The following is a 56,071-nucleotide window of genomic DNA, read 5'->3' as shown; positions in this document are numbered from 1 at the left end:
GACATCAATCTTCACCTTTGGCAGAAAATCGACCACGTATTCCGCGCCGCGATACAGCTCGGTGTGACCCTTCTGCCGACCGAAGCCTTTGACCTCAGTTACGGTAATGCCCTGCACGCCGATCTCGGACAGTGACTCGCGTACATCGTCCAACTTGAACGGCTTGATGATGGCAGTGACTAGCTTCATGAAAACTCTCTCCCGAATTGGTGGACTTGCCCCAGGAAAACAAACCCGTCTCAAGTCTAAGCGCAGTGCCTGGCTTTGTAACGCTTCGTCGCCTTGGCATTTGCCATTGCGACGCTCGCTAACCACTGGTGACGAAACACCTACCCCGCTCCGTCGGCGCACTGCATCGTCACAGCGACTGCATCAGTGCATGGGTCATGATCGTCTAAGCAGAAAGCTTGCCAGCTCCGTAAAAATCACTGAAATCAGTCCTTTGTTCGCTTGCGCCCACCTGCTTGGGCTCTCGGCTGCGAAGATACGCACGAAAACAGTGCGCGACCGCCCGACCCCATGCGCGAAAAGCGTGCGCCGTGGCCGGTGGAAATGACTATAGACGCTGCGTGATACACTGCCGGCCAACAGATTTTCCGGACTATTTCTCATGCTCGCGCCCAAAGACCTCCTCGACGCCCTGAGCGGCCACGCCTCCCGCCTGTTCAGCAGTGACACGCCGCTGCCGCGCAATGAAATTGAAAGCCAGTTCAAGGCGCTGCTGCAGAGCGGTTTCAGCAAGCTGGACCTGGTGAGCCGGGAAGAGTTTGATAGCCAGATGGTGGTGTTGGCGCGCACTCGGGCGCGGTTGGAAAGCCTTGAGGCCAAGGTGGCGGAGCTGGAAGCGCGACTGACGCCTGCCGCCGAATAAAGCAGCAGCGGGGGAGGCTATCCGGACACGCGCGGTAAAACCTCCTCCGCCTCGCACCACCCTAGCTCGTCTACCCTTGAAAAACCGCAGGAAGCGGCCACTCATTTCAAGGAACGAGCATGTCCCTCGCCATCGTCCACAGCCGCGCCCAGATTGGCGTCGAAGCCCCCGCCGTCACCGTCGAGGTGCACATGGCCAACGGCTTGCCGTCGCTGACGCTGGTGGGCTTGCCGGAAACCGCCGTCAAGGAAAGCAAAGACCGCGTGCGCAGCGCCATTCTCAATTCTGCGCTGCAATACCCGTCCCGCCGCATCACCCTCAACCTCGCGCCCGCCGACCTGCCCAAGGACGGCGGGCGTTTTGATTTGGCGATTGCCCTGGGGATTCTCGCCGCCAGTGTGCAGGTACCGACGCTGACGCTCGATAACGTGGAATGCCTGGGCGAGCTGGCGCTGTCGGGTGAAGTACGCGCGGTAAAGGGCGTATTGCCGGCAGCGCTGGCGGCGCGCAAGGCCGGGCGCACCTTGATAGTGCCTCGGGCCAATGCCGAGGAAGCCTGCCTCGCTTCGGGGTTGAAGGTGATTGCGGCGGATCATCTGCTGCAAGTGGTGGCGCACCTGAATGGACACGTTCCCATCGAGCCTTTCGTTTCCAGCGGCCTGATGTACTTGAACAAACCCTACCCCGACCTGAGTGAAGTACAGGGCCAGCTCGCAGCCAAACGCGCGCTGTTGATTGCCGCCGCAGGCGCCCACAACCTGTTGCTCAGCGGTCCGCCGGGCACCGGCAAGACCTTGCTCGCCAGCCGTCTGCCGGGGTTGTTGCCGCCCCTAAGTGAACAGGAAGCGCTGGAGGTGGCGGCAATTCAGTCGGTGGTCAGCCTGGCGCCGCTGAGCCATTGGCCGCACCGGCCATTTCGCCAGCCGCACCATTCGGCATCAGGCCCGGCGCTGGTGGGCGGCGGCTCGAAACCGCAGCCGGGAGAAATCACCCTCGCCCATCACGGCGTGTTGTTTCTCGACGAGTTGCCGGAGTTTGATCGCAAGGTATTGGAGGTGCTGCGTGAGCCGCTGGAGTCCGGGCATATCGTGATTGCCCGCGCCCGCGACCGGGTGAGTTTCCCGGCGCGCTTTCAGTTAGTAGCCGCAATGAACCCCTGCCCTTGCGGCTACGTGGGCGAGCCGAGTGGGCGCTGTCGCTGCACGCCGGAGCAGATCCAGCGTTATCGCAACAAACTCTCGGGGCCGCTGCTGGACCGGATTGACCTGCACGTAACCGTCGCCCGGGAAAGCACCGCGCTGAACCCGGCCAAACAGTCGGGCGATGACACCGCCAGCGCATCCGTCCTCGTCGCCGAGGCTCGGGAGCGCCAACAGCGGCGCCAGGGCTGCGCCAACGCCTTTCTTGATCTGCCAGGGCTACGCCAGCACTGCAAGCTGGCAAAGGCCGATGAAGGCTGGCTGGAGAGCGCGTGCGAACGACTGACTTTGTCGTTGCGGGCCGCCCACCGCTTACTCAAGGTCGCCCGCACCCTGGCCGACCTGGAACAGGTGGACGCCATTGCCCGCCATCATCTGGCGGAAGCCTTGCAGTACCGGCCTGCCGCTACTGGCTAAACCTCAACGAAACCGGTCAACCTCATGGCGCAAGCCCGCCGCCAGGGTCTCCAGTTCCTTGGCGGTAATCGCCAGGTTCGACACCACTTCACGCTGCTCACTGTTGGCCAGGGCAATGCTCTGCAAGTTGCTGCTAAGCAGTGTCGCCGTGCTGCTCTGCTCCTGAGTCGCGGTGGTAATCGCCGCAAACTGCTGGCCGGCCGAGCGGCTTTGCTCGTCGATCCGCGCCAGCGCCGATGCCACGTCAGCATTACGTGCCAGGCCTTCCTGCATCAGCATGTTGCCTTGCTCCATGGTACTAATGGCGTTGCCGGTTTCCTGCTGGATGCTCTGGATCATCCCGGAAATCTCGTCCGTGGCCTGGCGGGTGCGCGACGCGAGGTTGCGCACTTCATCGGCCACCACCGCAAACCCGCGCCCCTGCTCACCGGCCCGCGCCGCTTCGATGGCGGCGTTGAGTGCCAGCAAGTTGGTCTGTTCGGCAATCGCGGTGATCACCCCGACGATCCCGCCGATTTCCTGGGAGCGCTGGCCCAAGGTGTTGATCACCGTGGCCGTGCTGTTCAGCGCGGTGGCGATGTGTTCCAGCGACGAAGACGCTTCTTGCATCGAGGTGCGCCCGATCTTGGTTTGCTGGGCGTTGTCCTGGGCCAGGCGTTCGGTGTTGCCCATGTTGTCGGCGATGTTCAGCGAGGTGGCGCTGAATTCTTCCACCGCGCCGGCCATGCTGGTGATTTCGCCGGACTGCTGCTCCATGCCTTCATACGCACCGCCAGACAACCCCGACAGCGCCTGGGCACGGCTGTTGACGTCTTCAGCCGCCTTGCGGATGTGCGAAACCATGGTCGACAGCGCTTCGCCCATCTGGTTGAAACTGCGGGCCAACTGGCCAATTTCGTCATGGCTGGAAACGTTCAGGCGCGCACTCAAATCACCGGCGCCCAGGGCTTCGGCCTGACGCACCAGGTCGCCCAACGGCTGCAACTTACTGCGCAGCAGCCAGACTGCCGCGCCCACCGCCAGCAGCATCGCGAGCAAACTGCCGATCACCAGGCGAATGCCCACCGACCAGGTCACCGCGCGAATTTCGGCTTTCGGCATGCTCGCCACCACCGACCACGGGCCGCCTTCAAACGGCACGGCAACGCTGTAGAAGTCTTCGTTCTTGTCGCTCCAGAAACGGCCTTTGCCTGGTTTGGCGGCCAGCTCGAGCATTACCGGAATCGCCTGATCCAGCGCCTGCACGCCAGCCGGCGGCACCAGCCAGTGCTTCTGCTCATCCAGCAGCGCCAGCGAGCCGGTCTGGCCAATGCGGAAGCGCTTGAGGTTTTCGAACTGGGCGTTCTGCGCATCGGTGTAGTCGAAGCCGACAAACAGCACCGCAATCACTTTGCCGCTGGCGTCGCGCACCGGGCTGTATTGGGTCATGTAGGAGCGATCGAACAACACCGCGCGGCCAACGTAGCCCTGCCCGCCGAGCAAGCGTTGATACGCCGGGTGCTGGTGATCCAGCGCCGTACCGATGGCGCGGCTGCCGTCCTGTTTGGTCAGGGACGTGCTGACGCGGATAAAGTCCTCGCCACTGCGTACGAACAAGGTCGCCACGCCGCCCGACATCTGCTTGAACTCGTCGACCTCAGTGAAGTTGTTGTTCAGCACTTCCTCGCCCAGGTACAGCCCTGGCGTCTGCACGCCCGCCACCGTCACCGGTTGGTCAGGGCGCATACTCAAGCCGGCGCTGAAGCGCTTTTCGAACAGCCCGCTCAAACGCTGGGTGCTCTCGCGCAAGGTGCTGTGGAACGTATTGAGTTGGTCAGCCAGCAACCGGGCCTCGCTGGCCAGGTGTTCCTCGCGGGTGTCGAGGTTGGCGGAGTCCAGCGAACGCAGGGCGAATACCGTGCTGCCGCTGATGACAACAGCCAGTATCACCGCGAGGGCAAGACCCAGTTGGGAAGCAATCCGGGCGCGAGGTTGAGACATGAAGGCTCCTGGCCGAGGCCTGGATCATCCTGATCTCATAGCGCTGCTCGGCAAAATTCTAATAGGGGAAACGTTGTAGAACGGTAGTTCCAACAACCCTACTTCGGCGGGCAGGCTCAATACTTGAGCGATTCGCAGGGGTATCACGCAAACGATTGCTCACCGGCGCGTAATCACCTCAATCCAGGCGCTCTACCTGGGGCAATTCCATCGCCTGGACCTCGCCCTGTAGAAAGTCGGCCAGCCGTCGCAAACGCTCACCACCCGGCCGGGTTTTCGGCCATACCAAATAGTAACTTTCCCCACTGGCCACGGCGGTTGGCCATGGCAGGCTCAGGCGGCCCTGGGCCACGTCTTCGGCCACCATCAACAAGTCGCCCATAGACACGCCATAACCTCGGGCGGCGGCGATCATACCCAGTTCCAGTGTGTCGAACACCTGCCCGCCCTTGAGCGAAACCTGGGATGACAAGCCCATGCGCTCCAGCCAGTAGCGCCAGTCACGCCGGTCGGGTGTCGGATGCAGCAACTCGGCCGTGGCCAGCCGGGTGACGTCCCAGGGCCCGTCGCTCAACAGGTTTGGCGCGCCCACCGGAATCAGCAGTTCAGGAAACAGGTAGCTGGCCTCCCAGTCCGGCGGGAAATGGCCATTGCTCAGCAAGACCGCGCAATCGAACGGCTCTTGGTTGAAATCCACTTCATCGACGTTCATCCAGGCGCTGGTCAGTTGCACTTCATTACCCGGCTGCAAATGCCGGAAGCGACTGAGCCGCGCCAGCAGCCAGCGCATGGTCAGGGTGGAAGGCGCCTTCATGCGCAAGATGTCGTCCTCCGCATTCAGCGTATGGCAGGCGCGCTCCAGGGCCGCAAAGCCTTCGCGCACGCCCGGCAGCAACAGGCGCGCCGCCTCGGTGAGCTGCAAGGTGCGGCCGCTGCGCTGGAACAGGCGGCAGGCAAAATGCTCTTCCAGGGTGCGAATGTGCCGGCTCACCGCGCTTTGGGTAATCGACAATTCTTCCGCCGCCCGGGTGAACGAGTTGTAGCGGGACGCGGCTTCAAACGCGCGCAAGGCGTAAAGAGGAGGGAGACGACGAGACATGGGGAAAGCTCCGACGGCGCAATATCGAAACCCTACCAGAATCATTCAGGCATGAGTTTTAATCATGCAAGCCATCAGATTTATCCCTTTGTGCAAAGCGCTGTGAGCGCCGAGAATCAACCCTTCCACTCTTCCCCGACTTTTTGAGCGTGATGATCATGCAGCATCCGGCACGTACCGAACTCTGGGCCATTCTGCGGCTGTCAGGGCCGCTGATTGCCTCACAGTTGGCCCACATGCTGATGGTGCTGACCGACACCCTGATGATGGCCCGCCTGAGCCCCGAGGCCCTGGCCGGCGGCGGCCTGGGTGCGGCGAGCTATTCGTTCGTGTCGATTTTCTGCATCGGCGTGATCGCAGCCGTAGGCACGCTGGTCGCGATTCGCCAGGGCGCAGGCGACATCGAAGGCGCCACCCGGCTGACCCAGGCCGGGCTGTGGCTGGCCTGGTTGATGGCGCTGGTGGCCGGTTTGCTGCTGTGGAATCTCAAGCCGGTGCTGCTGATGTTCGGCCAGACCGAAACCAACGTCGCCTCAGCCGGCCAGTTCCTGACCATCCTCCCGTTCGCCCTGCCCGGCTACCTGACGTTCATGGCCCTGCGCGGCTTCACCAGTGCGATCGGCAAGGCCACGCCGGTGATGGTCATCAGCCTGTGCGGCACGGTGATCAACTACCTGCTCAACCACGCGCTGATCGAAGGCATGTTCGGCCTGCCGAAACTCGGGCTGGTGGGCATTGGCCTGGTCACGGCCGTCGTTGCCAATTGCATGGCACTGGCGCTGGTCTGGTACATCAAATACAACCGCGCCTACGACGCGTATCCGCTGCGCAAGGGCCTGCTGCGGCCCAACCTGCATTACCTGCGGGAACTGTGGCGCCTGGGCCTGCCGATTGGTGGCACCTACGCGGTGGAAGTCGGGTTGTTTGCCTTCGCGGCGCTGTGCATGGGCACCATGGGCAGCACCCAATTGGCCGCGCACCAGATCGCCCTGCAGATTGTGTCGGTGGCGTTCATGGTGCCGGCGGGCATGTCGTACGCGATCACCATGCGCATCGGCCAGCATTACGGTGCCGGGAACCTGCTGGAAGCGCGTCTGGCCGGGCGGGTTGGTATCGGCTTTGGCGCACTGGTGATGCTGGGCTTTGCAGCGGTGCTGTGGTTGTTCTCGCACCAACTGATCAGCTTGTTCCTCGACCAGAACGACCCGGCGTTTCGCGATGTGATCAACCTCGCGGTCAGCCTGCTGGCGGTGGCGGCGTGGTTTGAGCTGTTCGACGGCGTGCAGACCATCGCCATGGGCTGCATTCGTGGGCTCAAGGATGCCAAGACCACGTTCCTGGTCGGGCTGGGTTGCTACTGGCTGATCGGCGCACCGGCCGCGTGGCTGATGGCGTTTAACCTCGGCGGGGGGCCGACCGGCGTGTGGTGGGGCCTGGCCCTGGGCCTGGCGTGCGCGGCAGTCAGCCTGACCTGGGCGTTTGAACGGAAGATGAAGCGGATGATTCGCCAGGAGCCTGAAACCCACCGCGGGTTTCAAGCCGCACAGCCTGAGTAACGACTGTACTCGGTCAAACGTGGGAGCGGGCTTGCTCGCGAACGCGGTGGGTCAGCTGTGAATTAGTTGGCTGAAATACCGCATTCGCGAGCAAGCCCGCTCCCACATTTTTGATCGTGGTTCACAGCGTTAGATCACGCCGCCCACCAACTGCTGGCTGTCACCAAACGTCAGGTAGTCCACCAGTTCGGCCAACGGCAACGGCTTGCTGATCAGATACCCTTGGGCCTGGTCACAGCCGAACAACCGTAGCAACGCCAACTGCTCGGCGGTTTCCACGCCCTCGGCCACCACTTCCAGGTTGAGGTTGTGGGCCAGGTTGATCATCGCGTGGACCAGCTTACGGTTCTCTTCGCGCTCTTCCATGCCGCCGACAAAACTCTTATCGATCTTCAGCAAGGCAATCGGCAGGCTGTTGAGGTGCACGAACGACGAAAAGCCGGTGCCAAAATCATCCAGGGAAAAGCGCACGCCCAGCCGGCCAAGGGCGTCCATGGTCTGCTTGACCAGGTCGCTGCGGCGCATCACGGCGGTTTCCGTCAGCTCAAACTCCAGCCATTGGGCTTCCACGCCGCGCTCGGCAATCAGCCGGCTGAGGGTGCTGAGCAATTGGCTGTCCTGGAACTGGCGGAACGACAGGTTGACCGCCATGTGCAACGGCGCAATCCCGCGCTCGCGCAGGTCTTGCATGTCGCGCAGGGCCCGGGAAATGACCCAGTAGCCCAGCGGCACGATCAAGCCGCTCTGCTCGGCCAGCGGCACGAACTCGCTCGGCGGCAACAGGCCGCGCTCGCCGTGGCGCCAGCGCACCAGCGCTTCGAGGCCGACGATATGCCCGTCGTCGAGGTCCAGGCGGGGTTGGTAATGCAGTTCCAGTTCGTCACGGCGCAACGCCCGGCGCAGTTCGCTTTCAAGGTCAGCGAGGCTGCGGGCATTGCGGTTGATGCGTTCGTTGAAGATATGAAAGGTGCAGCCCTGGGTGCTCTTGGCTTGCTGCATGGCGATGTGCGCGTGCCACATCAGCGGGTCGGCGCCGGCCTTGGCGCGGGCATGCGCCACACCGAGGCTGCAACCGATCAGCAGGCTTTCGCCATCGACCCAATACGGTTCGGCCATGGCTTCGATGATGCGCTCGGCCATCCATTCGGCGCGCTGGGGCGCACGGCGGGTGTCGATCAGCAGGGCGAATTCATCGCTGCCCAGGCGCGCCAGTTGGTCGCCGGCCTCCAGCTGGCTTTTAAGCCGCGAGACCACTTGCAGGATCAGCCGGTCGCCAGCCTGGTGGCCGAGGGCGTCGTTGGCGTGGCGAAAGTTGTCCAGGTCGAGGTGACCGAGGGCGACGCCACGGCCTTCGTTTTCCGCCAGGCGGGCGGTCAACAGGGTCTGGAAACCCTGGCGGTTGGCGATGCCGGTCAGCGGGTCCTGCTCGGCCAGGCGTTGCAGGGTGTTTTCCAGCACACCGCGCTCGCGCACATGCCGCAGGCAACGGCGCAATGTATCCGCATCCAATACATTCAGGATCAGCCAGTCGCTGACGCCGAGGGGCGAAACCAGAGGTTCCTCATCCAGCAATAATACCGTTGGCAAGCTGCAACGACCGGGGCCGGGCTGAAGACTGGCCGTGGTCAACAACACCGCACTGTGATCGTCGTCGAACAAATTGCTCACAGACTCCCAGTTTGGTGCGCTGATCAGCACAGCTCCGTCGCCCATCGGCGCCAGGCACTCGCGCAATAACGCTGCCCACGCCGGCATATCGGCCAGTAGCAGCAAACGCAAGGGTTCGACAGGCGTAGACAAGCTAGCTCCCTAGACTCTGCAAAATTTCGTTGGCGGCGGGCATTATGACGTGCGACCCGATAATGACCAAAGATATGGGTTATCAAATACGCACTGTGCGGCTCTAGAACGAACAATAGTCCTAAATACCCTGCACATCCTGCGGCAAAGTAACAAAACCGGCAAATTTAGATCGAGTGGTACGTCACACTGTCGTTCAGAGGCAGCAGAATCTTGCCAGCCTGTTAAAATGCCCGCCCTTTTGATCAATGACTTCCTGAATTTCGTATGTCCCGACTCAATCCCCGGCAGCAAGAAGCCGTGAACTACGTCGGCGGCCCTCTATTGGTGCTCGCCGGTGCCGGTTCCGGCAAGACCAGCGTGATCACCCGCAAGATCGCGCACCTGATCCAGAGCTGCGGCATCCGTGCCCAGTACATCGTCGCCATGACCTTTACCAACAAGGCGGCGCGGGAAATGAAAGAGCGCGTCGGCACCCTGCTCAAGGGTGGCGAAGGCCGTGGCCTCACCGTGTGTACCTTCCACAACCTGGGGCTGAACATCATCCGCAAGGAGCATGTGCGGTTGGGCTACAAGCCGGGCTTCTCGATCTTTGACGAGACCGACGTCAAGGCCCTGATGACCGACATCATGCAAAAGGAATACGCGGGCGACGACGGCGTCGACGAGATCAAGAACATGATCGGCTCGTGGAAAAACGACCTGATCCTGCCCGCCGAAGCCCTGGAAAACGCGCGTAACCCCAAGGAACAGACCGCCGCCATCGTCTACACCCACTACCAGCGCACGCTCAAGGCGTTCAACGCGGTGGACTTCGACGACCTGATCCTGCTGCCGGTGAAGCTGTTCCAGGAACACGCCGACATCCTTGAAAAGTGGCAGAACAAAGTCCGCTACCTGCTGGTGGACGAATACCAGGACACCAACGCCAGCCAGTATTTGCTGGTGAAGCTGCTGATCGGCAAGCGCAACCAGTTCACCGTGGTCGGCGACGACGACCAGTCGATCTACGCCTGGCGCGGCGCCCGCCCGGAAAACCTGATGTTGCTCAAGGACGATTACCCGTCCCTGAAAGTGGTGATGCTGGAGCAGAACTACCGCTCCACCAGCCGCATCCTGCGTTGCGCTAACGTGCTGATCTCGAACAACCCCCACGAGTTTGAAAAACAACTGTGGAGCGAGATGGGCCACGGCGACGAGATCCGCGTGATCCGCTGCCGCAACGAAGACGCCGAAGCCGAGCGCGTGGCCGTCGAACTGCTCACGCTGCACCTGCGCACCGACCGGCCCTACAGCGACTTTGCGATCCTGTACCGCGGTAACTACCAGGCCAAGCTGATCGAGCTGAAGCTGCAGCACCACCAGATTCCGTATCGTCTGTCGGGCGGCAACAGCTTTTTCGGACGCCAGGAAGTGAAAGACCTGATGGCCTACTTCCGGCTGATCGTGAACCCGGACGACGACAACGCCTTCCTGCGGGTGATCAACGTCCCACGCCGGGAAATCGGTTCGACCACCCTGGAAAAGCTCGGTAACTACGCCACCGAACGCAAGATCTCGATGTACGCCGCCACCGACGAGATCGGCCTGGGCGAACACCTGGACACCCGCTTCACCGATCGCCTGGCGCGCTTCAAGCGCTTCATGGACAAGGTGCGCGAGCAATGTTCCGGCGAAGACCCGATCAGCGCCCTGCGCAGCATGGTCATGGACATTGACTACGAGAACTGGCTGCGCACCAACAGCTCCAGCGACAAGGCTGCCGATTACCGCATGGGCAACGTGTGGTTCCTGATCGAGGCGTTGAAAAACACCCTGGAGAAGGACGAAGAAGGCGAGATGACCGTCGAAGACGCCATCGGCAAGCTGGTCCTGCGGGACATGCTTGAACGCCAGCAGGAAGAAGAAGACGGCGCCGAAGGCGTGCAGATGATGACCTTGCATGCGTCCAAGGGCCTGGAATTCCCCTACGTGTTCATCATGGGCATGGAAGAGGAAATCCTCCCGCACCGCTCCAGCATCGAAGCCGACACCATCGAGGAAGAACGGCGCCTGGCCTACGTGGGCATTACCCGCGCGCGTCAGACACTGGCCTTTACCTTTGCCGCCAAGCGCAAGCAGTACGGCGAGATCATCGATTGTGCCCCCAGCCGGTTCCTCGACGAACTGCCGCCGGACGACCTGGCGTGGGAAGGCAACGACGACACACCGACCGAAGTCAAAGCCGTTCGCGGCAACACCGCCCTGGCGGATATACGCGCGATGTTAAAGCGCTAGAATCGACTACTTTTTAATCTACTTTCGGCGCGTGTTGCGCCAACAGAGGAAGCTTTCGTGGAAGCACTGCACAAGAAAATTCGCGAAGAAGGCATCGTGCTTTCCGATCAGGTACTTAAGGTCGACGCCTTTTTGAACCACCAGATCGACCCGGCACTGATGAAGCTGATCGGCGACGAGTTCGCTGCGTTGTTCAAGGATTCGGGGATCACCAAGATCGTCACCATCGAAGCCTCGGGCATTGCGCCGGCAATCATGACCGGCCTGAACCTGGGTGTGCCGGTGATTTTCGCACGCAAGCAGCAGTCCCTGACCCTGACCGAAAACCTGCTGTCGGCGACGGTGTATTCCTTCACCAAGAAAACCGAAAGCACCGTGGCGATTTCTCCGCGCCACCTGACCAGCAGCGACCGCGTGCTGATCATTGATGACTTCCTGGCCAATGGTAAGGCGTCCCAGGCGCTGATTTCGATCATCAAACAGGCCGGCGCGACCGTGGCGGGCCTGGGGATTGTGATCGAGAAGTCGTTCCAGGGTGGCCGTGCGGAGCTGGACGCGCAGGGTTATCGGGTTGAGTCGCTGGCGCGGGTGCAGTCGCTGGCGGGTGGGGTTGTGACCTTCATCGAGTAAGCACTGATCGTTCTCACGCTCTGCGTGGGAACGATCATCACGGTACGGTTGCCTGAAGCCCTGCCAACAACAGGCGCTGATACAGGTCCTCTTTCAACCCCTCCGGCTTATCCAGCCGCATCCGCACCAAATGCTCGGGAAACGCCGCAGGCTCCGGTGCATCCAACGCCGCCTTACCCAGCTCCAAAATCTCCGTCAGCTTGAATTTGCTCTTGAGCCAGTTCAACGCCCGCAACAAATCCCGCTCTTCATCCGTGAAATCACAGCCCAACGGATACTCCGGAAACAACCGTGGGTGCCGCGCCTGAATCGCCTGCAAACGCTCCGGCGTGTTGTCGGCAAAGCGCGGATCCAGCTGGAAATCCTTCGGCAACTTCCCAGCCTTTTGCGCCTGGTCGATCAAGTCTTCCTGGAACCGCGAGTCGGTGATATTCAGCAGCCTCTCAATCACCTTGGCATCGGTCTGCCCGCGCAAATCCGCGATCCCGTATTCGGTGATGACGATGTCCCGCAGGTGCCGAGGAATCGTGCAGTGCCCGTACTCCCAGACAATATTGGAACTGACGTCACCACCCGATTCGCGCCAACTGCGCAGGATCAGGATCGAGCGCGCGCCTTCCAGCGCATGGCCTTGGGCGACGAAGTTGTATTGCCCGCCAACGCCGCTGAGCACGCGACCGTCTTCCAACTGGTCGGCCACGCCCGCGCCCATGAGGGTCACGGTAAACGCGCTGTTGATAAACCGTGCATCGAGGCGCTGCAAGCGCTTGAGCGCTTCTTGCCCGTACAGCTCGTTGATGTAGCTGATGCGGGTCATGTTGAATTCCAGGCGCTTGCTCTGTGGCAAGTCCCGCAAGCGCTCGTAAAAACTGCGCGGCCCGAGGAAGAAGCCGCCATGCACCGAGATCCCGTCGGTCTGCGCCGCTTCGTCCAGGGTGCCGGCGTTGGCCCGCTGCTGGGTCGCGACGTCCGGGTACACCTTGCGCCGCACAATTCCGGCATCGGCCAGCACCAGCAGGCCGTTGACGAACATTTCGCTGCAACCGTAAAGGCCACGGGCGAACGGCGCGACGCCGCCTTCATGGCTGATCAGCGGCGCCCATTGGTACACATCCAGGTCGGTGAGCAGCAGGCGATACGCCTCGTTATCTGCCTGGCGCGCCAGTAACGCAGCGGTCAGCGCGTCGCCCATGGAGCCGATGCCGATCTGCAAGGTGCCGCCGTCGCGCACCAGGGTGCTGGCGTGCAAACCGATAAAGTGATCCTGGAAACCCACCGGCATGTTCGGGGTGGAGAACAGCGTGGTGCTGTCCTTCTCGTCGATCAGAAAGTCGAATTCGTCCATGCCAAGCTCGGCGTCGCCGGGCATGTAGGGCAAATCACTGTGCACCTGGCCCACCACCAGAATGGTCTCACCGGCCTCGCGGCGCTTGGCGATCATCGGCAACAGGTCGAGGGTGATGTCGGGGTTGCAGCTCAGGCTCAGGCGGTCCGGGTGTTCGGCGCTACTGGCTACCAGTTGTGCCACGAGGTTCAGGCCAGCGGCGTTGATGTCACGGGCGGCATGGCTGTAGTTGCTGCTGACGTAATCCTGCTGCGCCGAAAGGCTGTGGAGCAAACTGCCGGGCTGCAGGAAGAACTGTTGCACGTGAATGTTGGGCGGCAGGTTGTCCTTACGCAGCGCAGCGAGGAAATCCAGCTCGGGATAGTCACCAAAAACCCGTTCGATAAAGGGTTCGAGAAAGCGCTTCTGCAAACCGTCACCCAAGGTGGGACGGCCCAGGGCCAGTGCGGTGTAGATCGTCAGCGCCCGGTCCGGCAGCTTGGCGATACGCCGGTACAGCGCGTTGGCGAACAGGTTGGGTTTGCCCAGGCCCAGGGGCATGCCCATGTGAATATGCGCCGGCAACCGTGCCAGTACGTCGTCGACTGCTTGCTCGATTGAACACAACTGCACCATCCGACTTCTCCCGAACATTCCATGAATTGGGGTTGGACCGAGCTTGCCGGGTCTTTGCTGCAAAGAACAGCCTCAAAAGGTAAATCGCGGGCACAAAAAAGCCGCTGGTCAGCGGCTTTTTTGGCGAAGATCGGTTTATTTAAGCCCCGACATCTTCTCGATCGCGCCTTTAAGCTCGTCATCCGAGCAATCGGCACAGGTGCCTTTTGGCGGCATGGCGTTCAGGCCCGTGATGGCCTTGGCCAGCAGGCCGCTGAGGCCACCCTGGTGATCCGCGCGGTCTTTCCAGGCCGCGGTGTCGCCAATTTTCGGTGCGCCCAACAGGCCAGTACCGTGGCAAGCGTTGCAGTGTTTGGCGATCACGTCATCCGGCGATTTAGCACCACCGCCACCGCCCGCCGCCACTGCCACTTCCATCCCCTTGCACTCTTGCCCCTGGACGCAAACCTGGCCGACAGGCTCCAGGCGTTTGGCAATTTCATCATTGGTCGCAGCTTGAGCGCTGACGGCCCAAAGGGCCAGTACGGTTGCTGGTGCAGCCAGCATTTTCATAATTAGGTTCACGCGTTCACCCTCAATGGTGGCTATTCACGCCTGCGGCCACGGTTTCGCAGGCGGCGAAAGTATAACGGTTAGCCCGCCCCGCTGAAACAACCCTATTAAACAAAGGGAGATTCAGCAGCGCGGAATGCAGCTACGGGAGTCTCTGCGACATAGGCAGGACGCCTCTTTTCTTAAAAGTTCGCGGGTGTGGCTGCGCTGATTAGTCGCGCCGGCACTTCGAACGGGTTGCGAAAACGGTGCGGCTTGGTGCTTTCAAAGTAGTAGCTATCGCCGGCTTCGAGCACAAAAGTTTCAAGGCCGACCACCAGCTCCAGGCGACCTTCCACCAGAATCCCGGTTTCCTCGCCCTCATGGGTGAGCATCTCTTCGCCGGTATCAGCACCTGGCGGGTAGATCTCGTTGAGGAACGCAATCGCCCGGCTCGGATGTGCGCGGCCCACCAGTTTCATGGTGACGGCGCCGTCGGAGATGTCGATCAGCTCATTGGCTTTATAGACGATCTGGGTCGGTTTTTCCTGGAGGATCTCCTCGGAAAAGAACTCCACCATCGACATGGGTATGCCGCCCAGCACCTTGCGCAAGGAGCTGATAGAGGGGCTGACACTGTTTTTTTCGATCATCGAAATAGTGCTGTTGGTGACGCCCGCGCGCTTGGCAAGCTCACGCTGGGAAAGACCTTTCAGTTTACGGATGGATTGCAGTCGTTCGCCGACGTCCAATGCAGGAGCCTCCTAGGATTCAGGCGTTGTTGTAATTGAGCGTTATCATGGCGACAGCGTTCAGTATTTACAACACTTTGGCCTAAATCCCGGGATCTGCCATTCGTAGGTGCCGCTCAAGCGCCGGAATAGAGCCGTGGCACCCGGCGCAGGTTGCAGAAAATCTGATAGGGAATGGTGTCGGCAGCGGTGGCAACGTCACTGGCGAGGATGTTTTTGCCCCACAACTCGACGGTAGAGCCGAGCCCGGCCTGTGGCACGTCGGTCAGGTCGATACACAGCATGTCCATCGACACACGGCCCAGCAACTGGCTGCGCTGGCCGGCCACCAGCACCGGCGTGCCGGTAGGTGCGTGGCGCGGGTAGCCGTCGGCATAACCCATGGCAACCACGCCGATGCGCATCGGTTTCGGGGTGATGAATTTTGCGCCGTAGCCCACCGGCTCGCCGGCCGGCAGTTCACGTACGCAGATGACTTTCGATTCGAGGGTCATCACCGGCTGCAAACGCGCGGCGATGGCCTGGTCTTCACCAAATGGGGTGGCGCCGTAGAGCATGATGCCCGGGCGTACCCAGTCGCTGGAAACGTTCGGCCAGCCCAGCACAGACGGCGAATTGCGCAGGCTGACCAGGGCGGACAAGCCCTGGCGCGCCGCTTCAAACACTGCCACTTGTTCTTCGCTGCTGGTGCTGTCCAGCTCATCCGCACGGGCGAAGTGGCTCATCAACACGATCTTCGCGACTTTGCCGCTGGCCAGCAGGCGCTGATAAGCGGCGTGATAATCCTTGGGGTGCAAGCCAACACGGTGCATGCCCGAATCAAGCTTGAGCCACACGGTCAGCGGCTTGCTGAGCGACGCCTGCTCGATGGCGTCCAGTTGCCACAGCGAATGCACCACACACCAGAAATCATGCTCGATGATCAGCGGCAGCTCGTCGGCTTCGAAAAAGCCTTCGAGCAACAGCACCGGCGCACGAATCCCGGCGGCCCGCAGTTCCAGGGCTTCCTCGATGCAGGCCACGGCAAACCCGTCCGCCTCGGTTTCCAGCGCCTGAGCCACGCGCACGGCACCATGGCCGTAGGCATCCGCCTTGATCACGGCGAGGGCCTTGGCCCCACCCGTGACTTCACGGGCCAGTTGGTAGTTATGGCGCAGGGCTTGGAGGTCGATCAGGGCACGGGCAGGACGCATGGCGGCAGGCTTCTAGGCGGCGGTGGGAAGAAAAAACCGACACCCGCTGACAACGCGAGCACCGGGAGAGGAGTTTTGCTTAAGGCAGAGCAGCCACAACCGACAGCTCAACCAGGATTTGCGGTTCGCAGAGCTTTGCTTCAACCGTGGCACGGGCTGGCGCGACGCCTTTTGGCAGCCATTTGTCCCATACCGCGTTCATCCCGGCGAAATCGGCGTCGATGTCCTTCAGGTAGATGGTCACCGACAGCAACTTGCTCTTGTCAGTACCGGCCAAGTCCAGCAAACGCTCGATATTAACGAGGGTTTCGCGGGTCTGCTGTTCAATCCCGGCACTCATGTCGTCGCCGACTTGCCCGGCCAGATACACGGTACCGCTGTGAACAACGATCTGGCTCATTCGCTCATTGGTGAGCTGGCGCTGGATTGACATGTTTTGCGGACTCCTGGTGGTTGCCATAACGGGAAATATCGAGGCCTGCGGCGCTGATCTGCGGGGTTTTCTTCGCGATCAAGTCCGCCAGCAAACGACCAGAGCCACAGGCCATGGTCCAGCCGAGGGTGCCGTGGCCGGTGTTCAGGAACAGGTTTTTGAACGGGGTCGCCCCCACGATCGGCGTACCGTCCGGGGTGGTCGGGCGCAGGCCGGTCCAGAAACTGGCCTGGCTCAAATCACCGCCCTGAGGATAAAGGTCGTTGACGATCATCTCCAGGGTTTCCCGCCGACGCGGGTTAAGCGACAGGTCAAAACCGGCTATTTCAGCCATGCCGCCGACGCGGATGCGGTTGTCGAAACGGGTGATCGCGACCTTGTAGGTCTCGTCGAGAATGGTCGAGGTCGGGGCCATCGCCGCGTTTGTGATCGGCACGGTCATCGAGTAACCCTTGAGCGGGTACACCGGCGCCTTGATCCCCAGCGGCTTGAGCAATTTCGGCGAGTAGCTGCCGAGGGCGAGCACGTAGCGGTCGGCGGTTTCCAGCTTGCCGTCGATCCACACACCGTTGACCCGGTCACCGGCGTAGTCCAGGCGCTGGATATCTTGCTCGAAGCGGAATTCGACACCCAGTTGCTTGCACATGTCGGCAAGGCGGGTGGTAAACATCTGACAGTCGCCCGTCTGGTCGTTCGGCAGGCGCAGGGCACCGGCCAGGATGTCAGTGACGTTCGCCAGGGCCGGCTCAACCCGGGCAATACCGGCGCGGTCCAGCAGCTCGTAAGGCACGCCAGACTCTTTCAACACGGCGATGTCCTTGGCGGCGCCATCCAACTGGGCTTGGGTGCGGAACAATTGCGTAGTCCCAAGGGTACGGCCTTCGTAGGCAATGTCGGTTTCGGCGCGCAATTCGTCGATGCAGTCGCGGCTGTACTCGGACAGGCGCACCATGCGCTCCTTGTTCACCGCATAACGGCTGGCGGTGCAGTTGCGCAGCATCTGCGCCATCCACAGGTACTGGTCGATGTCGGCGGTGGCCTTGATCGCCAGAGGCGCATGGCGTTCCAGCAGCCATTTGATGGCTTTGAGCGGCACACCCGGCGCAGCCCATGGCGAGGCGTAGCCCGGCGAGATCTGCCCGGCGTTGGCAAAACTGGTCTCCATGGCCACAGCCGGTTGACGGTCGACCACGACCACTTCAAAACCAGCTCGTGCCAAATAGTAGGCACTGGCCACGCCAATGACACCGCTACCCAAGACCAGAACGCGCATGTTTATTCCCTCATCACGGCCAGACCGCTGACGTTTGTTGTTCAGCACAAAGATGTGGGCAGTATAAAAAGCAATCGCCAGTGCATTTCACTATATAACTGCCTATATTTGGCGACAATTCTCGGCAAAAACCCTTTTCACGGAGGAGCATCCCCTATGCGGACCAACACTCAGACCAAGCGGGAACTGGACAAGATCGACCGCAACATCCTGCGCATCCTGCAGGCAGACGGGCGAATTTCGTTTACTGAGCTGGGGGAAAAGGTCGGCCTGTCGACCACGCCGTGCACCGAGCGGGTCCGGCGTCTGGAGCGCGAAGGGATCATCATGGGCTACAACGCCCGGCTCAATCCGCAGCATTTGAAGGGCAGTTTGCTGGTGTTTGTCGAGATCAGCCTGGACTACAAGTCCGGCGACACCTTTGAAGAATTCCGACGTGCCGTGCTGAAGTTGCCCCACGTGCTGGAGTGTCACTTGGTCTCCGGGGACTTCGACTACCTGGTGAAGGCGCGGATCTCGGAGATGGCGTCGTACCGCAAACTGCTCGGCGATATCCTGCTCAAGCTGCCCCACGTAAGGGAGTCCAAGAGCTATATCGTGATGGAAGAGGTGAAGGAAAGTTTGAACCTGCCCATCCCGGATTGAGGGCTAGACCAGCACTTGCCGCGTGCTCGCCATGTACTCGTGTATCTGCTTCTCCACCCGTGGATGGATCAACTCCACCGGGCCGCGGCCGTTGGGGCATGGCAAGGTTGGCGTGGTGCCAAACAGGCGGCAAATCAGCGGGCGTTCGCCGTACACGGTGCAGCCGTTGGGGCCCAGGTGCACGCAGTTGAGTTCGTCCATCGCCGCTTCCTGCTCGGCAGCGGTCTTGCGCGGCAGGCGCGACATTTCCTCGGTGGACGTGGTCACCGGCCCACAGCAGTCATGGCAACCCGGGACGCACTCGAACGAGGGAATCTGCCGGCGCAGCGCGTTGACTTTCTGGCTGTTGCAACTCATCGACACAGGGACCGAACGGTGAATAGGCGTGGATTCTGCCCTAAAAGCCCCCGTTGAGACAGCTTCGTCCGACCGCTGTATCCTGCGTCAAATTTTCCAAACAGGGAGGCTCCCCATGACCGCCAGCGCCCGGCACGCCAATTCCTACTACGCCGCCAGCAGTTTCCCGCAGCCTGATTATCCGATGCTGACAGGTGAAATCGTGGCCGATGTGTGCGTGGTCGGCGGCGGTTTTTCGGGGCTGAACACCGCCCTGGAACTGGCTGAACGGGGTTTCAGCGTGGTGTTGCTGGAGGCGCGCAAAATTGCCTGGGGCGCCAGCGGGCGCAATGGCGGGCAGTTGATTCGTGGCGTCGGTCACGGCCTGGACCAGTTCACCAACGTCATCGGCACCGATGGCGTGCGCCAGATGAAACTGATGGGCCTGGAAGCGGTGGAGATCGTGCGCCAGCGGGTCGAACGTTCGCAGATCGCCTGCGACCTGACCTGGGGTTACTGCGACCTGGCCAACAAACCCCGCGACCTGGAACACCTGGCCGCCGACGCCGAAGAACTGCAAAGCCTCGGCTATCGCCATGAAGTGCGCCTGCTACAAGCCAGCGAAATGCGCAGCGTGATCGGCTCCAATCGGTACGTGGGCGGCATGATCGACATGGGCTCCGGCCACCTGCACCCGCTGAACCTGGCTCTAGGTGAGGCGGCAGCAGCACAGCAGTTGGGCGTCCAGTTGTTCGAGCATTCCGAGGCGGTGCGCATCGATTACGGCCCCGAGGTCAACGTTCACACCGCCCAGGGCAACGTGCGCGCCAAGACCTTGGTGCTGGGCTGCAACGCTTATTTGAACGGCCTCAACCCGCACCTGAGCGGCAAAGTGCTGCCCGCTGGCAGCTACATCATCGCTACCGAACCGTTGAGCAAAGCCCAGGCAGCCGAACTGCTGCCGCAAAACATGGCGGTGTGCGACCAGCGAGTGACGGTGGACTACTTCCGACTGTCAGCCGACCGACGCTTGCTGTTCGGCGGCGCCTGCCATTATTCCGGACGCGACCCACAGGACATCGGCGCCTACATGCGGCCGAAGATGCTGCAGGTGTTCCCGCAACTGGCCAACGTGAAAATTGATTACCAATGGGGCGGCATGATCGGCATCGGCGCCAACCGCCTGCCGCAGATTGGCCGGCTGGCCGACCAACCCAACGTGTATTTCGCCCAGGCCTATGCCGGGCACGGGCTCAATGCCACCCACCTGGCGGGCAAACTGCTGGGCGAAGCCATCAGCGGCCAGCAAAGCGGGCGTTTTGACCTGTTTGCCAAGGTGCCGCACATCACCTTCCCGGGCGGCAAGCATTTGCGCTCGCCGCTGCTGGCGCTGGGAATGCTCTGGCACCGGTTGAAAGAACTGGTCTGAATCAACCGCGCCAGAAGGGTTTCAGCCCTTCCTGGCGCGCCTGTTCGACGTTCAGGCCAATATCGCGCAACTGCTCGGGAGTCAGTTCCAGCAAGGTTTTGCGCGTGTGCATGCGGTGCCAGAACAGGGACCAGCGGCCCAGCGCACGCGGCATGGTGCGTGCCGACATCCCCTGCTGCTGCCCTGCTTCAAGTTCCTGACTGTGTAACGCCAACCGCACATCGCTCAAACCGCTCATTTTCCTGCCCCTCATTTACGTATTGCCATGAGTCCGTAGGATGAGCCGGTGCGCAAAACCATGACAGATTCAACCACCCAGTATTAAATCCATACAGATACTGCCTATCTGCGGCTGAATCCTGTATTTTCAGCCTATCTGTACTGGTAACCGGGAAGCATCGCCATGACGCTATACGTCAACCTCGCCGAACTGTTGGGCACGCGCATCGAGCAGGGCTTCTATCGCCCGGGCGATCGATTGCCATCAGTGCGGGCCTTGAGTGTGGAGCACGGGGTGAGCCTGAGCACCGTACAGCAGGCCTATCGCGTGCTGGAAGACAACGGCCTGGCGATGCCCAAGCCCAAGTCCGGCTACTTCGTACCGGTAGGCCGCGACTTGCCGGCACTGCCCGCCGTAGGCCGCCCGGCCCAGCGCCCGGTGGAAATATCCCAGTGGGACCAGGTACTGGAACTGATTCGCGCGGTACCACGCAAAGACGCCATACAGTTGGGCCGAGGCATGCCAGATGTATTGTCGCCGACCATGAAACCCCTGCTGCGCAGCCTCGCCCGAATCAGCCGGCGCCAGGACATGCCGGGGCTGTATTACGACACCATCCACGGCAACCTGGACCTGCGCGAACAGATCGCGCGCCTGATGCTCGATTCAGGCTGCCAACTGACGCCCCAGGACTTGGTGGTCACCACCGGCTGCCACGAAGCGTTGTCCGCCAGTATCCACGCCATCTGTGAGCCTGGAGACATCGTCGCCGTCGACTCGCCAAGCTTCCACGGCGCCATGCAAACCCTGAAGGGCCTGGGCATGAAAGCCCTGGAAATCCCCACCGACCCGCTCACCGGGATCAGCCTGGAAGCGCTGGAGCTGGCACTGGAGCAGTGGCCGATCAAGGTCATCCAGCTGACCCCCAACTGCAACAACCCGCTAGGCTACATCATGCCGGAGTCGCGCAAATGCGCGCTGCTGACCCTCGCCCAGCGCTTTGACGTGGCGATCATCGAAGACGATGTGTATGGGGAATTGGCCTACAGCTACCCGCGTCCACGCACCATAAAATCCTTCGACGAAGATGGCCGCGTCGTACTGTGCAGCTCCTTCTCGAAAACCCTGGCACCCGGCCTGCGGATCGGCTGGGTGGCACCCGGCCGTTACCTGGAGCGCGTGCTGCACATGAAATACATCAGCACCGGCGCCACCGCTACCCAGCCGCAGATCGCGATTGCCGAGTTCCTCAAAAACGGGCATTTCGAACCGCATTTGCGGCGGATGCGCACCCAATACCAGCGTAATCGTGACTTGATGCTCGAGTGGGTCAGCCGCTATTTCCCTGTGGGCACCCGCGCCAGCCGCCCACAGGGCAGTTTCATGCTGTGGGTGGAACTGCCGGAAGGCTTCGATACGCTGAAGCTCAACCGATTGCTGGTGGATGAAGGTGTACAGATTGCTGTGGGAAGTATCTTTTCCGCCTCCGGCAAGTACAGGAACTGCCTGCGCATGAACTACGCTGCCAAACCAACGCCGCAGATTGAAGAGGCTGTGCGCAAGGTCGGCGCAACCGCCATCAGGCTGCTGGCCGAAACAGTGGACTGACCTTTCTCGGGAAATAGCCGTCATATGCCGACAACCGCCCTGATCCGGAACCCATGTCATTGATGACCCAACGGCTATTACCGTTTTTCCTGCTGGGCATCCTGGCCCTGGGCGGCTGCGCCACCATCGACCCGCCACGCACGCCCAGCCAGGCGCTGCCCGCCAGCGAGTCGTCATTCGGCCGCTCGATCCAGGCCCAGGCTGCGCCGTACAAAGGCCGCTCCGGGTTCCGCCTGCTGCCTAACAGCAGCGAGGCCTTCATGGCCCGCGCCGAACTGATCCGCAACGCCCAGACCAGTCTCGATTTGCAGTACTACATCGTCCACGACGGCATCAGCACCCGCATGCTCGTGGACGAGCTGCTCAAGGCCGCCGACCGTGGCGTGCGCGTGCGCATCCTGCTGGACGACACCACCAGCGACGGCCTGGACCAGATCATCGCCACCCTAGCCGCCCACCCGCACATCCAGATCCGCCTGTTCAACCCGCTGCACCTGGGCCGCAGCACCGGCGTCACGCGGGCCATGGCGCGGCTGTTCGACCTGTCGCTGCAACACCGGCGCATGCACAACAAGCTGTGGCTGGCAGATAACAGCGTGGCCATCGTTGGCGGGCGCAACCTGGGGGATGAGTATTTCGACGCCGAACCCAACCTCAACTTCACCGATATCGACATGCTCAGCGTGGGCCCGGTGGCCGAGCAACTGGGCCACAGCTTCGATCAGTACTGGAACAGTGCCCTGAGCAAACCCATCGGCGACTTCGTCAGCAATGCCTCCAAAAGCGACCTGGCCAGCGCCCGCGTACGCCTGGAAGACTCACTTGCCGAGTCACGCCAGCAAAACCATGCGTTGTATAACCGCCTGCGCACCTACAAGACCCAGCCGCGCATGGACATCTGGCGCCGCGAGCTGATCTGGGCCTGGAACCAGGCGCTGTGGGATGCGCCGAGCAAAGTGCTGGCCAAGGCCGATCCGGACCCCCGGCTGCTGCTGACCACCCAACTGGCGCCGGAGCTGGAAGGTGTCAGCCATGAACTGATGATGATTTCGGCTTACTTCGTACCGGGGCAGCCTGGGCTGGTGTACCTGACCGGTCGTGCGGACGCCGGCGTCTCGGTGAGCCTGCTGACCAACTCCCTGGAAGCCACCGACGTGCCAGCGGTGCATGGCGGTTATGCGCCCTATCGCAAGGCACTGCTGGAGCATGGGGTGAAGCTCTACGAATTGCGCCGCCAGCCGGGAGACGGTGGCGGCAGCGGCCCCCATCTGTTCCGCAAAGGCACCTTCCACGGCTCGGACTCCAGCCTGCACAGCAAGGCGATCATCTTTGATCGGGAGAAATCCTTCATCGGCTCATTCAACTTCGACCCGCGCTCGGTGCTGTGGAACACCGAAGTCGGAGTGCTGGTAGACAGCCCGGAGCTGGCGGAACACGTGCGCAACCTGGCGCTGGAAGGCATGGCGCCGGCCTTGAGCTACGAGGCGAAACTACAAGATGGCCAAGTGGTGTGGGTGACCGAAGACAACGGCCAACTGCACACCCTGACTCGCGAACCGGGCAGTTGGTGGCGCCGCTTCAATGCCTGGTTCGCCACATCCGTCGGGCTGGAACGCATGCTTTAAGAACAGCGCAGAGCCCTGTGGGAGCCGGGCTTGCCCGCGATTGCGGAGTGTCAGGCACAGGATGCGCAAGCTGACACTTCGCTATCGCAGGCAAGCCAGCCAGCTCCCACAGTTGTTCGCATTTCAAGTTCAGGCCGGCTGTGTAGCGCCGAATGCGCCTTGGCGAAGTAACAGAATCACCAGCCCCAACGCCCCCGCCGCCATCAACAGCGGCAAGGCATGCCCGCTGATCCACTGGCTGCCCGCGCCGGCCACCAGTGGCCCGATCAGGCAGCCAATGCCCCACAGCTGCGCGATATGCGCATTAGCACGCACCAAAGCGTCGTCACGGTAGCGTTCGCCAATCAGGATCAGCGACAAGGTGAATAACCCGCCGGCACTGGCCCCGAACAGCACCCACACCGGCCAGATCATCAGCGTATCCAGCAACGGTGGAATCGCCAGGCTCGTCGCCAGCAGCATCAGCGCGCAGCCGAGAAACAGCGTGCGCCGAGGCAGATAATCCGCCAGTGCGCCGATGGGCAATTGCAACAACGCATCACCGACCACCACCGTGCTGACCATCGCCAAGGCAATCTCGGCGGTAAAGCCTTGTTGCAGGCAATACACCGGCAACAGCGTAAGAATCATCGCTTCGAACGCGGCGAATAACGCCACCGCCCAGGCAATCGCCGGCAAGCCCTGGCAGAAGCGCAGCAAGTCGCCGAAGGTCACGCTGAAGGACTCGGCGGTCGGCGCGCCGGAACGGCCCAGGAGCAGGATCGGCGAGAAGGTCAGCAAGCCGACACCGACCCAGAATCCAATGTCGTTATTCGTGCCCAGCGCGCCCAGCAACAACGGGCCCGACAGTTGACTCAAGGCATAGCTGCAGCCATACAGCGCCACCAGACGGCCGCGCCAGCGCTCTATCACCAGTTGGTTGATCCAGCTTTCGCCGAGGATAAACACGATGGTCAGGATCACCCCGATCATCAGCCGCAGCACCAGCCACACCGGGTAGCTGGGCAATACCGCCAGCAAACCGATGGAAATCGCCCCGGCCCACAGGCACAGGCGCATCAGGTTCGCCGTGCCCAGGCGCGAGGCCAGGCCGCTGGAGACCTTGGCGCCGAGCAGCACACCGAAGGCCGGCATCGCGGCCATTACACCGATGGCGAAGCTGCCGTAGCCCCAGCTTTCCAGGCGCAGCGACACCAGCGGCATGCTCACGCCCAGGGCCAGGCCCACGCTCAAGACCGACGCCAACACGGCGAAATAGGTCGCCCAACGCATTTCCACGCTCCTGTGGATCATTATTTTTCAGGGCCGCAAACGAACTGTAGGAGCGAGCTTGCTCGCGAAAAACTTGAGCGCGCTGCGGGCATTCAGAATGCCTGCGTCATCGTTCAAGTCCATCGCGAGCAAGCTCGCTCCTACAGGGGTCGCCGGGGTTACTTACAACTTGATCCAGGTCGCCTTCAGCTCGGTGTACTTGTCGAACGCGTGCAGCGACTTGTCGCGGCCGTTACCCGACTGCTTGAAACCACCAAACGGTGCGGTCATGTCGCCGCCATCGTACTGGTTGACCCACACGCTACCGGCACGCAGTGCCTTGGCGGTGAGGTGCGCCTTGGAGATGTTCGACGTCCACACCGCAGCGGCCAGGCCGTATTGGGTGTCGTTGGCGATCGCAATGGCTTCTTCTACGCTGTCGAAGGCAATCACCGACAGCACTGGGCCGAAGATTTCTTCCTGGGCGATCTTCATGGCGTTGGTCACGCCGTCAAAAATCGTTGGCTCGACGTAAGTGCCGCCACTTTCCTGCAACGTGCGCTTGCCACCAGCCACCAGCTTGGCGCCATCAGCATGCCCGGCTTCGATGTACGACAGCACGGTGTTCATCTGCTGGGTGTCCACCAGCGCACCGACCGTAGTGGCCGGATCCAGCGGGTTGCCTGGCTTCCAGGCCTTGAGGGCCTCGATCACCAGCGGCAGGAATTTATCCTTGATGGAACGCTCTACGAGCAGGCGCGAGCCGGCGGTGCACACTTCGCCCTGGTTGAAGGCGATGGCGCCGGCGGCGGATTCGGCAGCGGCTTGCAGGTCCGGGGCATCGGCAAACACGATGTTCGGGCTCTTGCCGCCAGCTTCCAGCCAGACGCGCTTCATGTTCGACTCGCCGGAGCGGATCAGCAATTGCTTGGCGATCTTGGTGGAACCGGTGAACACCAGGGTGTCGACGTCCATGTGCAGCGCCAGGGCGTTGCCCACGGTGTGGCCATAGCCCGGCAGCACGTTGAACACGCCTTTCGGGATACCGGCTTCAACGGCCAGTGCAGCGATGCGGATGGCGGTCAGCGGCGACTTTTCAGACGGCTTGAGGATCACCGAGTTACCGGTAGACAGCGCCGGCCCGAGTTTCCAGCAGGCCATCATCAGAGGGAAGTTCCACGGCACGATGGCCGCGACAACGCCGACTGGCTCACGGGTCACCAGGCCCAGTTGGTCGTGGGGGGTGGCTGCGACTTCGTCGTAGATCTTGTCGATGGCCTCGCCGCTCCAGCTCAACGCTTGCGCCGCGCCTGGGACGTCGATGTTCAGGGAATCACTGATCGGCTTGCCCATGTCCAGGGTTTCAAGCAGTGCCAGCTCTTCGGCGTTGGCCTTGAGCAAGCCGGCGAAACGGATCATGGTGGCTTTGCGCTTGGCCGGCGCCAGGCGCGACCAGGCACCGGAATTGAAGGTGGCGCGGGCGTTTTCAACGGCGCGCTGGGCGTCGGCGAGGTCACAGCTGGCAACGGTTGCCAGCAGGCGGCCATCGACCGGGCTCAAGCATTCGAACGTGTCACCGGAAACGGCGGCAGTGTATTCGCCATTGATGTAGGCGCGGCCTTCGATCTTCAGATCCTTGGCGCGTTGTTCCCAGTCGGCACGGGTCAGGGTGGTCATGCGAGTGTCCTCCTCTTGTTGAATACAAGGGCCAGGCGATGTACCCAGCACCTTCGAAGAATTCTTGCCCGGCCAGCCAGCTGTTCGGCTCAAGGCAGCTGCCACCCTAAACCAGCGACGATGGATGTTTCAATATATTTGACATAACGGCAGCAAACGCCCTTGCGATGTTCATTTTAATAAACATAGACTTTGAGCTCTCCAACCGCAGGCCAGACGGGACACGCCCATGAACATCCAGAATATCGTCGACTTCAGCCAGGCCAGGACCGAGCCTGATCGCTACCGTCCGGCCGCGGAGAAAATCCTCAAGGGCGACCCCGAGCAAACCGTCTACAACCACTACAACAGCCCGTGCGGCCAAATGAACGCCGGGGTATGGGAAGGTGAAGTCGGGCAGTGGACGGTCAACTACACCGAGCATGAGTACTGCGAGATCGTGCAGGGCGTTTCTGTATTGCGCGACGCCGACGGCAACGCCAAGACCTTGCGGGCCGGCGACCGGTTCGTCATTCCGGCAGGCTTCAGCGGCACCTGGGAAGTGCTTGAACCCTGCCGCAAGATCTACGTGGTGTTCGAAGAAAAGGCCTGATCAATTCTTCAGGCACAAAAAAAAGCCCGCATCGTGAGATACGGGCTTTTTTTCACAAGAAAGAAAACCAATTACTTGATTTTGCCTTCTTTGTAGATCACGTGCTTACGAACGCGCGGGTCGAACATTTTCTTTTCGAGCTTGTCCGGGGTAGTACGCTTGTTCTTGTCGGTAGTGTAGAAGTGACCAGTACCGGCGCTAGAGATCATTCGAATCAATTCACGCATGATTTAGCTCCTTAGATTTTGCCGTCGCGGCGCAGTTCGGCCAGCACGACAGTGATGCCACGCTTGTCGATGATACGCATGCCTTTGGCAGATACGCGCAGACGAACAAAACGTTTCTCTTCTTCAACCCAGAAGCGGTGATGCTGCAGGTTTGGCAGGAAACGACGACGGGTTTTGTTGTTTGCGTGGGAAATGTTATTCCCAGTCACCGGACCCTTACCGGTAACTTGACAGACTCTCGACATGCCTCAGCCCTCTAAAACCACATGCCCAACCCGGCATGGGTTGGCCGCTTAATCTCTCAGTCATTTGGCGCCAGGCGCCGCGTTTCTTTAGGGTCTTACCGGCTACACCTACTAGCGAAGGAACCGGGCCCCTAGAAAAGAGCGCTGCTTTATACCAGAAAGACCCCAGTGCAACAACAGGCCGTGTGTTTTTACACGCGTAAATCCAGGCTATGGACGCCTGAACCGTTGCCAGGGTGGGCCGCTACAGAAGCTAACCGCTCGTCGCACAGAATGATTTACAGCGCCCGCGCGCACTGCAAAGTGCTCGGCAAAACGACCTGAGGCGCCATCAAAACAGTATTTGAGGCAAAAGCACAGGCAAAAATGGGCTAGTCATTTGTCAATCAGCCTACTACGGTAGGACTTTTCCAGACTGCACTCGCAGATGGGCCTTCGATCTGCAAAGGAAACCGAATATGCGCCTCGCTGCCCTACCGCTATTGCTAGCCCCTCTTTTTATTGCTGCACACGCCCAGGCGGCCACCACCTTGAGCGTCTGCACCGAAGCCAGCCCCGAAGGCTTCGACGTGGTGCAATACAACTCGCTGACCACCACCAACGCCTCGGCAGACGTATTGATGAACCGACTGGTGGACTTCGACGCTGCCAGCGGCAAGCTGGTCCCGAGCCTGGCGGACAGCTGGGAAGTGTCGCCGGACGGCCTCACCTACACCTTCAAGCTGCACCCGGACGTTAAATTCCATCGCACCGAATACTTCACCCCAAGCCGCAGCCTGACCGCCGAAGATGTGCGCTTCAGCTTCGAGCGCATGCTCGACCCGGCCAACCCGTGGCACAAGATCGCCCAGAGCGGCTTCCCCCACGCCCAGTCGCTGCAACTGCCCACGCTGATCAAGAAGATCGACGCCCTCGACCCGCTGACCGTGCGCTTTACCCTGGACCACGCCGACTCGACCTTCCTCGCCGCACTGAGCATGGGTTTTGCTTCGATCTACCCGGCGGAATACGCCGACAAACTGCTCAAGGCCGGCACCCCGGAGAAACTCAACAGCCAGCCTATCGGCACCGGGCCGTTCATTTTCGGGCGCTTCCAGAAAGACGCATCGATTCGCTACAAGGCCAACCCGGACTACTTCGCCGGCAAGCCTGCGGTGGATAACCTGATCTTTGCGATCACCCCTGACGCCAACGTGCGCCTGCAAAGATTGCGTCGCGACGAGTGCCAGATCGCCTTGTCACCCAAGCCACTGGATATCGATGCCGCCAAGAAAGACGCCGACCTGAAGATCGAGAAAACCGCAGCCTTCATGACCGCGTTTGTCGCCATCAACAGCCAGCACCCGCCTTTGGACAAGCCGGAAGTTCGCCAGGCGATCAACCTGGCCTTCGACAAGGCGAGCTACCTCAAGGCCGTATTCGAAGGCACCGCCGAAGCCGCTAACGGCCCCTTCCCGCCCAATACCTGGAGCTACGCCAAGGACTTGCCGGGCTACCCGCAAGACATCGCCAAGGCCAAGCAGCTACTGGATCGCGCCGGGCTCAAGGACGGCTTCAAGACCACCATCTGGACCCGGCCGTCGGGCAGCCTGTTGAACCCCAACCCAAGCCTCGGCGCGCAGTTGCTGCAAGCGGACCTGGCCAAGGTCGGCATCCAGGCTGAAATCCGCGTGATCGAATGGGGCGAGCTGATCCGCCGCGCCAAGGCTGGCGAGCACGACCTGCTATTCATGGGCTGGGCCGGCGACAACGGCGACCCGGATAACTTCCTCACTCCGCAGTTCTCCTGCGCCGCAGTGAAGTCTGGCACCAACTTCGCTCGCTACTGCGACCCTGCGCTGGACAAGCTGATCAGCGCCGGCAAGACCACCAGCGAACAGGGCGTGCGCAGCAAGCTGTACCAGCAAGCCCAGGCGCAGATCCAGCAACAGGCACTGTGGCTGCCATTGGCACATCCGACCGCGTTTGCGCTGACTCGCAAGAATGTCGAGGGGTATCAGGTGAGCCCGTTCGGTCGCCAGGATTACTCCAAGGTCAGCGTCAAACCATAAGCCCGGCCTCCTGTAGGAACGAGCTTGCTCGCGAAGGTCGTTAACGATAACGCGGGAAACCTGACACCCAACGGTGCTCTCAGGTTTTTCGCGAGCAAGCTCGCTCCTACAGAACCTACATCCAGCCATATTCCGCCATCGACAGCGGATCACCCTCCCCCACAATGATGTGGTCCAGCACGCGCACGTCCACCATCTCCAACGCCTGTTGCAGCACTTTGGTCAATTTTCGATCAGCGATGCTGGGCTCGGCGCTGCCGGAAGGATGGTTGTGGCACAGGATCACCGCCGCGGCGTTGTAGTCCAAGGCCCGCTTGACCACTTGCCGGGGGTAGACCGTGGCATTGTCGATGGTGCCTTGAAACAGCTTCTCGAAACCCAGCACCCGATGCTTGGCATCGAGAAACAGGCAGCCAAATATCTCGTGGGGCTCATGGCGTAACAGTGCCTTGAGGTAGTCACGCACGGCCACCGGGCTTTCCAGCACCGAATCATTGCGCAGGCGCTCGGCCAGATGGCGACGGGCCATTTCCAGCACCGCCTGGAGCTGGGCAAACTTCGCCGGCCCCAACCCCAAGTGCTGGCTGAACACCAACTGCCGGGCCTCCATCAACGCCCTCAGGCTGCCAAATTGCGCCAGCAGGTGCCGCGCCAGGTCCACGGCACTTTTACCAGCCACACCCGTGCGCAGGAAAATCGCCAGCAGTTCGGCGTCGGAAAGACTCGCCGCCCCCAACTCCAACAGCTTCTCCCGCGGACGCTCTGCCGCAGGCCAATCGCGAATACTCATGGCACCTCCGTGTGCATGTGCGCCGCTGTTGCATGGCGGACGCTGTGGTATCTTAGGCCATCTTTTTGCGTGCGATTTCACCTGGGGAGGGGGCATCGCAACGCCATCACTGAACTGGAAAGGCAAACCAATGCAGCGTCTGTATCGGAAACGCATCGTTCTCGGCGTCGGCGGCGGCATTGCCGCCTACAAGAGCGCAGAGCTGGTTCGCAGGCTCCTGGACCAAGGCGCCGAAGTGCGCGTGGTCATGACCCGTGGCGGCAGTGAATTCATTACCCCATTGACCATGCAAGCCTTGTCCGGCCACCCGGTTCACCTCGACCTGCTGGACCCTGCGGCCGAAGCCGCCATGGGCCACATCGAGCTGGCCAAATGGGCCGACCTGGTGCTGATCGCCCCGGCCACCGCCGACCTGATCGCCCGCCTGGCCCAAGGCATTGCCGATGACCTGCTGACCACACTGGTGCTGGCCACCGACGCCACCGTCGCCATCGCCCCGGCCATGAACCAGGCCATGTGGCGCGACCCGGCCACCCAGGCCAACACCCAACTCCTGCAAAGCCGAGGCCTCAAGGTCTTCGGCCCGGCCTCCGGCAGCCAGGCCTGTGGCGACGTTGGCATGGGCCGCATGCTCGAAGCCACCGACCTCGCCCAATGCGCCGCCGACTGCTTCCAGCACCTGGCCCTGACCGGCAAGCACGTGCTGATTACCGCCGGCCCGACCCAGGAAAACATCGACCCGGTGCGCTACATCACCAACCATAGCTCAGGAAAAATGGGCTTTGCCCTGGCAGAAGCGGCGGTCGAGGCAGGCGCCCGGGTAACGCTGATCACCGGCCCGGTGCATCTGCCGACCCCGGATCGCGTCACCCGAATCGACGTAGTCAGCGCCCGCGACATGCTGGCGGCCTGTGAGGCGGCGATTCCCTGCGACCTGTTTATCGCCTCGGCAGCTGTAGCGGACTACCGCCCGGAAGTGGTTGCACCGCAGAAACTCAAGAAAGACCCTACAAGTGGCGACGGCCTGCTCCTGCAAATGGTCCGCAACCCGGACATTCTGGCTACCATCGCCACCCGTGCAGACCGCCCCTTCAGCGTCGGTTTCGCCGCCGAAACCGAGCATTTGCTGGACTACGCCGCACGCAAATTGAAAGACAAAAACCTCGACCTGATTGTCGCCAACGATGTCGCCAACCCGAGCATCGGCTTCAACAGCGAGGAAAATGCCATCAGCGTGATCGACCGCGAGTTGCACGCTACCGTTTTCGCCCAGACCAGCAAGGGCAAGATTGCCCGCCAACTGATCTCTTTTATCGCCCTACGGCTGAACCAGGTTTAATTTCCATGCACGCTTTGCAAGCCAAGATCCTCGACCCACGCATCGGCAACGAATTCCCGCTGCCGGCCTACGCCACGCCAGGCTCCGCCGGCCTCGACCTGCGCGCCATGCTCAAGCAGGACACCGTGCTTGAGCCGGGCCAGACCATCCTGATTCCTACCGGCCTGTCGATCTACGTGGGCGACCCAGGCCTGGCTGCGCTGATCCTGCCGCGCTCCGGCCTGGGCCACAAACACGGCATCGTCCTCGGCAACCTGGTCGGCCTGATCGACTCGGATTATCAAGGCGAGTTGATGGTGTCCTGCTGGAACCGTGGCCAGACCGCGTTCAACATCGCCATCGGCGAACGCATTGCCCAGCTTGTACTTGTGCCGGTGGTGCAGGCGCACTTCGAGCTGGTCGAAGAGTTCGACGAAACCCAGCGTGGTGCAGGTGGCTTCGGGCATTCGGGCAGCCACTGACTAAGCTGAACTGACTTAACAGAACCATGCCGGGTGCCTCACCCGGCCTGACGCCAACGCATGGCCTTTCAGGATGAAGAATGCGCGGAACTTATCAGCAAGGTTTCCCCTGTGAAATCAGGGCATTAAGCGGGCAAAAGGGCGGTGCTCCGGCGCCGATGGCACTTTTGCACCACGAACTCTATGCCAAAAACGCCGTCTTACCCTTCAGTTTGAGCCTGCCGGTCAGCACCCTTGAGGCCAGCCCAGCCCCTTATCGATGGAGTTCCCCCCCGCAATGAGCAACGCAGCCCGAGTCGCCCCGACATTCCCCGACAGCATTTTCCGCGCCTATGACATCCGTGGCGTGGTCCCCAAGACCCTGACCGCCGAGACCGCCTACTGGATCGGCCGCGCCATTGGCTCCCAGAGCCTGGCACAGGGCGAGCCCAACGTTTCCGTGGGCCGTGACGGCCGCCTGTCCGGCCCCGAGCTGGTCGAGCAACTGATCCAGGGCCTGGCCGACAGCGGCTGCCATGTCAGCGACGTGGGCCTGGTGCCGACGCCTGCGCTGTACTACGCGGCCAACGTGCTGGCCGGCAAGTCAGGCGTAATGCTCACCGGCAGCCACAACCCGTCGGACTACAACGGCTTCAAGATCGTCATCGCCGGCGATACCCTGGCCAACGAACAGATCCAGGCCCTGCACACCCGCCTGAAGACCAACGACCTGACCAGCGGCACCGGCAGCATCACCAAGGTTGAGATTCTCGATCGCTATTCGGACGAAATCACCCGCGACGTCAAACTCGCCCGCCGCCTGAAAGTGGTAGTGGACTGCGGCAACGGCGCGGCCGGCGTGATCGCCCCGCAACTGATCGAAGCCCTGAACTGCGAAGTGATCCCGCTGTTTTGCGAGGTCGACGGCAACTTCCCCAACCACCACCCGGACCCGGGCAAGCCTGAGAACCTGGTGGACCTGATCGCCAAGGTCAAGGAAACCGGCGCCGACCTGGGCCTGGCTTTCGATGGCGACGGCGACCGCGTCGGCGTGGTGACCAACACCGGCAATATCGTGTTCCCGGACCGTTTGCTGATGCTGTTTGCCCGTGACGTAGTGGCCCGCAACCCGGGCGCCGAGATCATCTTCGACGTCAAATGCACCCGCCGCCTGACCCCGCTGATCAAGGAATATGGCGGTCGCCCGCTAATGTGGAAGACTGGCCACTCGTTGATCAAAAAGAAAATGAAGGAAACCGGCGCCCTGTTGGCTGGCGAAATGAGCGGTCACGTGTTCTTCAAGGAGCGCTGGTTCGGGTTTGACGACGGCATTTACAGCGCCGCTCGTCTGCTGGAGATCCTCAGCAACGAAAAATCCACCGCGGAAGACCTGTTTGCAACCTTCCCGGATGATATTTCTACGCCAGAGATCAATATCCATGTGACCGAAGAGAGCAAATTCAGCATCATTGACGCACTGCACGATGCGCAATGGGGCGAAGGCGCCAACCTGACCACCATTGACGGCGTGCGGGTCGATTACGCCAAAGGCTGGGGCCTGGTTCGCGCATCCAACACCACACCGGTGCTGGTGCTGCGTTTCGAGGCGGATTCCGAGGCTGAGTTGCAGCGCATCAAGGACGTGTTCCACGCCCAGTTGAAACGTGTTGCCCCTGATCTCCAATTACCGTTCTGATTTTTTGTACCGGAGCCCTGAATGACCCTCGAACGCGAAGCCGCCGCCAATACCGCCAAGGTCCTTTCCGAAGCGTTGCCTTACATTCGACGCTACGTCGGCAAGACGCTGGTGATCAAGTACGGCGGCAATGCCATGGAAAGCGACGAGCTGAAAACCGGCTTTGCCCGCGACATCGTGCTGATGAAAGCCGTCGGGATCAACCCGGTGGTAGTACACGGTGGCGGCCCGCAAATCGGTGACCTGCTCAAACGCCTGTCCATCGAGAGTCACTTCATCGACGGCATGCGTGTCACCGACGCCCAGACCATGGACGTGGTGGAGATGGTCCTGGGCGGCCAGGTGAACAAAGACATCGTCAACCTGATCAACCGCCATGGCGGCAGCGCCATCGGCCTGACCGGCAAGGACGCCGAGCTGATCCGCGCGAAGAAGCTCACCGTGACCCGCAAGACCCCGGAGATGACCCAGCCGGAAATCATCGACATCGGCCAGGTGGGCGAAGTGATCGGCATCAACACCGACCTGCTGAACCTGCTGGTGAAGGGCGATTTCATTCCGGTGATCGCGCCGATCGGCGTCGGTGCCAACGGTGAGTCCTACAACATCAACGCCGACCTGGTGGCCGGCAAGGTGGCCGAGGCGCTGAAGGCCGAGAAGCTGATGCTGCTCACCAACATCGCCGGCTTGATGGACAAGGAAGGCAAGGTCTTGACCGGCCTGACTACCCAGCAAGTGGACGACCTGATCGCCGACGGCACCATCTACGGCGGCATGCTGCCGAAGATCCGTTGCGCACTGGAAGCGGTGCAAGGCGGCGTCGGCAGCTCGTTGATCCTGGATGGCCGGGTTCCGAATGCGATCCTGCTGGAAATCTTCACCGACACCGGTGTGGGTACCCTGATCAGTAATCGCAAGCGCCCCTAAGCGCTGAAAACAAAAAGCCCCGTTCAATTCGATTGAACGGGGCTTTTTCTATGTACTCGGCCTAAAAGTGTGGGAACGGGCTTGCTCGCGAAAGCGGCGGGTCAGTCGACACATACGTCAACTGACAAACCGTATTCGCGAGCAAGCCCGCTCCCACATGGATCCTCTAAACGCCGAACTGCTCGCGATAGGCCTTAACCGCCGGCAAATGCTGCTTGAGCTGCGGATCATCTTCCAGGAACTGCAACACCTGGTTCAGCGACACGATGCTGACCACAGGAATACCGAAATCACGTTCCACTTCCTGGATCGCCGACAATTCACCGTTGCCGCGCTCCTGGCGGTTCAGCGCGATCAACACGCCGGCGGCGTTGGCGCCTTCCTGGGAAGCGATGATCTGCATCACTTCGCGAATCGCCGTACCGGCGGTGATCACGTCGTCGATGATCAGCACGTCGCCCTTGAGCGGCGCGCCCACCAGGCTACCGCCTTCGCCGTGGGCCTTGGCTTCCTTGCGGTTGAAGCACCACGGCAAATCCAGCCCGTGATGTTCAGCCAAAGCCACGGCAGTCGCGGCGGCCAGGGGGATGCCCTTGTAGGCCGGGCCAAACAGCACGTCGAAGGAAATACCGCTTTCAACGATGGCGGCCGCATAGAAACGACCCAACTGCGCCAGGGCAGAACCCGAGTTGAAAAGGCCGGCATTGAAGAAGTAAGGGCTGGTGCGCCCGGACTTCAGAGTGAACTCACCGAAGCGCAATACGCCGCGATCGATGGCAAAACGAATGAAATCGCGTTGATACGCCTGCATGAAAAAAGCCTCAGATACCACGGATTTAGCTAATTAGGTAGACGGCGTGTATCATACACGCACGCGATTTTTGGGGCCATTTATGCGGATCATCAGTGTGAACGTCAATGGTATTCAGGCTGCAGTCGAGCGTGGTTTGCTCAGTTGGCTGCAAGCCCAGAATGCCGACGTCATCTGCCTGCAGGACACCCGCGCCTCCGCCTTTGAACTGGACGACCCAGCCTTCCAACTGGATGGCTACTTCCTTTATGCCTGTGATGCCGAAGTTCCCGCCCAAGGTGGCGTGGCTTTGTATTCGCGGTTGCAACCCAAGGCGGTCATCAGCGGCCTCGGCTTCGAGACAGCCGACCGCTACGGGCGCTACCTGCAAGCCGATTTCGATAAGGTCAGCATCGCGACCTTGCTGCTTCCATCAGGGCAGAATGGCGATGAAGACTTGAACCAGAAGTTCAAGCTAATGGACGACTTCGCCCGTTATCTGGATAAACAGCGGCGCAAACGTCGCGAGTACATTTACTGTGGCTCGCTGTACGTGGCGCAACAAAAGCTGGATATCAAGAACTGGCGCGACAGCCAGCAATCCCCGGGCTTCCTGGCGCCGGAACGGGCCTGGATGGACGAGATTGTTGGTAACATGGGCTATGTCGATGCCCTGCGCGAAGTCAGCCGCGAAGGCGACCAGTACAGCTGGTGGCCGGATAACGAACAGGCCGAGATGCTCAACCTCGGCTGGCGCTTTGACTATCAGCTGCTGACGCCGGGCCTGCGCCGCTTCGTGCGCAGTGCACGCCTGCCACGCCAGCCGCGCTTCTCGCAGCACGCGCCGCTGATCGTGGACTACGACTGGACGCTGACCATCTAAGGTCTTTTTCCAGACACAAAAAAACCGACATCGCTGTCGGTTTTTTTGTGGGCGGTGGTTATTTGATCAACCGCAACGTCCACGGATAACGATAAGCCACGCCCTTGTTGGCCTTGATGCCTGCAATGATCGTCATCACCACCGCGCCGATCACCAGCACGGTCATCAACACAAAGCCGATCACGATAAAGCCCAGCAGGAAGCAGACCGCCCAGGCGATGCCCACGGTGATCTGGAAATTCAGCGCTTCCTTGCCCTGATCATCAATGAACGGGTCCGTATCCTTCTTCACTTGCCAGAGGATCAACGGCCCCAGCAAGCTGCCGAACGGAAACATCAAGCCGAAAAACGCCGCGAAGTGACAGAGCATCGCCCACTGGCGAACTTCCTTGGACGGTGTCGGCAGTGGAAGTTGACTGTCACTCATGGCGTAGCTCCTTGGGATTGACTCAGTCCGCCAATGCGGCGTTCTGCAGCTCGAAAATCTCGGTCATGCCTTTCTGGGCCAGGGCCAGCATGGCGTTTAGATCTGCCGGCTGGAATGGCGCGCCTTCGGCGGTGCCCTGCACTTCGATGAAACCACCGGTGCTGGTCATCACCACGTTCAGGTCGGTCTCGGCAGCCGAGTCTTCAAGATAGTCCAGATCCAGCACTGGCTCGCCCTGATACATGCCCACCGACACAGCCGCGATCATTTGCTTGAGAGGGTCGCCGCCTTTCAGGCCGCCACGCTTCTTGATGACTTTGAGCGCATCAACCAGGGCAACCATGGCGCCGGTGATGGACGCAGTGCGGGTGCCGCCGTCAGCCTGAATCACGTCGCAGTCGACGTACAGGGTCACGTCGCCCAGCTTGGACATGTCCAGGGCTGCGCGCAGGGAACGGCCGATCAGGCGCTGGATTTCGAGGGTGCGGCCACCTTGCTTGCCACGGCTGGCTTCACGCTGGTTACGCTCGCCGGTAGCGCGCGGCAGCATGCCGTATTCGGCGGTCAACCAACCCTGGCCCTGGCCCTTGAGGAAACGCGGCACGCCGTTTTCGACGCTGACGGTGCAGATAACCTTGGTATCGCCAAACTCGACCAGTACAGATCCCTCGGCGTGTTTGGTGTAGTTGCGGGTGATGCGGATCGAGCGGAGCTGATCGGCAGCGCGACCACTTGGACGTTTCATAGGGGATACCTGTACGGAGGACGAAAAACTGCCGAGCATTATAGAGCCGCCAGCCTTTATCGGCACTTCTAAAAAATCCTGTTACAAACCCGGGCATCGAAGCCACTGTTTGGGGCCACCCGTCCCGTTGAGCTACAATCCTGCGCCTTCGCAGCCTGTCGGCTTCAATCTACCCATCAGCCCGCCTGTTTGCGGGACTGCATCGCGAGGTACCTCCATGGTGCACAGCATGACCGCCTTCGCCCGCGTCGAAAAAGCCGGCGTCCAAGGCACCCTGAGCTGGGAATTGCGCTCGGTCAACAGCCGCTACCTGGAGCCGCACCTGCGCCTGCCGGAATCGTTTCGCGACCTCGAAGGCGCGGTCCGTGAAGCGCTGCGCCAGGGCATCTCCCGCGGCAAGCTGGAATGCACCCTGCGGTTTACCGAAGAAACCACCGGCAAGCCGTTGCAGGTGGATCGCGAGCGCGCCGCCCAATTGGTAGCCGCCGCTGAAACTATCGCAGGCCTGATCAAGCAGCCTGCCGCGATAAACCCGCTGGAAGTCCTGGCCTGGCCCGGCGTGCTGGTGGCCGACGCCAGCGACCCGCAAGCCCTGAATGCCGAAGCAATGGCCCTATTCAACCAGGGCTTGAAGGAGCTCAAGGCCGGCCGCGAACGCGAAGGCGCCGAACTGGCCCGCCTGATCAGCGACCGACTGACCGCCATCGAAGAAGACGTAGTCACCCTGCGCGAACTGGTGCCGCAGATGCTTGCTACCCAGCGCCAGAAGGTCCTGGACCGCTTCGCCGATATGCAGGCCGAGCTGGACCCGGTGCGCCTGGAGCAGGAAATGGTGCTGCTGGCACAAAAGAGCGACGTCGCCGAAGAGCTCGACCGCCTGAGCACCCATATCCTGGAAGTGCGCCGCGTGCTCAAGTCGGCCGGCGCCGCCGGTCGGCGCCTGGACTTCCTGATGCAGGAACTCAACCGCGAAGCCAATACACTGGGCTCCAAAGCCTTTGATCCGCGCAGCACACAGGCTGCGGTCAACCTCAAAGTGTTGATCGAGCAAATGCGCGAACAAGTACAGAATATCGAGTAAGGCACCCTGACATGACCCACAGCACCGGCACCCTGTACATCATTTCCGCCCCATCGGGCGCGGGCAAAAGCAGCCTGGTCAAAGCCCTGACCGACGCTGACGAACAAATCCGCATCTCGGTGTCCCACACCACCCGCGCCATGCGCCCGGGTGAAGTGAACGGCGTGCACTATCACTTCGTCGAGCGCACCGAGTTCGTGAAGATGATCGAGCACGGTGATTTCCTCGAGCGCGCCGAAGTCTTCGGCAACCTCTATGGCACCTCGCAAAGCCACCTGCAGCAGACCCTGGACGAAGGCCACGACCTGATCCTGGAGATCGACTGGCAGGGCGCCGAGCAAGTGCGCCAGTTGATGCCCAAAGCCCGTTCGATCTTCATCCTGCCGCCGTCGCTGGAAGCTCTGCACCAGCGCCTGACCAACCGCGGCCAGGACAGCGACGAGATCATCGAAGGCCGCATGCGCGAAGCTGTCAGTGAAATGAGCCACTACGTCGACTACGACTACCTGATCATCAACGACGATTTCGCCCACGCACTGGACGATTTGAAAGCGATTTTCCGCACCAATCAGCTCCAGCAAAAGCGTCAGCAGCAGCGTTTCGGCAAATTATTGGCCGAACTGCTCGGCTGATTGGCTCTTCCCAAAACCGCTGCAAGGGCTTTAGATTGGCACTTGTAGCGCGTTTTCGATGGCGCGGGAAAAATCAGCGCTTCCCTAAACGCTGGTGATTTTTTAAACTGTTCAGTCCGCTCGCCCAACCGGGCAGCGCGCATATTGCATTCGCTCCGAGGAATACCATGGCCCGCGTAACCGTTGAAGACTGCCTAGAACACGTGGATAACCGCTTTGAGCTGGTCATGCTCTCTACCAAGCGTGCCCGTCAACTGGCCACTGGCGGCAAAGAGCCCCTGGTCCAGTGGGAAAACGACAAGCCTACCGTTGTAGCCCTGCGTGAAATCGCTGAAGGCCTGATGAGCTACGAGTTCATCGCCAACGCCGAAATCGTTGAAGACGAACCGCTGTTTGCAGCGTTCGAGGACGAGTCCAACGAGGCCGTCTAAGCCTATGCCTGGTCGACGTAGCACGGCGCGGGGTCACAGCCTTCGGCAGGAGTTAATACTTTGCCGAGCATAGACGCCCTCGCCGATCGCTTATCGACCTACCTCGGCCCAGACCAGGTCAACCTGGTCCGCCGAGCGTATTTCTACGCCGAACAAGCCCACGACGGCCAACGCCGCCGCAGTGGCGAGGCGTATGTCACGCATCCTCTTGCGGTGGCAAACATTCTTGCCGACATGCACATGGACCATCAGAGTTTGATGGCCGCCATGCTGCATGACGTGATCGAAGACACCGGCATTGCCAAGGAAGCGCTCAGTGCGCAATTTGGCGAAACCGTGGCCGAACTGGTCGACGGGGTCAGCAAACTGACCCAGATGAACTTCGAGACCAAGGCCGAAGCCCAGGCAGAAAACTTCCAGAAGATGGCCATGGCCATGGCCCGGGACATCCGCGTGATCCTGGTCAAGCTGGCCGACCGGCTGCACAACATGCGCACGCTGGAAGTGCTGTCCGGTGAAAAACGCCGGCGCATCGCCAAGGAAACCCTGGAAATCTACGCGCCCATTGCCAACCGGCTGGGCATGCACGCCATTCGTATCGAGTTCGAAGACCTCGGCTTCAAAGCCATGCACCCGATGCGTTCTGCGCGCATCTACCAGGCGGTGAAACGCGCCCGGGGCAACCGCAAGGAAATCGTCAACAAGATCGAAGAGTCCCTGAGCCATTGCCTGGCGATCGATGAGATCGAGGGTGAGGTCAGCGGCCGGCAGAAACACATCTACGGCATCTACAAGAAGATGCGCGGCAAGCGTCGGGCCTTCAACGAGATCATGGACGTGTACGCATTCCGGATCATCGTCGACAAGGTCGATACCTGCTACCGCGTGCTGGGCGCTGTACATAATTTGTACAAACCCCTGCCGGGGCGCTTCAAGGACTACATCGCGATTCCCAAGGCCAACGGCTATCAGTCACTGCATACCACGCTGTTCGGTATGCATGGGGTGCCGATCGAGATCCAGATCCGCACCCGCGAAATGGAAGAGATGGCCAACAACGGCATCGCCGCCCATTGGCTGTACAAGTCCACCGGCGACGAGCAGCCAAAAGGTACGCATGCCCGTGCCCGCCAGTGGGTCAAGGGCGTGCTGGAAATGCAGCAACGTGCCGGCAACTCCCTCGAATTTATCGAAAGCGTGAAGATCGACCTGTTCCCGGACGAGGTCTACGTCTTCACGCCCAAAGGCCGGATCATGGAGCTTCCCAAAGGCTCCACGGCGGTCGACTTTGCCTACGCGGTGCACACCGACGTGGGTAATAGCTGCATAGCCTGTCGGATCAATCGTCGACTGGCCCCGCTGTCGGAGCCGCTGCAAAGTGGCTCCACGGTGGAGATCGTCAGCGCACCGGGCGCGCGCCCGAACCCGGCCTGGCTTAACTTTGTGGTCACCGGCAAGGCCCGCACCCACATCCGTCACGCCCTGAAACTGCAACGCCGTTCCGAGTCCATCAGCCTGGGCGAACGCCTGCTGAACAAGGTGCTAAACGGCTTCGACAGCTCCCTGGACAAGATCCCGAACGAGCGCGTGCAGGCGATGCTCCATGAGTACCGCCAGGAACTGATCGAAGACTTGCTGGAAGACATCGGTCTGGGCAATCGCATGGCCTATGTGGTGGCTCGCCGCCTGTTGGGCGAAGGCGAACAGTTGCCAAGCCCTGAAGGCCCGCTGGCCATTCGCGGTACCGAAGGTTTGGTGCTCAGCTACGCCAAGTGCTGCACGCCGATCCCGGGCGACCCGATTGTCGGCCACCTGTCCGCGGGCAAAGGCATGGTCGTGCACCTGGACAACTGCCGCAATATCAGTGAAATCCGCCACAACCCCGAGAAGTGCATCCAGCTTTCGTGGGCCAAGGATGTCACCGGCGAATTCAACGTCGAGCTGCGGGTCGAGCTGGAACACCAGCGCGGCCTGATCGCTTTGCTGGCCAGCAGCGTCAATGCGGCCGACGGCAATATCGAGAAAATCAGCATGGACGAACGCGATGGTCGCATCAGCGTGGTCCAACTGGTGGTCAGCGTGCACGACCGTGTGCACCTGGCCCGCGTGATCAAGAAACTGCGCGCCCTGACCGGGGTCATCCGCATCACCCGGATGCGCGCGTAACCCGCCCCATTACAAGGAGTCATTCATGACCAAGACTGTTATCACCAGCGACAAGGCACCAGCAGCAATCGGTACTTACTCCCAGGCGATCAAGGCGGGTAATACCGTCTACATGTCCGGCCAGATTCCACTGGACCCAAAAACCATGGAACTGGTTGAAGGCTTTGAAGCGCAAACCATCCAGGTCTTCGAAAACCTGAAGTCGGTTGCCGAGGCCGCTGGCGGTTCGTTCAAGGACATCGTCAAACTGAACATCTTCCTCACCGACCTGAGCCACTTCGCCAAGGTCAACGAGATCATGGGCAAGTACTTCGAACAACCGTACCCAGCCCGCGCCGCCATCGGCGTTGCCGCCCTGCCAAAGGGCGCGCAGGTTGAGATGGACGCCATTCTGGTCATCGAGTAAAACATCCGGCGCAGCGCTTCCACGGGAAGGCTGCGCCGAATTGGTTTTTGGAAGGATTTCGTAATGCGCAAAGCGCTCGTTGCCTCTTCGTTGCTCGCCCTGCTGCTCGGCGGCTGCGCCAGCAATCCCGCCGACCTGGATGTGAGCGGCACCTGGATCAACCAGGCCGCCATCGATGCGGCAGCCAAGGGCGGCCCTTTGCGTGAAGCCCTGCAGAGCTATGGTCCGAACCTCGAATGGGAGGTGAACACCAAGGCGTCTCAGGCCCGCTACTACAACGGTTTTGAAGTCGCTGAAGGCAAGCTGCTGGGTGAAAAATCCGGCGCCTGGAGTGTCGATTTCTACGGCGGCTCTGCCACCGAACTCAAGCGCAAAGGCAAACAACTGCTGCAAGGGGCCAATGATAACGAGCCCGAGCAACTGTTCGCCCGTGCCAAGGACCCTGCCCCCGAAGGCGCGCCACTGGGCGCCAACTTCGAACGCACCCTGTACGCCGCCTATATGGGCGGCAGCTGGAAAATCAGCAGCGGCAATGGCGAAGGCGCGACCGTGCAGTTCCAGGCCAATGGCCAGGTGACCGGCCTGCCGGGCGCCGATCAGTACTCGCTGTGCCTGGCGGGCGATTGCGCCTCAATGAGCGGCGGCTACGACAGCATCTGGCTGCAACTGAACGGCCAGGGCAACCCGTGGATCTTTACGCGCAAGGGCAAACAACTGGAGATTTTCCAGGCGATCAACACCGCCCAGGCCGACGAGGTGCCCTCGTTTACCCCCGGACCGCGGCAGTGGTTGCTGGAAAAACAGTGATACAGAACAAAGGAGCCCACGGGCTCCTGCTTTCTGTAGGAGCGAGCTTGCTCGCGAAGGACGTCAACGATAACGCTGGCATCCTGAATTAACGCGGTGTCTTGGCGTTTTTCGCGAGCAAGCTGGCTCCTACATTAGGCCCCATGGTTTTTACCGTCCAGGGATTGCCCCCATGCGCACATTACTTGTCCTTAGCCTGATCCTGCTGGGCGGCTGCACTCATGCACCGCAAACAACCGACATCAGCGGGCTATGGATCAACCAGGCAGCCATCGATTCGGCCGCCCAAGGCAGGCCTTTACTGCGAGCCATTGATGCCCACGGCATGAACCTGGAATGGAGCATCGACACCCGCAACGCCAAGGCGCAAGTCAGCAATGCGTTCGAGCTGGGCGAAGGGCAATTGCTGCAAAAGGCGCCGGGTATATGGACCGTCGACTACAACGGCCACGGCACCGACGAGCTGCAGTTGGATGGCAAACAACTGATCCAGCAGACCACAAAAAATTACGCGGCCCAACGCTTCACTCGCCCCACCCAACCCGCCATTGCGGGCGCAAAGTGGGGTAGCACGTTCAGACAGGCACTTAACTCAGCCTATATGGGCGGCCAATGGAAAATCATTGAAGGACAGGGCACCGGCAACATCGTAGCGTTCAGAGCTGATGGCAGCATGTCGGGCCTGGCGCAAAACAACCGGTATGAGCTGTGCCTGGGAGGCGATTGCGCCACTCAAGGCGCAGGCAATGACACCCTCTATCTCGGCAAGGGCGATGTGGGAAAAAGCTGGATTTTTGTCCGCTACGGCAAACAGTTGGAGATTCTCCAAGCGATCAACCTGTCCCAGCCCGACGAAATCCCCCAACTCACTCCCGGCCCACGCCAATGGCTGCTGGAAAAACAGTGATGCAAAAAAAGGAGCCCTTGGGCTCCTTTTTCTTCAGGCCGCGATCAACCCTCAAGAATCGCCGCATACCCTTCGCGATAACTTGGGTAACGTGGCACCCAGCCCAGCGCCTTGGCCCGGGCATTGCTGCATTGCTTGCTGCCGGCGCGGCGTACGCTGGCGTTATCAGCCCATTCGGTCACGCCAAGGTATTCGCGCAGCCAGCCCACCACCTCGGCCAGCGGTGCCGGCGCATCGTCGACGCCGATGTAGCATTTATCCAGCACACCGCCCTGCTCCACGTGCCGCAACAAAAACGCCAGCAAACCTGCCGCGTCATCCGCGTGGATGCGGTTGCCATATAAAGGTGGATCAATCGCCACGCGATAACCCTGGCGCACCTGGCTCAACAGCCATTCCCGGCCGGGGCCATAGATGCCGGTAAGGCGCACGACGCTGGCGGGAATGCCGCTATTCAACGCCACTTGCTCGGCTTCCAGCATGACCTGCCCGGAATAGCCGCCCGCTTGGGTCTCGGAGCTTTCGTCGACCCACTCACCGTTCTGCTGCCCATACACACTGCTGCTGGATACAAACAACAGGTGTTTAGGCTCCTGGCCGTAGTCGTTCAACCACTCCAGCACATGCTGCAACCCTTGCACGTACGCCGCGCGATAGCCGGCCTCATCGTGATCGGTGGCCGCCGCGCAGTACACCAGGTAATCCACCCCACCCACCGGCCAGGTGTCGGGGCAGTCTTCATTGAACAGGTCGCCGGCAATCCCGATAACACCCTTGGGAAGGCGCGAGATATCCCGCCGCAGGCCATGAACTTCCCAGCCCTGGGCCAGCAATTGGGTGGCCAGACGGCTACCGACATCGCCGCAACCGGCAATCACCACAGAAGGCGCAGACATCACAAAACTCCGTTCTTAAAGGTCAAGATTAGCCCCCGTAGATGACCAGCGGCCAGCAAAACGACAAATAAAGTATTCGTATTGCTTCTGTTAACAAGAATTACTTGCAATAATAACTGCCCTTTTGTCCTCGACTCGTTACGGTCTGGAAGGACAACCACTCATTTTTTCTCTCAGGTCCGGCCAGCATGACACGCAATATATTCCCCGCTTCGCCAACCAAGCCTCACAGCCCATCCCGCGCCTGGCGTGCGATTGCTGCAGTGCTGTTCAGCGTTCTGCTGGCACCGACCGCCGCGTTCGCCGACAACACCGCACCAGCTACCCCGCCTGCTGCGACCGCGCCTGCCCACGAGCAAAATGCTGCTGCGCCTGCCGCCGCACCCGCCGCCACCGACCCGGCCCTGGCCGCCGAAGGCGCACCGGCTGACGGTTCCGGCGTCGTGCTGGAAGAAGACAACAGCCTGGGCATGGCCCACGACCTGTCGCCCTGGGGCATGTACCAGAACGCTGACATCATCGTGAAGATCGTGATGATCGGCCTGGCCATCGCCTCGATCATCACTTGGACCATCTGGATCGCCAAGGGCTTCGAGCTGCTGGGCGCCAAGCGTCGTCTGCGCACTGAAATCGTCCACCTGAAAAAAGCCACCACCCTGAAAGAAGCCAGCGAAAGCGCGGCGAAGAAAGGCACCCTGGCGCACCTGCTGGTCCACGACGCACTCGAAGAAATGCGCCTGTCGGCCAATACCCGTGAAAAAGAAGGCATCAAGGAACGCGTCAGCTTCCGTCTTGAGCGCCTGGTTGCAGCCTGCGGTCGCAACATGAGCAACGGCACCGGCGTGCTGGCGACCATCGGTTCCACCGCGCCCTTCGTCGGCCTGTTCGGTACCGTGTGGGGCATCATGAACAGCTTCATCGGCATCGCCAAAACCCAGACCACCAACCTCGCCGTCGTGGCGCCCGGCATCGCCGAAGCCCTGCTGGCAACAGCACTGGGCCTGGTTGCCGCGATTCCTGCGGTGGTCATCTACAACGTCTTCGCCCGTTCGATCGCCGGCTACAAGGCTCAGGTGTCGGACGCTTCGGCAGAAGTCCTGTTGCTGGTCAGCCGTGACCTCGATCACCTGCCTACCGAGCGCAGCTCGCAACCGCATATGGTGAAAGTGGGGTAATCGGCCATGGGCCTGCATTTGAATCAAGGCGACGACGAGCTCGTCGAGAACCACGAAATCAACGTCACGCCGTTTATCGACGTGATGCTGGTGCTGCTGATCATCTTCATGGTGGCAGCACCACTGGCCACAGTGGACATCAAGGTCGACCTGCCCGCCTCCAGCGCGAAACCTGCGCCGCGGCCAGAGAAACCGGTGTTCCTCAGCGTCAAGGCGGACCAGCGTCTGTTCCTGGGCGAAGAAGAAGTCAAATCCGAAACCCTGGGCGCGGTGCTCGACGCCAAGACCCAGGGCAAGAAAGACACGACGATCTTCTTCCAGGCCGACAAGGGCGTGGACTACGGCGACCTGATGAGCGTGATGGATGCCCTGCGGGCAGCCGGCTACCTCAAGGTAGGCCTGGTCGGACTTGAGACGGCAGCCAAGAAATGATCACGACGCGCCACAAACTGACGCGTTATGGCACCAGCCTCGCCGTCGTGCTGGGCGTCCACGCCGTCGCGATCATCATCGCGCTCCAGTGGTCGGCGCCACAGATGGTCCAACTGCCACCGGCAGCCATGGTCATCGACCTGGCACCCATGCCGGCGCCACCGCCTCCGGCCCCGCCGAAGGTGATAACACCGCCACAGCCACCCGCGCCGGTGGAAGAGCTGCCATTGCCGAAACTGGCCGAAGCACCCAAGCCAACAATCCAGGTGCCCAAGCCGGTCAAGCCCAAGCCAAAACCACAGCCGCCCAAGCCTGTAGAGAAGAAGCCCGATCCGCCCAAGGAAAAACCTTCCGAAGAGCCGCCGAGCGAAACTCCGCAGAACAACGCGCCTACGGAAAAATCCGCTCAGCCACAACCCGGCCCTTCACCGCAGCAGATCGCGGCCAAGGCCACCTGGGAAAGTACCCTGCTGGGCCACCTGCAGAAGTACAAGAAGTACCCGCCAGGCGCCCAGGCGCGTGGCAAGGAAGGCCTGAACCGCCTGCGTTTCGTGGTGGATGCCGATGGCAACGTGCTGTCCTACGAACTGGTGGGCCGCTCCGGCAACGCCGACCTGGACCGCGCCACCCTCGACATGATCCGTCGGGCCCAACCGCTGCCCAAACCGCCGGCCGAGATGCTGAAAGGCGGCAGCATCGAGATCGTTGCGCCGTTCGTTTACAACATCGAAAAACGTCGCCGGTAATCCTCACCGTGGGCACTCTCGGGTGCCCACGGCTGCTGCTCCCCCTCGCATCACCGCAACCTGAACCAGGGTTGAACAGGCCGCCGCCTAACTCGATCTTCACTTGTAACATTTAAATACAAAGCCAATCATACGCGAATAGTTCTCATTAGCGGACATTCGGCATGCCTAACCTTGCCCGGCTGGCTCTCCTTCTACTGGCTTTTCCCGTCGCTGCACATGCGGATCAGCTGGTCACCCTGGTCATTCAAAACCACACCTTCAGCCCCTCGACGTTCGAGGTGCCGGCCGGTGAGCGCTTTCGCATCCAACTCACCAGCCACGACGAAAGCGTTGATGAGTTCGAAAGCTACGACATGAAATTCGAAAAAATCATCGTCCCCGGCAACACCATCACGGTATTTGCCGGCCCACTGCACCCCGGCACTTACACCTTCTTCGATGACTACCACCCCGACCAGGCCAAAGGCACGGTCACTGCCGTCGCGGCCAAGGAGTAAGCCATGCTGGCCTGTCTGTTGATCGTGTTTCGAGAAGTGCTGGAAGCCGGGATTGTGGTGGGCATCGTGATGGCTGCCACCCAAGGCCTGGCAAGGCGCGGGCTGTTTATCGGCGGCGGGATCGCGGCCGGCGTGCTCGGTGCTGGCATCCTCGCGCTGTTTACCGGCGCAATCACCCAGGCACTCCAAGGCTTCGGCCAGGAAATTTTCAACGCGGCCATTCTGGTGATCGCCGTGGTGATGCTGGGCTGGCACAACCTGTGGATGGCCAGCCACGGACGCGAACTGGCGACCCAACTGCGCAGCGCCGGCAATGCGGTACTCAACGGCGAAAAATCACTCTGGGCCCTGGCCGTGGTGATCACCGTGGCCGTGCTGCGCGAAGGTTCGGAAATCGTGCTGTTCCTCTACGGCATCGCCGCGTCGAGCCAGGCAGACCCACTGTCGATGTTGGCGGGCGGTGTGCTCGGCATCGCCGCCGGCGCCGTGCTGTCCTGGCTGATGTACCGCGGCCTGGTCACCATCAGCCTCAAGCGCCTGTTTTCGATTACCGGCTGGATGATCGCCTTGCTCGCCGCCGGCATGGCCGGTCGAGCCGCCGCGATCCTCGCCGGTATCGACCTGATTCCCGCCTGGGGCTACCAGCTCTGGGACACCTCCTGGCTGGTCTCCGATGGCAGCCTCACCGGCCGCGCATTGACCGCGCTGGTGGGCTACACCGACCGGCCGCTGGGCGTCCAACTGGTCGCTTGGTCCGTCACCCTCGCGCTCCTGGTGCTGGGTAGCCGCCTGATTCATTCACGCCCGAGTTCATCACGTTAACCGCCCCAGGAGCCCCACCATGAAACACCTGCGCAATCCCTTGGCCGCCGCACTGCTACTCGTCAGCGCCGTGGCCGTTTCCTCCCTGGCCCAGGCCCGCGAATACCCGATTGGCGGCCCGGTGCAGATCAATGACATGGAGATCGCCTCCTCGTACTTGGTAGGCATCGAAATGGCGCCCATGCCGCCGGGCATGGTGATGAGCAAGGACTCGGTGCACCTTGAGACCGATGTGCACGCCACCGCCGACAACAAGTACGGCCTGTCCAACGGTGAGTGGGTGCCCTACCTGACCATCAGCTACTCGCTGGTCAAGCAAGGCTCGCCCGACTACAAGGAAATCGGCACGCTGCTGCCGATGGTTGCAAAAGACGGCGCCCACTACGCCAACAACGTGAAGATGGACGGCCCCGGCACCTACACCGTGGTATTGCGCTATGAAAGCCCGCAAATCAAAGGCTTCTTCCACCACGTGGACAAGGAAACCGGCGTGCCTGACTGGTGGGCTCCCTTCACCGAAACCTTCACCTTCAAGTACCCGCAGAAGTGAAATACGGGGCCGCGATACCCGATTAACCGGTGTCGTGGCCCCTACGCTGTCTGATAACGTGCGTCTATCGATTGCAGCCGGTATGCTTGGCCCGCAACCTCATGGACGCCCGCTATGACTCTCACAGAATTACGCTACATCGTTACCCTCGCCCAAGAGCAGCACTTCGGCCACGCGGCCGAGCGTTGCCACGTCAGCCAGCCGACGCTGTCGGTGGGTGTGAAGAAGCTTGAAGACGAACTCGGTGTGCTGATTTTCGAGCGCAGCAAAAGCGCCGTGCGCCTCACGCCGGTAGGCGAAGGCATCGTCGCCCAGGCCCAGAAGGTTCTGGAACAGGCCCAAAGCATTCGCGAGCTGGCCCAGGCCGGTAAAAACCAGCTGACCGCCCCGCTGAAAGTCGGCGCCATCTACACCGTCGGCCCGTACCTGTTCCCGCACTTGATTCCGCAACTGCACCGCGTCGCGCCGCAGATGCCGCTGTATATCGAAGAAAACTTCACCCACGTGCTGCGCGACAAACTGCGCAACGGCGAGTTGGACGCGATCATCATCGCCCTGCCGTTCAACGAAGCAGACGTGCTGACCCTGCCGCTTTACGATGAGCCGTTCTACGTGCTGATGCCGGCGTCCCACCCGTGGACGCAAAAAGACACCATCGACGCCGGCCTGCTCAACGACAAGAGCCTGCTGTTGCTGGGCGAAGGCCACTGCTTCCGCGATCAGGTGCTGGAAGCCTGCCCGACCCTGACCAAGGGCAACGACGGCGCCAAGCACACCACGGTGGAGTCCAGCTCCCTGGAAACCATTCGCCATATGGTCGCGTCCGGCCTGGGCATTTCGATCCTGCCGCTGTCGGCGGTCGACAGCCATCACTACGCCCCGGGCGTGATCGCCGTACGCCCACTGACGCCGCCGGTGCCGTTCCGTACCGTGGCGATTGCCTGGCGCGCGAGCTTCCCGCGGCCCAAAGCGATTGAAATCCTCGCCGACTCGATCCGCCTGTGTTCGGTGGCCAAGCCGCCTGCTGCGAGCTAAGTAACGGTATGACTGAGCTGTCGCAGGTGTCGGTGACGGCACTCAAGGGTGTCGGGGAGGCCATGGCCGAGAAATTGGCCAAGGTCGGCCTGGAAAATCTCCAGGACGTATTGTTCCACCTGCCCCTGCGTTACCAGGACCGCACCCGCGTGGTGCCCATCGGCCAATTGCGCCCTGGGCAAGATGCCGTGGTTGAAGGCACCGTCAGCGGCGCCGACGTGGTGATGGGCAAGCGCCGCAGCTTGGTGGTGCGCCTGCAGGACGGCACCGGCGGTTTGAGCCTGCGCTTCTACCACTTCAGCAACGCCCAGAAAGAAGGCCTCAAGCGTGGCACCCGCGTGCGCTGCTACGGCGAAGCCCGGCCCGGCGCTTCGGGGCTGGAAATCTACCACCCGGAATACCGCGCCATTACCGGCGACGAACCTCCGCCGGTAGACACCACCCTCACACCGATCTACCCGCTCACCGAAGGCCTGACCCAACAGCGCCTGCGCCAACTGTGCATGCAAACCCTGACGATGCTCGGGCCGAAAAGCCTGCCCGACTGGCTGCCTCAGGAACTGGCGCGCGACTACCAACTGGCCCCGCTGGATGATGCGATCCGCTACCTGCATCACCCACCGGCCGACGCCGACGTCGACGAACTGGCCCTCGGTCATCACTGGGCCCAGCATCGCCTGGCGTTCGAAGAACTGCTGACACACCAACTGTCCCAGCAACGCCTGCGCGAGAGCATGCGTTCCCTGCGCGCACCAGCGATGCCCAAGGCCACGCGCCTGCCTGCGCAATACCTGGCCAACCTGGGGTTTGCACCGACCGGCGCCCAGCAGCGGGTCGGCAATGAAATCGCCTACGACCTGAGCCAGAAAGAACCGATGCTGCGGCTGATCCAGGGCGACGTGGGCGCGGGTAAAACCGTGGTCGCCGCCCTCGCCGCGTTGCAGGCGCTCGAAGCAGGCTATCAAGTGGCGCTGATGGCGCCTACCGAGATTCTTGCCGAGCAGCACTTCATCACCTTCAAGCGCTGGCTCGAACCGCTGGGCCTGGAAGTCGCGTGGCTGGCCGGCAAGCTCAAGGGCAAGAACCGCGTGTCCGCCCTGGAACAGATCGCCGCCGGCGCCCCGATGGTGGTGGGCACCCACGCGCTGTTCCAGGACGAAGTGAAGTTCAAGAACCTGGCGCTGGTGATCATCGACGAACAGCACCGCTTCGGCGTGCAGCAGCGCCTGGCCCTGCGCCAGAAAGGCGTGGGCGGCCGCATGAGCCCGCACCAGTTGATCATGACCGCCACACCAATCCCGCGCACCCTGGCCATGAGCGCCTACGCCGACCTCGACACCTCGATCCTCGACGAGCTGCCGCCGGGCCGAACGCCGGTCAACACCGTGCTGGTCACCGACACCCGCCGGGTCGAAGTGATCGAGCGGGTGCGCGGCGCCTGTGCCGAAGGGCGTCAGGCGTATTGGGTGTGCACGCTGATCGAAGAGTCGGAGGAGCTGACCTGCCAGGCCGCCGAAACCACCTACGAAGACCTCACCAGCGCCCTGGGCGAACTCAAGGTGGGGCTGATCCACGGCCGCATGAAACCGGTGGAAAAGGCTGCGGTGATGGCCGAGTTCAAGGCCGGCAACCTGCAATTGCTGGTGGCGACCACGGTGATCGAAGTCGGCGTCGACGTACCCAACGCCAGCCTGATGATCATTGAGAACCCCGAGCGCCTGGGCCTGGCGCAACTGCACCAGTTGCGCGGCCGCGTAGGCCGGGGTAGCGCCGCCAGCCATTGTGTGCTGCTGTACCACCCGCCGCTGTCGCAGATCGGCCGCCAGCGCCTGGGCATCATGCGTGAGACCAACGACGGTTTCGTGATCGCCGAAAAAGACCTCGAACTGCGCGGCCCCGGCGAAATGCTCGGTACGCGCCAGACCGGCCTGCTGCAATTCAAGGTCGCCGACCTGATGCGCGACGCCGACCTGCTGCCTGCCGTGCGCGATGCCGCCCAGGCGTTGATCGAACGCTGGCCGGAACACGTCAGCCCGTTGCTTGATCGCTGGCTCAGGCATGGGCAGCAATATGGCCAAGTGTGACGGCTGACTCACTGTAGGAGCGAGCTTGCTCGCGAAAAGCCTTAGGGCACCACGTTGAATCAGGATACCCGCGTCAGCGTTAACGACCTTCGCGAGCAAGCTCGCGCCTACAGGTGCCTGCAATAGCCGACAGTGTCACAAACCGCACTTAGACAACCCTCACTTGTATCAAGCTGGTTATACTCCAAAGACTGTAGGAAATTGGATTCAGGCCATGTCAGAAGTCGCCCTCGCCACAGCTCCGCCAACCGCACCCTCGGTGATTCGGACGCTGCTTGCAAAGCTCGCTATCAGCTACACGGAAGTTGCCGAACGCCCTGGCCTGAACCCGGCACAAAAGGTTCAAGCGGTGCTGCTCGACGATGCTGTGGGTGCACTCATGGTGATGTTTCCGCAGAGCCAACTGCTGGACCTCAATCGCCTGGCCGAACTTACCGGCCGACGCCTCACGGCCGTGTCGCCGGAGCGCCTTGAGCGCATGCTCGGCAAACACAGCCTGAGCTTGCTGCCTGGCCTGCCGCCGCTGACCAGCTCCCCGTGCCTGTACGAAGAAAGCCTGCTGCGCGAACCCACTGTACTGGTGCACTCGGGCGAAGCCGGGCTGCTGCTGGAGATTTCCAGTGACGCCTTCAAGAGCATGCTGACCAAGGCCAGCGCCGCACATTTCGGCGAGCCGCTGAGCAGCATCCGCCCGAACCTGGATCGCCCCAACGACGACCGCGAAGAAATCACCCAAGCGATGCAGGCGTTCACCGCGCGCCGTATCCAGCAGCGCCTGGAAGCGACCATCGAGATTCCACCGCTGGCCGATACCGCGCAAAAGATCATCAAGCTGCGGGTCGACCCCAACGCCACCATCGACGACATCACCGGCGTGGTCGAAACCGACCCGGCCCTGGCCGCGCAAGTGGTGAGCTGGGCGGCATCGCCCTACTACGCCTCACCGGGCAAGATCCGCTCGGTGGAAGACGCCATCGTCCGCGTGCTGGGCTTTGACCTGGTGATCAACCTCGCGCTGGGCCTGGCCCTGGGCAAGACCTTAAGCCTGCCCAAGGACCACCCGCAACAGGCTACGCCGTACTGGCACCAGTCGATCTACACCGCCGCCGTGATCGAAGGCCTGACACGCGCCATGCCTCGCGCCCAGCGCCCGGAAGCCGGCCTGACGTACCTCGCCGGCCTGCTGCACAACTTTGGCTACCTGTTGCTGGCCCACGTGTTCCCGCCGCATTTCTCGCTGATCTGCCGGCACCTGGAGGTCAACCCGCACCTGTGCCACAGCTACATCGAGCAGCACTTGCTGGGTATCAGCCGCGAGCAGATTGGTGCGTGGTTGATGCGTTATTGGGACATGCCGGACGAACTGTCCACGGCCCTGCGCTTCCAGCACGACCCGACCTACGACGGGCAATATGCGGAATACCCGAACCTGGTGTGCCTGGCCGTGCGCTTGCTGCGCAGCCGCGGCATCGGTTCCGGCCCGGATGAAGCCATCCCGGACGAACTGCTTGAGCGCCTGGGGCTGAGCCGGGACAAGGCGGAGGATGTGGTGGCTAAAGTGCTGGATGCGGAAACGTTGCTGCGCGAGTTGGCATCCCAGTTCAGCCAAGGCTAAAACCTCAGCAGATCAATGTGGCGAGGGAGCTTGCTCCCGCTGGGCTGCGAAGCGGCCCCGGCTTTTTTGGGAGTGCTGCGCACTCCAGCGGGAGCAAGCTCCCTCGCCACAACAAGCATTCTCACCACATAAGTTGTGGCGCAACCATCAAGCCTTCGGCTTTTTCTTCGGCTTCAAATACTTGGTCAACCCCTGGAACCAGATCACCAGCGCCGGGTTGCCCTTGATCTGGATCGACTTGTCCTGAATCCCCGTCATGAACGCCAGTTGCTTGTTCTTCGCCTGCATCGTGGCGAAGCCGTAGGCGGCGTCTTTAAAGGCAATAGCAAACGCAGGCGCGGGATGAACACCCGAACGGCTGGTGATGCGCTGGTCTTTGACGATGAAGTGACGGGCAACCTTGCCGTCGAGGGTCTGCAGCTGGAACGCCAGGTCCTTGTCACCCAACTGCTGCTGGAACGCAGGGTTGGTGCGGCTGGCTTTGCCCATCAACAGGCCAAGCATCCAGAGAAGAAAACGAAATTTCATGCACACGGCCTCAGTTTAATTATTGGGTGGCCGCAGCAGTTTAACGATTTGTGCGCATAACGCCACCGATCTCCCGTTTTAGCAGGAGATCGGCTAGCGTTTACCGCTTATAGCAACAACTTGGCTCAGACGTTAGGGCAAGGAACCGGTGCCCAGTCCGCCAGGTTTGGATCGCGGCAAGTGCCTTCGATCTGCGCTTTACCGGCGCTGGCGACCTGCTTGCTTTCAGCTTGCTTGGTCTGGGCGGTCTGGAGGGTTTTCTCGGTGGCTACCGCTTCTTTCGGCACGGTTGGCAGCACCGGCTTCTTCGCCACTTTTACCGGCTTCTTGCCTTTGGCTGGCGTCACCACCGGGGTGGTGTCAGCCGTCGCAACAGTCACCACATCGGCACGTTGTACGCCCACTTGCTGCAGGTCCTGCTCGTACGCCTGGGTGTAGTTGTTCAGGTCTTCGCTGGCCTTGCCGTTGACCGCGACGATCAGGTCGTTCGACTCTTTCAGGCCGGAGACGATTTCTGCCAGGCGCTTACGGCCTTCGGTGTCGTTGACGGTCTTGGCCTTGCGGTCAGCCACCAGCTTGGTGAATGCGCTCTGGTAGCACTGCTGGGACGCCTTGGCGTACGCGGTGCTGCGGTCGATGTCGGAGGCGCGCTTGTTCACGTCGGTAGCGTAGGAAGCGATACGCTGGTTGTCATCGGTGATCTGTTTCTGGCGCTCGGTGTAGTAACCCGCTGCACCGCCGGCCAGGGCGCCGCCCGCTGCGCCGATGGCGGCATTGCGGCCGCGCTTTTCGGAGTCGCCGGTCAGGGCGCCCAGCAGTGCGCCACCGGCTGCGCCGATTGCAGCGCCGGTGACCACCGACTTGGTCATGTCCGAATCAGTGGCACGCAGGTGCTGCACCGGCTCGTAGCAGGTCGGGTAGTACTCGACCTTGGTGGTCGAGGCGACCTTGGAGGTCGGCGACGTTGCGCAACCGGTCAGCACGGTGCTGAAACCGGCAGCAATCAACAACAAGTGACGCTTGGAAACCGCCTTACGGGAAAAAAGCATAGGTGTGTTCTCTTTTAAGTTTGACTTGCCCAGCACGGCCCACCGCCGCCTGAGTCCCTTCCAAGCTCGCCATACAACCAACGGTCAAGACCGCTGACCGCTCGCTGCGAGCAATTCCTTCAAAATCGTCGCCGGGTCGGCCCGCTGTTGCTTGCGGTAGTTGCCCACATGGCGAACGAATAACGTCGCGCGCGTCACCAGGCTCTTGCCCAGCACTGGCTTGCGATCCAACTCTTCCTTGATCCGTTGAAACTGCGCCTGAATCACCGCATCGGTGTAACGCGTGCCGGTGGCC

The 56,071-nt window shown here is 61.4% G+C and carries 55 protein-coding genes and 2 pseudogenes (2 of these 57 cut by a window edge); 33 read left to right on the top strand and 24 right to left on the bottom strand.

Features of this window, described 5'->3' with window-relative positions:
* Positions 1-189, bottom strand: the 5' portion of a protein-coding gene (gene glnK, locus CEC48_RS01330) for a P-II family nitrogen regulator (RefSeq protein WP_002555808.1). The gene continues 150 nt to the left of window position 1, outside the view; only the first 189 of its 339 coding nucleotides appear in the window; its start codon is at positions 187-189; its stop codon lies off the left edge, out of view.
* A gap of 421 nt (positions 190-610) precedes the next feature.
* On the opposite strand from glnK, the gene CEC48_RS01325 reads away from it, so the two are divergent.
* Positions 611-871 (top strand): accessory factor UbiK family protein, encoded by a 261-nt coding sequence (locus tag CEC48_RS01325; protein ID WP_003208783.1) that lies wholly within the window; start codon positions 611-613, stop codon positions 869-871.
* Positions 872-990: 119 nt separating this feature from the next.
* The gene (locus CEC48_RS01320) at positions 991-2,487 is read left to right on the top strand and encodes a YifB family Mg chelatase-like AAA ATPase (RefSeq protein ID WP_088422091.1); all 1,497 of its coding nucleotides are present in this window, start codon (positions 991-993) and stop codon (positions 2,485-2,487) included.
* A 3-nt stretch (positions 2,488-2,490) separates the two neighbouring features.
* On the opposite strand, the gene CEC48_RS01315 is transcribed toward CEC48_RS01320, so the two are convergent.
* Together CEC48_RS01315 and CEC48_RS01310 are read right to left on the bottom strand one after the other, a co-directional pair.
* Positions 2,491-4,467 (bottom strand): methyl-accepting chemotaxis protein, encoded by a 1,977-nt coding sequence (locus CEC48_RS01315; protein ID WP_088422090.1) that lies wholly within the window; start codon positions 4,465-4,467, stop codon positions 2,491-2,493.
* A gap of 178 nt (positions 4,468-4,645) precedes the next feature.
* Complete coding sequence (locus tag CEC48_RS01310) at positions 4,646-5,566, bottom strand: LysR substrate-binding domain-containing protein (protein ID WP_088422089.1); 921 nt, start codon at positions 5,564-5,566, stop codon at positions 4,646-4,648.
* 152 nt (positions 5,567-5,718) lie between these two features.
* Here CEC48_RS01310 and CEC48_RS01305 point away from each other — a divergent pair, with 152 nt between their 5' ends.
* Entirely contained in the window at positions 5,719-7,122 is a 1,404-nt protein-coding gene (locus CEC48_RS01305) for a NorM family multidrug efflux MATE transporter (protein WP_088422088.1), read from the top strand.
* 129 nt (positions 7,123-7,251) lie between these two features.
* Here CEC48_RS01305 and CEC48_RS01300 read toward each other — a convergent pair whose 3' ends face one another.
* Positions 7,252-8,922 (bottom strand): bifunctional diguanylate cyclase/phosphodiesterase, encoded by a 1,671-nt coding sequence (locus CEC48_RS01300; RefSeq protein WP_088422087.1) that lies wholly within the window; start codon positions 8,920-8,922, stop codon positions 7,252-7,254.
* 267 nt (positions 8,923-9,189) lie between these two features.
* Between CEC48_RS01300 and rep the strand changes: the two genes are divergently transcribed.
* Complete coding sequence (gene rep, locus CEC48_RS01295) at positions 9,190-11,199, top strand: DNA helicase Rep (protein ID WP_088422086.1); 2,010 nt, start codon at positions 9,190-9,192, stop codon at positions 11,197-11,199.
* Between the two features lie 57 nt (positions 11,200-11,256).
* Entirely contained in the window at positions 11,257-11,829 is a 573-nt protein-coding gene (locus CEC48_RS01290; RefSeq protein WP_008439415.1) for a xanthine phosphoribosyltransferase, read from the top strand.
* 37 nt (positions 11,830-11,866) lie between these two features.
* On the opposite strand, the gene CEC48_RS01285 is transcribed toward CEC48_RS01290, so the two are convergent.
* From CEC48_RS01285 to dadA, 6 genes are all read right to left on the bottom strand, one after another.
* Positions 11,867-13,789: an acetyl-CoA hydrolase/transferase C-terminal domain-containing protein gene (locus CEC48_RS01285; RefSeq protein WP_088422085.1), complete on the bottom strand. Its 1,923-nt coding sequence runs from the start codon at positions 13,787-13,789 to the stop codon at positions 11,867-11,869.
* A gap of 135 nt (positions 13,790-13,924) precedes the next feature.
* Positions 13,925-14,341 (bottom strand): cytochrome c5 family protein, encoded by a 417-nt coding sequence (locus CEC48_RS01280; RefSeq protein WP_088422084.1) that lies wholly within the window; start codon positions 14,339-14,341, stop codon positions 13,925-13,927.
* Positions 14,342-14,523: 182 nt separating this feature from the next.
* Positions 14,524-15,072 (bottom strand): cupin domain-containing protein, encoded by a 549-nt coding sequence (locus tag CEC48_RS01275; protein WP_003208755.1) that lies wholly within the window; start codon positions 15,070-15,072, stop codon positions 14,524-14,526.
* Between the two features lie 116 nt (positions 15,073-15,188).
* A complete protein-coding gene (gene alr, locus CEC48_RS01270) occupies positions 15,189-16,265 on the bottom strand; it encodes an alanine racemase (RefSeq protein ID WP_088422083.1) in 1,077 nt (358 codons plus the stop codon).
* Positions 16,266-16,344: 79 nt separating this feature from the next.
* Positions 16,345-16,698, bottom strand: a complete 354-nt coding sequence (locus tag CEC48_RS01265) for a RidA family protein (protein WP_088422082.1) — start codon at positions 16,696-16,698, stop codon at positions 16,345-16,347.
* Entirely contained in the window at positions 16,670-17,971 is a 1,302-nt protein-coding gene (gene dadA, locus CEC48_RS01260; protein ID WP_088422081.1) for a D-amino acid dehydrogenase, read from the bottom strand. The genes CEC48_RS01265 and dadA overlap by 29 nt, the downstream gene beginning before the upstream one ends.
* A 156-nt stretch (positions 17,972-18,127) precedes the next feature.
* Between dadA and CEC48_RS01255 the strand changes: the two genes are divergently transcribed.
* Positions 18,128-18,616, top strand: coding sequence for an Lrp/AsnC ligand binding domain-containing protein (locus CEC48_RS01255; RefSeq protein WP_003206849.1), 489 nt, complete (start codon positions 18,128-18,130; stop codon positions 18,614-18,616).
* Positions 18,617-18,619: 3 nt separating this feature from the next.
* Here the strand turns inward: CEC48_RS01255 and CEC48_RS01250 are convergent, their stop codons facing one another.
* Entirely contained in the window at positions 18,620-18,973 is a 354-nt protein-coding gene (locus tag CEC48_RS01250; RefSeq protein WP_088422080.1) for a YkgJ family cysteine cluster protein, read from the bottom strand.
* Between the two features lie 115 nt (positions 18,974-19,088).
* On the opposite strand from CEC48_RS01250, the gene CEC48_RS01245 reads away from it, so the two are divergent.
* Positions 19,089-20,381 (top strand): FAD-binding oxidoreductase, encoded by a 1,293-nt coding sequence (locus CEC48_RS01245; RefSeq protein ID WP_088422079.1) that lies wholly within the window; start codon positions 19,089-19,091, stop codon positions 20,379-20,381.
* 1 nt (position 20,382) lies between these two features.
* Here CEC48_RS01245 and CEC48_RS01240 read toward each other — a convergent pair whose 3' ends face one another.
* A complete protein-coding gene (locus tag CEC48_RS01240) occupies positions 20,383-20,619 on the bottom strand; it encodes a DUF1127 domain-containing protein (protein ID WP_088422078.1) in 237 nt (78 codons plus the stop codon).
* 165 nt (positions 20,620-20,784) lie between these two features.
* Between CEC48_RS01240 and CEC48_RS01235 the strand changes: the two genes are divergently transcribed.
* On the top strand, positions 20,785-22,209 hold the full coding sequence (locus CEC48_RS01235) for a PLP-dependent aminotransferase family protein (RefSeq protein WP_088422077.1): 1,425 nt from the start codon (positions 20,785-20,787) through the stop codon (positions 22,207-22,209).
* A 62-nt stretch (positions 22,210-22,271) separates the two neighbouring features.
* The gene (locus CEC48_RS01230) at positions 22,272-23,834 is read left to right on the top strand and encodes a phospholipase D family protein (protein WP_088422076.1); all 1,563 of its coding nucleotides are present in this window, start codon (positions 22,272-22,274) and stop codon (positions 23,832-23,834) included.
* A 129-nt stretch (positions 23,835-23,963) separates the two neighbouring features.
* Here the strand turns inward: CEC48_RS01230 and CEC48_RS01225 are convergent, their stop codons facing one another.
* Both CEC48_RS01225 and CEC48_RS01220 read right to left on the bottom strand, forming a co-directional pair.
* Positions 23,964-25,106 carry an MFS transporter gene (locus CEC48_RS01225; RefSeq protein WP_088422075.1) on the bottom strand — a complete coding sequence of 381 codons (1,143 nt, stop codon included), beginning with the start codon at positions 25,104-25,106 and terminating at the stop codon, positions 23,964-23,966.
* A 162-nt stretch (positions 25,107-25,268) separates the two neighbouring features.
* On the bottom strand, positions 25,269-26,762 hold the full coding sequence (locus CEC48_RS01220; protein WP_088422074.1) for an aldehyde dehydrogenase: 1,494 nt from the start codon (positions 26,760-26,762) through the stop codon (positions 25,269-25,271).
* Positions 26,763-26,991: 229 nt separating this feature from the next.
* Here CEC48_RS01220 and CEC48_RS01215 point away from each other — a divergent pair, with 229 nt between their 5' ends.
* Positions 26,992-27,354 (top strand): cupin domain-containing protein, encoded by a 363-nt coding sequence (locus tag CEC48_RS01215; protein ID WP_088422073.1) that lies wholly within the window; start codon positions 26,992-26,994, stop codon positions 27,352-27,354.
* 71 nt (positions 27,355-27,425) lie between these two features.
* On the opposite strand, the gene rpmG is transcribed toward CEC48_RS01215, so the two are convergent.
* Positions 27,426-27,581 (bottom strand): 50S ribosomal protein L33, encoded by a 156-nt coding sequence (gene rpmG / locus CEC48_RS01210; RefSeq protein ID WP_003176906.1) that lies wholly within the window; start codon positions 27,579-27,581, stop codon positions 27,426-27,428.
* An 11-nt stretch (positions 27,582-27,592) separates the two neighbouring features.
* Positions 27,593-27,826 (bottom strand): 50S ribosomal protein L28, encoded by a 234-nt coding sequence (gene rpmB / locus CEC48_RS01205; RefSeq protein ID WP_007920377.1) that lies wholly within the window; start codon positions 27,824-27,826, stop codon positions 27,593-27,595.
* A gap of 458 nt (positions 27,827-28,284) precedes the next feature.
* On the opposite strand from rpmB, the gene CEC48_RS01200 reads away from it, so the two are divergent.
* Complete coding sequence (locus CEC48_RS01200) at positions 28,285-29,877, top strand: ABC transporter substrate-binding protein (RefSeq protein ID WP_088422072.1); 1,593 nt, start codon at positions 28,285-28,287, stop codon at positions 29,875-29,877.
* Positions 29,878-29,901: 24 nt separating this feature from the next.
* Positions 29,902-29,988 (top strand): annotated as a pseudogene (locus CEC48_RS31725) (outer membrane lipoprotein carrier protein LolA); the annotation flags it as partial.
* Positions 29,989-29,992: 4 nt separating this feature from the next.
* Here CEC48_RS31725 and radC read toward each other — a convergent pair.
* On the bottom strand, positions 29,993-30,667 hold the full coding sequence (gene radC, locus CEC48_RS01195; protein WP_088422071.1) for a DNA repair protein RadC: 675 nt from the start codon (positions 30,665-30,667) through the stop codon (positions 29,993-29,995).
* A gap of 130 nt (positions 30,668-30,797) precedes the next feature.
* On the opposite strand from radC, the gene coaBC reads away from it, so the two are divergent.
* From coaBC to argB, 4 genes and pseudogenes are all read left to right on the top strand, one after another.
* Entirely contained in the window at positions 30,798-32,006 is a 1,209-nt protein-coding gene (gene coaBC / locus CEC48_RS01190; protein ID WP_088422070.1) for a bifunctional phosphopantothenoylcysteine decarboxylase/phosphopantothenate--cysteine ligase CoaBC, read from the top strand.
* A 5-nt stretch (positions 32,007-32,011) separates the two neighbouring features.
* On the top strand, positions 32,012-32,467 hold the full coding sequence (gene dut, locus CEC48_RS01185) for a dUTP diphosphatase (RefSeq protein WP_046070088.1): 456 nt from the start codon (positions 32,012-32,014) through the stop codon (positions 32,465-32,467).
* Positions 32,468-32,720: 253 nt separating this feature from the next.
* Positions 32,721-34,142: pseudogene (locus CEC48_RS01175) on the top strand (phosphomannomutase/phosphoglucomutase); the annotation flags it as partial.
* A gap of 21 nt (positions 34,143-34,163) precedes the next feature.
* Positions 34,164-35,069, top strand: a complete 906-nt coding sequence (argB, locus tag CEC48_RS01170) for an acetylglutamate kinase (RefSeq protein WP_003213275.1) — start codon at positions 34,164-34,166, stop codon at positions 35,067-35,069.
* A gap of 166 nt (positions 35,070-35,235) precedes the next feature.
* On the opposite strand, the gene pyrE is transcribed toward argB, so the two are convergent.
* Positions 35,236-35,880, bottom strand: a complete 645-nt coding sequence (gene pyrE, locus CEC48_RS01165; protein ID WP_088422067.1) for an orotate phosphoribosyltransferase — start codon at positions 35,878-35,880, stop codon at positions 35,236-35,238.
* 82 nt (positions 35,881-35,962) lie between these two features.
* Here pyrE and CEC48_RS01160 point away from each other — a divergent pair, with 82 nt between their 5' ends.
* The gene (locus CEC48_RS01160; RefSeq protein WP_003176915.1) at positions 35,963-36,742 is read left to right on the top strand and encodes an exodeoxyribonuclease III; all 780 of its coding nucleotides are present in this window, start codon (positions 35,963-35,965) and stop codon (positions 36,740-36,742) included.
* Positions 36,743-36,800: 58 nt separating this feature from the next.
* Here the strand turns inward: CEC48_RS01160 and CEC48_RS01155 are convergent, their stop codons facing one another.
* Together CEC48_RS01155 and rph are read right to left on the bottom strand one after the other, a co-directional pair.
* The gene (locus CEC48_RS01155) at positions 36,801-37,169 is read right to left on the bottom strand and encodes a DUF4870 domain-containing protein (protein WP_088422066.1); all 369 of its coding nucleotides are present in this window, start codon (positions 37,167-37,169) and stop codon (positions 36,801-36,803) included.
* Positions 37,170-37,191: 22 nt separating this feature from the next.
* Entirely contained in the window at positions 37,192-37,914 is a 723-nt protein-coding gene (rph, locus tag CEC48_RS01150) for a ribonuclease PH (RefSeq protein WP_003213280.1), read from the bottom strand.
* Between the two features lie 217 nt (positions 37,915-38,131).
* Between rph and CEC48_RS01145 the strand changes: the two genes are divergently transcribed.
* From CEC48_RS01145 to CEC48_RS01115, 7 genes are all read left to right on the top strand, one after another.
* Positions 38,132-38,995 carry a YicC/YloC family endoribonuclease gene (locus CEC48_RS01145; protein WP_088422065.1) on the top strand — a complete coding sequence of 288 codons (864 nt, stop codon included), beginning with the start codon at positions 38,132-38,134 and terminating at the stop codon, positions 38,993-38,995.
* Positions 38,996-39,006: 11 nt separating this feature from the next.
* A complete protein-coding gene (gmk, locus tag CEC48_RS01140; RefSeq protein WP_010168203.1) occupies positions 39,007-39,627 on the top strand; it encodes a guanylate kinase in 621 nt (206 codons plus the stop codon).
* 167 nt (positions 39,628-39,794) lie between these two features.
* A complete protein-coding gene (gene rpoZ, locus CEC48_RS01135; RefSeq protein WP_003176920.1) occupies positions 39,795-40,058 on the top strand; it encodes a DNA-directed RNA polymerase subunit omega in 264 nt (87 codons plus the stop codon).
* 60 nt (positions 40,059-40,118) lie between these two features.
* Positions 40,119-42,224, top strand: coding sequence for a bifunctional GTP diphosphokinase/guanosine-3',5'-bis pyrophosphate 3'-pyrophosphohydrolase (spoT, locus tag CEC48_RS01130; protein WP_088422064.1), 2,106 nt, complete (start codon positions 40,119-40,121; stop codon positions 42,222-42,224).
* 25 nt (positions 42,225-42,249) lie between these two features.
* A complete protein-coding gene (locus CEC48_RS01125) occupies positions 42,250-42,630 on the top strand; it encodes a RidA family protein (RefSeq protein WP_003213288.1) in 381 nt (126 codons plus the stop codon).
* A gap of 63 nt (positions 42,631-42,693) precedes the next feature.
* Complete coding sequence (locus CEC48_RS01120) at positions 42,694-43,437, top strand: hypothetical protein (protein ID WP_088422063.1); 744 nt, start codon at positions 42,694-42,696, stop codon at positions 43,435-43,437.
* A gap of 172 nt (positions 43,438-43,609) precedes the next feature.
* Positions 43,610-44,344 carry a hypothetical protein gene (locus tag CEC48_RS01115; protein ID WP_088422062.1) on the top strand — a complete coding sequence of 245 codons (735 nt, stop codon included), beginning with the start codon at positions 43,610-43,612 and terminating at the stop codon, positions 44,342-44,344.
* A 44-nt stretch (positions 44,345-44,388) separates the two neighbouring features.
* Here the strand turns inward: CEC48_RS01115 and CEC48_RS01110 are convergent, their stop codons facing one another.
* Complete coding sequence (locus CEC48_RS01110; RefSeq protein WP_088422061.1) at positions 44,389-45,240, bottom strand: SDR family oxidoreductase; 852 nt, start codon at positions 45,238-45,240, stop codon at positions 44,389-44,391.
* 188 nt (positions 45,241-45,428) lie between these two features.
* Here CEC48_RS01110 and exbB point away from each other — a divergent pair, with 188 nt between their 5' ends.
* From exbB to CEC48_RS01065, 9 genes are all read left to right on the top strand, one after another.
* Positions 45,429-46,415 carry a tonB-system energizer ExbB gene (exbB, locus tag CEC48_RS01105; RefSeq protein ID WP_088422060.1) on the top strand — a complete coding sequence of 329 codons (987 nt, stop codon included), beginning with the start codon at positions 45,429-45,431 and terminating at the stop codon, positions 46,413-46,415.
* A gap of 6 nt (positions 46,416-46,421) precedes the next feature.
* Positions 46,422-46,847, top strand: coding sequence for a TonB system transport protein ExbD (exbD, locus tag CEC48_RS01100; protein ID WP_084381544.1), 426 nt, complete (start codon positions 46,422-46,424; stop codon positions 46,845-46,847).
* Positions 46,844-47,593, top strand: coding sequence for an energy transducer TonB (locus tag CEC48_RS01095; protein ID WP_088422059.1), 750 nt, complete (start codon positions 46,844-46,846; stop codon positions 47,591-47,593). The genes exbD and CEC48_RS01095 overlap by 4 nt, the downstream gene beginning before the upstream one ends.
* A gap of 164 nt (positions 47,594-47,757) precedes the next feature.
* On the top strand, positions 47,758-48,093 hold the full coding sequence (locus CEC48_RS01090) for a cupredoxin domain-containing protein (RefSeq protein WP_088422058.1): 336 nt from the start codon (positions 47,758-47,760) through the stop codon (positions 48,091-48,093).
* 3 nt (positions 48,094-48,096) lie between these two features.
* On the top strand, positions 48,097-48,915 hold the full coding sequence (locus CEC48_RS01085; protein ID WP_088422057.1) for an FTR1 family protein: 819 nt from the start codon (positions 48,097-48,099) through the stop codon (positions 48,913-48,915).
* Positions 48,916-48,934: 19 nt separating this feature from the next.
* Entirely contained in the window at positions 48,935-49,465 is a 531-nt protein-coding gene (locus tag CEC48_RS01080) for an iron transporter (RefSeq protein ID WP_088422056.1), read from the top strand.
* Positions 49,466-49,579: 114 nt separating this feature from the next.
* A complete protein-coding gene (locus CEC48_RS01075; protein ID WP_003213305.1) occupies positions 49,580-50,500 on the top strand; it encodes a hydrogen peroxide-inducible genes activator in 921 nt (306 codons plus the stop codon).
* Positions 50,501-50,508: 8 nt separating this feature from the next.
* Positions 50,509-52,584: an ATP-dependent DNA helicase RecG gene (gene recG / locus CEC48_RS01070; RefSeq protein WP_088422055.1), complete on the top strand. Its 2,076-nt coding sequence runs from the start codon at positions 50,509-50,511 to the stop codon at positions 52,582-52,584.
* Between the two features lie 214 nt (positions 52,585-52,798).
* Positions 52,799-54,199: an aminoacyl-tRNA deacylase and HDOD domain-containing protein gene (locus tag CEC48_RS01065; protein ID WP_088422054.1), complete on the top strand. Its 1,401-nt coding sequence runs from the start codon at positions 52,799-52,801 to the stop codon at positions 54,197-54,199.
* A 147-nt stretch (positions 54,200-54,346) separates the two neighbouring features.
* Here the strand turns inward: CEC48_RS01065 and CEC48_RS01060 are convergent, their stop codons facing one another.
* From CEC48_RS01060 to CEC48_RS01050, 3 genes are all read right to left on the bottom strand, one after another.
* Positions 54,347-54,727, bottom strand: coding sequence for a hypothetical protein (locus tag CEC48_RS01060; RefSeq protein WP_010168229.1), 381 nt, complete (start codon positions 54,725-54,727; stop codon positions 54,347-54,349).
* 125 nt (positions 54,728-54,852) lie between these two features.
* Positions 54,853-55,776, bottom strand: coding sequence for a type VI secretion system-associated lipoprotein TagQ (gene tagQ, locus CEC48_RS01055; RefSeq protein WP_088422053.1), 924 nt, complete (start codon positions 55,774-55,776; stop codon positions 54,853-54,855).
* A gap of 84 nt (positions 55,777-55,860) precedes the next feature.
* Positions 55,861-56,071, bottom strand: partial view of an SUMF1/EgtB/PvdO family nonheme iron enzyme gene (locus CEC48_RS01050; protein WP_088422052.1) — the final stretch only. The gene runs 1,502 nt beyond the window's last position; only the last 211 of its 1,713 coding nucleotides appear in the window; its start codon lies off the right edge, out of view — the gene reads right to left on this strand; it ends in the stop codon at positions 55,861-55,863.

Source organism: Pseudomonas sp. K2I15 (assembly GCF_002204795.1).
Lineage (GTDB): Bacteria > Pseudomonadota > Gammaproteobacteria > Pseudomonadales > Pseudomonadaceae > Aquipseudomonas.
This window is presented reverse-complemented; position numbering and strand designations above follow the sequence as displayed.

Bases quoted from the DNA above. Each gene is read 5' to 3' on its own strand.
- argB (WP_003213275.1), top strand. From the start codon at position 34,164: ATGACCCTCGAACGCGAAGCCGCCGCCAATACCGCCAAGGTCCTTTCC.
- CEC48_RS01155 (WP_088422066.1), bottom strand. From the start codon at position 37,169: ATGAGTGACAGTCAACTTCCACTGCCGACACCGTCCAAGGAAGTTCGC.
- CEC48_RS01225 (WP_088422075.1), bottom strand. From the start codon at position 25,106: ATGCGTTGGGCGACCTATTTCGCCGTGTTGGCGTCGGTCTTGAGCGTG.
- CEC48_RS01110 (WP_088422061.1), bottom strand. From the start codon at position 45,240: ATGTCTGCGCCTTCTGTGGTGATTGCCGGTTGCGGCGATGTCGGTAGC.
- CEC48_RS01305 (WP_088422088.1), top strand. From the start codon at position 5,719: ATGATCATGCAGCATCCGGCACGTACCGAACTCTGGGCCATTCTGCGG.
- dadA (WP_088422081.1), bottom strand. From the start codon at position 17,971: ATGCGCGTTCTGGTCTTGGGTAGCGGTGTCATTGGCGTGGCCAGTGCC.
- rep (WP_088422086.1), top strand. From the start codon at position 9,190: ATGTCCCGACTCAATCCCCGGCAGCAAGAAGCCGTGAACTACGTCGGC.
- rph (WP_003213280.1), bottom strand. From the start codon at position 37,914: ATGAAACGTCCAAGTGGTCGCGCTGCCGATCAGCTCCGCTCGATCCGC.
- coaBC (WP_088422070.1), top strand. From the start codon at position 30,798: ATGCAGCGTCTGTATCGGAAACGCATCGTTCTCGGCGTCGGCGGCGGC.
- alr (WP_088422083.1), bottom strand. From the start codon at position 16,265: ATGCGTCCTGCCCGTGCCCTGATCGACCTCCAAGCCCTGCGCCATAAC.
- CEC48_RS01065 (WP_088422054.1), top strand. From the start codon at position 52,799: ATGTCAGAAGTCGCCCTCGCCACAGCTCCGCCAACCGCACCCTCGGTG.
- CEC48_RS01265 (WP_088422082.1), bottom strand. From the start codon at position 16,698: ATGTCAATCCAGCGCCAGCTCACCAATGAGCGAATGAGCCAGATCGTT.
- rpoZ (WP_003176920.1), top strand. From the start codon at position 39,795: ATGGCCCGCGTAACCGTTGAAGACTGCCTAGAACACGTGGATAACCGC.
- CEC48_RS01220 (WP_088422074.1), bottom strand. From the start codon at position 26,762: ATGACCACCCTGACCCGTGCCGACTGGGAACAACGCGCCAAGGATCTG.
- rpmB (WP_007920377.1), bottom strand. From the start codon at position 27,826: ATGTCGAGAGTCTGTCAAGTTACCGGTAAGGGTCCGGTGACTGGGAAT.
- CEC48_RS01120 (WP_088422063.1), top strand. From the start codon at position 42,694: ATGCGCAAAGCGCTCGTTGCCTCTTCGTTGCTCGCCCTGCTGCTCGGC.
- exbB (WP_088422060.1), top strand. From the start codon at position 45,429: ATGACACGCAATATATTCCCCGCTTCGCCAACCAAGCCTCACAGCCCA.
- CEC48_RS01095 (WP_088422059.1), top strand. From the start codon at position 46,844: ATGATCACGACGCGCCACAAACTGACGCGTTATGGCACCAGCCTCGCC.
- gmk (WP_010168203.1), top strand. From the start codon at position 39,007: ATGACCCACAGCACCGGCACCCTGTACATCATTTCCGCCCCATCGGGC.
- CEC48_RS01240 (WP_088422078.1), bottom strand. From the start codon at position 20,619: ATGAGCGGTTTGAGCGATGTGCGGTTGGCGTTACACAGTCAGGAACTT.
- radC (WP_088422071.1), bottom strand. From the start codon at position 30,667: ATGAGTATTCGCGATTGGCCTGCGGCAGAGCGTCCGCGGGAGAAGCTG.
- pyrE (WP_088422067.1), bottom strand. From the start codon at position 35,880: ATGCAGGCGTATCAACGCGATTTCATTCGTTTTGCCATCGATCGCGGC.
- CEC48_RS01125 (WP_003213288.1), top strand. From the start codon at position 42,250: ATGACCAAGACTGTTATCACCAGCGACAAGGCACCAGCAGCAATCGGT.
- rpmG (WP_003176906.1), bottom strand. From the start codon at position 27,581: ATGCGTGAATTGATTCGAATGATCTCTAGCGCCGGTACTGGTCACTTC.
- CEC48_RS01075 (WP_003213305.1), top strand. From the start codon at position 49,580: ATGACTCTCACAGAATTACGCTACATCGTTACCCTCGCCCAAGAGCAG.
- CEC48_RS01090 (WP_088422058.1), top strand. From the start codon at position 47,758: ATGCCTAACCTTGCCCGGCTGGCTCTCCTTCTACTGGCTTTTCCCGTC.
- CEC48_RS01310 (WP_088422089.1), bottom strand. From the start codon at position 5,566: ATGTCTCGTCGTCTCCCTCCTCTTTACGCCTTGCGCGCGTTTGAAGCC.
- CEC48_RS01160 (WP_003176915.1), top strand. From the start codon at position 35,963: ATGCGGATCATCAGTGTGAACGTCAATGGTATTCAGGCTGCAGTCGAG.
- CEC48_RS01315 (WP_088422090.1), bottom strand. From the start codon at position 4,467: ATGTCTCAACCTCGCGCCCGGATTGCTTCCCAACTGGGTCTTGCCCTC.
- CEC48_RS01080 (WP_088422056.1), top strand. From the start codon at position 48,935: ATGAAACACCTGCGCAATCCCTTGGCCGCCGCACTGCTACTCGTCAGC.
- CEC48_RS01255 (WP_003206849.1), top strand. From the start codon at position 18,128: ATGCGGACCAACACTCAGACCAAGCGGGAACTGGACAAGATCGACCGC.
- CEC48_RS01285 (WP_088422085.1), bottom strand. From the start codon at position 13,789: ATGGTGCAGTTGTGTTCAATCGAGCAAGCAGTCGACGACGTACTGGCA.
- CEC48_RS01235 (WP_088422077.1), top strand. From the start codon at position 20,785: ATGACGCTATACGTCAACCTCGCCGAACTGTTGGGCACGCGCATCGAG.
- CEC48_RS01250 (WP_088422080.1), bottom strand. From the start codon at position 18,973: ATGAGTTGCAACAGCCAGAAAGTCAACGCGCTGCGCCGGCAGATTCCC.
- CEC48_RS01215 (WP_088422073.1), top strand. From the start codon at position 26,992: ATGAACATCCAGAATATCGTCGACTTCAGCCAGGCCAGGACCGAGCCT.
- recG (WP_088422055.1), top strand. From the start codon at position 50,509: ATGACTGAGCTGTCGCAGGTGTCGGTGACGGCACTCAAGGGTGTCGGG.
- CEC48_RS01085 (WP_088422057.1), top strand. From the start codon at position 48,097: ATGCTGGCCTGTCTGTTGATCGTGTTTCGAGAAGTGCTGGAAGCCGGG.
- CEC48_RS01320 (WP_088422091.1), top strand. From the start codon at position 991: ATGTCCCTCGCCATCGTCCACAGCCGCGCCCAGATTGGCGTCGAAGCC.
- CEC48_RS01115 (WP_088422062.1), top strand. From the start codon at position 43,610: ATGCGCACATTACTTGTCCTTAGCCTGATCCTGCTGGGCGGCTGCACT.
- CEC48_RS01230 (WP_088422076.1), top strand. From the start codon at position 22,272: ATGACCCAACGGCTATTACCGTTTTTCCTGCTGGGCATCCTGGCCCTG.
- CEC48_RS01060 (WP_010168229.1), bottom strand. From the start codon at position 54,727: ATGAAATTTCGTTTTCTTCTCTGGATGCTTGGCCTGTTGATGGGCAAA.
- tagQ (WP_088422053.1), bottom strand. From the start codon at position 55,776: ATGCTTTTTTCCCGTAAGGCGGTTTCCAAGCGTCACTTGTTGTTGATT.
- CEC48_RS01245 (WP_088422079.1), top strand. From the start codon at position 19,089: ATGACCGCCAGCGCCCGGCACGCCAATTCCTACTACGCCGCCAGCAGT.
- CEC48_RS01325 (WP_003208783.1), top strand. From the start codon at position 611: ATGCTCGCGCCCAAAGACCTCCTCGACGCCCTGAGCGGCCACGCCTCC.
- CEC48_RS01145 (WP_088422065.1), top strand. From the start codon at position 38,132: ATGGTGCACAGCATGACCGCCTTCGCCCGCGTCGAAAAAGCCGGCGTC.
- CEC48_RS01200 (WP_088422072.1), top strand. From the start codon at position 28,285: ATGCGCCTCGCTGCCCTACCGCTATTGCTAGCCCCTCTTTTTATTGCT.
- exbD (WP_084381544.1), top strand. From the start codon at position 46,422: ATGGGCCTGCATTTGAATCAAGGCGACGACGAGCTCGTCGAGAACCAC.
- CEC48_RS01280 (WP_088422084.1), bottom strand. From the start codon at position 14,341: ATGAAAATGCTGGCTGCACCAGCAACCGTACTGGCCCTTTGGGCCGTC.
- dut (WP_046070088.1), top strand. From the start codon at position 32,012: ATGCACGCTTTGCAAGCCAAGATCCTCGACCCACGCATCGGCAACGAA.